The sequence below is a fragment of the Streptomyces sp. NPDC050423 genome, assembly GCF_040655445.1.
GTDB lineage: Bacteria > Actinomycetota > Actinomycetes > Streptomycetales > Streptomycetaceae > Streptomyces.
In genome coordinates, this window is sequence record NZ_JBFAJY010000004.1 from 170415 (window position 1) to 227464 (window position 57050).

Annotated in this window: 52 protein-coding genes (1 of these 52 only partly in view); 25 read left to right on the forward strand and 27 right to left on the reverse strand. The window is 70.6% G+C overall.

What is annotated here, in order from left to right:
* Positions 1-719, reverse strand: partial view of a redox-regulated ATPase YchF gene (gene ychF / locus AB0I52_RS05190; protein WP_363069046.1) — the 5' portion only. The gene continues 370 nt to the left of window position 1, outside the view; only the first 719 of its 1089 coding nucleotides appear in the window; the start codon lies at positions 717-719; the stop codon falls past the left edge of the window.
* Between the two features lie 338 nt (positions 720-1057).
* Here ychF and AB0I52_RS05195 point away from each other — a divergent pair, with 338 nt between their 5' ends.
* Entirely contained in the window at positions 1058-1606 is a 549-nt protein-coding gene (locus AB0I52_RS05195) for a DUF6542 domain-containing protein (protein WP_363069161.1), read from the forward strand.
* A gap of 93 nt (positions 1607-1699) precedes the next feature.
* Here the strand turns inward: AB0I52_RS05195 and ppgK are convergent, their stop codons facing one another.
* Both ppgK and AB0I52_RS05205 read right to left on the reverse strand, forming a co-directional pair.
* Positions 1700-2437 carry a polyphosphate--glucose phosphotransferase gene (ppgK, locus tag AB0I52_RS05200; protein ID WP_363069048.1) on the reverse strand — a complete coding sequence of 246 codons (738 nt, stop codon included), beginning with the start codon at positions 2435-2437 and terminating at the stop codon, positions 1700-1702.
* 83 nt (positions 2438-2520) lie between these two features.
* Positions 2521-3510: a 4-hydroxy-3-methylbut-2-enyl diphosphate reductase gene (locus AB0I52_RS05205; protein WP_363069050.1), complete on the reverse strand. Its 990-nt coding sequence runs from the start codon at positions 3508-3510 to the stop codon at positions 2521-2523.
* Between the two features lie 74 nt (positions 3511-3584).
* Between AB0I52_RS05205 and AB0I52_RS05210 the strand changes: the two genes are divergently transcribed.
* The 4 genes from AB0I52_RS05210 (at position 3585) to AB0I52_RS05225 (ending at position 7432) form a co-directional block, all read left to right on the forward strand.
* On the forward strand, positions 3585-5000 hold the full coding sequence (locus AB0I52_RS05210; RefSeq protein ID WP_363069052.1) for an APC family permease: 1416 nt from the start codon (positions 3585-3587) through the stop codon (positions 4998-5000).
* 126 nt (positions 5001-5126) lie between these two features.
* A complete protein-coding gene (xseA, locus tag AB0I52_RS05215) occupies positions 5127-6338 on the forward strand; it encodes an exodeoxyribonuclease VII large subunit (protein WP_363069054.1) in 1212 nt (403 codons plus the stop codon).
* Positions 6339-6418: 80 nt separating this feature from the next.
* Positions 6419-6685 (forward strand): exodeoxyribonuclease VII small subunit, encoded by a 267-nt coding sequence (locus AB0I52_RS05220; protein WP_363069056.1) that lies wholly within the window; start codon positions 6419-6421, stop codon positions 6683-6685.
* Between the two features lie 156 nt (positions 6686-6841).
* On the forward strand, positions 6842-7432 hold the full coding sequence (locus AB0I52_RS05225) for a malonic semialdehyde reductase (RefSeq protein WP_363069058.1): 591 nt from the start codon (positions 6842-6844) through the stop codon (positions 7430-7432).
* Positions 7433-7577: 145 nt separating this feature from the next.
* Here the strand turns inward: AB0I52_RS05225 and AB0I52_RS05230 are convergent, their stop codons facing one another.
* Positions 7578-8096 (reverse strand): DUF4245 domain-containing protein, encoded by a 519-nt coding sequence (locus AB0I52_RS05230; protein WP_363069060.1) that lies wholly within the window; start codon positions 8094-8096, stop codon positions 7578-7580.
* 141 nt (positions 8097-8237) lie between these two features.
* Here AB0I52_RS05230 and glpX point away from each other — a divergent pair, with 141 nt between their 5' ends.
* Positions 8238-9269, forward strand: a complete 1032-nt coding sequence (gene glpX, locus AB0I52_RS05235) for a class II fructose-bisphosphatase (protein ID WP_363069062.1) — start codon at positions 8238-8240, stop codon at positions 9267-9269.
* 173 nt (positions 9270-9442) lie between these two features.
* On the opposite strand, the gene AB0I52_RS05240 is transcribed toward glpX, so the two are convergent.
* Positions 9443-9814, reverse strand: a complete 372-nt coding sequence (locus AB0I52_RS05240) for a WhiB family transcriptional regulator (protein ID WP_363069064.1) — start codon at positions 9812-9814, stop codon at positions 9443-9445.
* A gap of 161 nt (positions 9815-9975) precedes the next feature.
* The gene (locus tag AB0I52_RS05245) at positions 9976-10641 is read right to left on the reverse strand and encodes a DUF1707 domain-containing protein (protein WP_363069066.1); all 666 of its coding nucleotides are present in this window, start codon (positions 10639-10641) and stop codon (positions 9976-9978) included.
* 195 nt (positions 10642-10836) lie between these two features.
* On the opposite strand from AB0I52_RS05245, the gene AB0I52_RS05250 reads away from it, so the two are divergent.
* On the forward strand, positions 10837-12504 hold the full coding sequence (locus tag AB0I52_RS05250; protein ID WP_363069068.1) for a fumarate hydratase: 1668 nt from the start codon (positions 10837-10839) through the stop codon (positions 12502-12504).
* Between the two features lie 76 nt (positions 12505-12580).
* Here AB0I52_RS05250 and AB0I52_RS05255 read toward each other — a convergent pair whose 3' ends face one another.
* Complete coding sequence (locus AB0I52_RS05255) at positions 12581-13597, reverse strand: LuxR C-terminal-related transcriptional regulator (RefSeq protein WP_363069070.1); 1017 nt, start codon at positions 13595-13597, stop codon at positions 12581-12583.
* Positions 13598-13751: 154 nt separating this feature from the next.
* Here AB0I52_RS05255 and AB0I52_RS05260 point away from each other — a divergent pair, with 154 nt between their 5' ends.
* Both AB0I52_RS05260 and AB0I52_RS05265 read left to right on the forward strand, forming a co-directional pair.
* Entirely contained in the window at positions 13752-14993 is a 1242-nt protein-coding gene (locus tag AB0I52_RS05260) for an MFS transporter (protein WP_363069163.1), read from the forward strand.
* 495 nt (positions 14994-15488) lie between these two features.
* On the forward strand, positions 15489-16790 hold the full coding sequence (locus AB0I52_RS05265) for a M18 family aminopeptidase (RefSeq protein WP_363069072.1): 1302 nt from the start codon (positions 15489-15491) through the stop codon (positions 16788-16790).
* A 57-nt stretch (positions 16791-16847) separates the two neighbouring features.
* On the opposite strand, the gene AB0I52_RS05270 is transcribed toward AB0I52_RS05265, so the two are convergent.
* A complete protein-coding gene (locus tag AB0I52_RS05270) occupies positions 16848-18374 on the reverse strand; it encodes a ricin-type beta-trefoil lectin domain protein (protein ID WP_363069074.1) in 1527 nt (508 codons plus the stop codon).
* Positions 18375-18683: 309 nt separating this feature from the next.
* On the opposite strand from AB0I52_RS05270, the gene AB0I52_RS05275 reads away from it, so the two are divergent.
* The 4 genes from AB0I52_RS05275 to AB0I52_RS05290 all read left to right on the forward strand — a co-directional run bounded on the left by AB0I52_RS05275 (position 18684) and on the right by AB0I52_RS05290 (position 24794).
* Positions 18684-20108: a class II fumarate hydratase gene (locus tag AB0I52_RS05275; RefSeq protein WP_363069076.1), complete on the forward strand. Its 1425-nt coding sequence runs from the start codon at positions 18684-18686 to the stop codon at positions 20106-20108.
* Between the two features lie 82 nt (positions 20109-20190).
* Positions 20191-20910: a DUF402 domain-containing protein gene (locus AB0I52_RS05280; protein WP_363069078.1), complete on the forward strand. Its 720-nt coding sequence runs from the start codon at positions 20191-20193 to the stop codon at positions 20908-20910.
* Between the two features lie 378 nt (positions 20911-21288).
* On the forward strand, positions 21289-23205 hold the full coding sequence (locus tag AB0I52_RS05285; RefSeq protein WP_363069080.1) for a SpoIIE family protein phosphatase: 1917 nt from the start codon (positions 21289-21291) through the stop codon (positions 23203-23205).
* 119 nt (positions 23206-23324) lie between these two features.
* Entirely contained in the window at positions 23325-24794 is a 1470-nt protein-coding gene (locus AB0I52_RS05290; protein WP_363069082.1) for a catalase, read from the forward strand.
* A gap of 70 nt (positions 24795-24864) precedes the next feature.
* On the opposite strand, the gene AB0I52_RS05295 is transcribed toward AB0I52_RS05290, so the two are convergent.
* Positions 24865-27162, reverse strand: coding sequence for a transglycosylase domain-containing protein (locus AB0I52_RS05295; protein WP_363069084.1), 2298 nt, complete (start codon positions 27160-27162; stop codon positions 24865-24867).
* A gap of 222 nt (positions 27163-27384) precedes the next feature.
* Between AB0I52_RS05295 and AB0I52_RS05300 the strand changes: the two genes are divergently transcribed.
* From AB0I52_RS05300 to AB0I52_RS05320, 5 genes are all read left to right on the forward strand, one after another.
* On the forward strand, positions 27385-28356 hold the full coding sequence (locus AB0I52_RS05300; protein WP_363069086.1) for an SPFH domain-containing protein: 972 nt from the start codon (positions 27385-27387) through the stop codon (positions 28354-28356).
* Between the two features lie 8 nt (positions 28357-28364).
* On the forward strand, positions 28365-28595 hold the full coding sequence (locus tag AB0I52_RS05305; protein WP_363069164.1) for a hypothetical protein: 231 nt from the start codon (positions 28365-28367) through the stop codon (positions 28593-28595).
* 110 nt (positions 28596-28705) lie between these two features.
* Entirely contained in the window at positions 28706-29230 is a 525-nt protein-coding gene (locus tag AB0I52_RS05310) for a PadR family transcriptional regulator (protein ID WP_024492144.1), read from the forward strand.
* On the forward strand, positions 29227-29913 hold the full coding sequence (locus AB0I52_RS05315) for an ABC transporter ATP-binding protein (protein WP_363069088.1): 687 nt from the start codon (positions 29227-29229) through the stop codon (positions 29911-29913). Before AB0I52_RS05310 ends, AB0I52_RS05315 begins: the two co-directional genes overlap by 4 nt.
* A complete protein-coding gene (locus AB0I52_RS05320) occupies positions 29910-32306 on the forward strand; it encodes an FtsX-like permease family protein (protein WP_363069090.1) in 2397 nt (798 codons plus the stop codon). Before AB0I52_RS05315 ends, AB0I52_RS05320 begins: the two co-directional genes overlap by 4 nt.
* A gap of 22 nt (positions 32307-32328) precedes the next feature.
* Here the strand turns inward: AB0I52_RS05320 and AB0I52_RS05325 are convergent, their stop codons facing one another.
* Positions 32329-33285: a hydrogen peroxide-inducible genes activator gene (locus AB0I52_RS05325; protein ID WP_363069092.1), complete on the reverse strand. Its 957-nt coding sequence runs from the start codon at positions 33283-33285 to the stop codon at positions 32329-32331.
* Between the two features lie 141 nt (positions 33286-33426).
* Between AB0I52_RS05325 and AB0I52_RS05330 the strand changes: the two genes are divergently transcribed.
* The gene (locus AB0I52_RS05330; protein WP_356535201.1) at positions 33427-33981 is read left to right on the forward strand and encodes a peroxiredoxin; all 555 of its coding nucleotides are present in this window, start codon (positions 33427-33429) and stop codon (positions 33979-33981) included.
* Positions 33982-33993: 12 nt separating this feature from the next.
* A complete protein-coding gene (locus AB0I52_RS05335) occupies positions 33994-34527 on the forward strand; it encodes an alkyl hydroperoxide reductase (RefSeq protein ID WP_363069094.1) in 534 nt (177 codons plus the stop codon).
* A 92-nt stretch (positions 34528-34619) separates the two neighbouring features.
* Here the strand turns inward: AB0I52_RS05335 and AB0I52_RS05340 are convergent, their stop codons facing one another.
* The 4 genes from AB0I52_RS05340 to AB0I52_RS05355 all read right to left on the reverse strand — a co-directional run bounded on the left by AB0I52_RS05340 (position 34620) and on the right by AB0I52_RS05355 (position 39753).
* Positions 34620-36038 carry an AI-2E family transporter gene (locus AB0I52_RS05340; RefSeq protein WP_363069096.1) on the reverse strand — a complete coding sequence of 473 codons (1419 nt, stop codon included), beginning with the start codon at positions 36036-36038 and terminating at the stop codon, positions 34620-34622.
* 136 nt (positions 36039-36174) lie between these two features.
* Positions 36175-36879: a transglycosylase SLT domain-containing protein gene (locus tag AB0I52_RS05345; RefSeq protein ID WP_363069098.1), complete on the reverse strand. Its 705-nt coding sequence runs from the start codon at positions 36877-36879 to the stop codon at positions 36175-36177.
* Between the two features lie 391 nt (positions 36880-37270).
* Entirely contained in the window at positions 37271-38593 is a 1323-nt protein-coding gene (locus tag AB0I52_RS05350; protein ID WP_363069100.1) for a PhoH family protein, read from the reverse strand.
* 398 nt (positions 38594-38991) lie between these two features.
* Positions 38992-39753 (reverse strand): isoprenyl transferase, encoded by a 762-nt coding sequence (locus tag AB0I52_RS05355; RefSeq protein ID WP_363030731.1) that lies wholly within the window; start codon positions 39751-39753, stop codon positions 38992-38994.
* Between the two features lie 190 nt (positions 39754-39943).
* On the opposite strand from AB0I52_RS05355, the gene mgrA reads away from it, so the two are divergent.
* Entirely contained in the window at positions 39944-40984 is a 1041-nt protein-coding gene (mgrA, locus tag AB0I52_RS05360; protein ID WP_363069102.1) for an L-glyceraldehyde 3-phosphate reductase, read from the forward strand.
* A gap of 338 nt (positions 40985-41322) precedes the next feature.
* Here the strand turns inward: mgrA and AB0I52_RS05365 are convergent, their stop codons facing one another.
* The 3 genes from AB0I52_RS05365 to AB0I52_RS05375 form a co-directional block, all read right to left on the reverse strand.
* On the reverse strand, positions 41323-41781 hold the full coding sequence (locus tag AB0I52_RS05365) for a hypothetical protein (RefSeq protein ID WP_363069104.1): 459 nt from the start codon (positions 41779-41781) through the stop codon (positions 41323-41325).
* 69 nt (positions 41782-41850) lie between these two features.
* Entirely contained in the window at positions 41851-42663 is an 813-nt protein-coding gene (locus tag AB0I52_RS05370) for a class I SAM-dependent methyltransferase (protein ID WP_363069106.1), read from the reverse strand.
* Between the two features lie 66 nt (positions 42664-42729).
* Positions 42730-43629 carry an A24 family peptidase gene (locus AB0I52_RS05375; RefSeq protein ID WP_363069108.1) on the reverse strand — a complete coding sequence of 300 codons (900 nt, stop codon included), beginning with the start codon at positions 43627-43629 and terminating at the stop codon, positions 42730-42732.
* Positions 43630-43732: 103 nt separating this feature from the next.
* Between AB0I52_RS05375 and AB0I52_RS05380 the strand changes: the two genes are divergently transcribed.
* Positions 43733-44116: a DUF192 domain-containing protein gene (locus AB0I52_RS05380; RefSeq protein WP_363069110.1), complete on the forward strand. Its 384-nt coding sequence runs from the start codon at positions 43733-43735 to the stop codon at positions 44114-44116.
* Between the two features lie 79 nt (positions 44117-44195).
* Here AB0I52_RS05380 and AB0I52_RS05385 read toward each other — a convergent pair whose 3' ends face one another.
* From AB0I52_RS05385 to AB0I52_RS05405, 5 genes are all read right to left on the reverse strand, one after another.
* Complete coding sequence (locus tag AB0I52_RS05385) at positions 44196-45017, reverse strand: hypothetical protein (protein WP_363069112.1); 822 nt, start codon at positions 45015-45017, stop codon at positions 44196-44198.
* Positions 45018-45086: 69 nt separating this feature from the next.
* Positions 45087-46292 (reverse strand): glycosyltransferase family 39 protein, encoded by a 1206-nt coding sequence (locus AB0I52_RS05390; RefSeq protein WP_363069114.1) that lies wholly within the window; start codon positions 46290-46292, stop codon positions 45087-45089.
* A gap of 76 nt (positions 46293-46368) precedes the next feature.
* The gene (locus AB0I52_RS05395; RefSeq protein WP_363069116.1) at positions 46369-46761 is read right to left on the reverse strand and encodes a hypothetical protein; all 393 of its coding nucleotides are present in this window, start codon (positions 46759-46761) and stop codon (positions 46369-46371) included.
* Entirely contained in the window at positions 46758-47228 is a 471-nt protein-coding gene (locus AB0I52_RS05400; protein WP_363069118.1) for a hypothetical protein, read from the reverse strand. The genes AB0I52_RS05395 and AB0I52_RS05400 overlap by 4 nt, the downstream gene beginning before the upstream one ends.
* Positions 47225-48799 (reverse strand): polymorphic toxin-type HINT domain-containing protein, encoded by a 1575-nt coding sequence (locus AB0I52_RS05405; protein ID WP_363069120.1) that lies wholly within the window; start codon positions 48797-48799, stop codon positions 47225-47227. Before AB0I52_RS05405 ends, AB0I52_RS05400 begins: the two co-directional genes overlap by 4 nt.
* A 465-nt stretch (positions 48800-49264) precedes the next feature.
* Between AB0I52_RS05405 and AB0I52_RS05410 the strand changes: the two genes are divergently transcribed.
* The gene (locus AB0I52_RS05410; RefSeq protein WP_363069122.1) at positions 49265-49855 is read left to right on the forward strand and encodes a hypothetical protein; all 591 of its coding nucleotides are present in this window, start codon (positions 49265-49267) and stop codon (positions 49853-49855) included.
* A 57-nt stretch (positions 49856-49912) separates the two neighbouring features.
* Here AB0I52_RS05410 and AB0I52_RS05415 read toward each other — a convergent pair whose 3' ends face one another.
* The 3 genes from AB0I52_RS05415 to AB0I52_RS05425 all read right to left on the reverse strand — a co-directional run bounded on the left by AB0I52_RS05415 (position 49913) and on the right by AB0I52_RS05425 (position 53908).
* Positions 49913-50644 carry a hypothetical protein gene (locus AB0I52_RS05415; RefSeq protein ID WP_363069124.1) on the reverse strand — a complete coding sequence of 244 codons (732 nt, stop codon included), beginning with the start codon at positions 50642-50644 and terminating at the stop codon, positions 49913-49915.
* 17 nt (positions 50645-50661) lie between these two features.
* Positions 50662-53187, reverse strand: a complete 2526-nt coding sequence (locus tag AB0I52_RS05420; RefSeq protein WP_363069166.1) for a Tox-REase-5 domain-containing protein — start codon at positions 53185-53187, stop codon at positions 50662-50664.
* A 127-nt stretch (positions 53188-53314) separates the two neighbouring features.
* Complete coding sequence (locus AB0I52_RS05425; protein ID WP_363069126.1) at positions 53315-53908, reverse strand: hypothetical protein; 594 nt, start codon at positions 53906-53908, stop codon at positions 53315-53317.
* 310 nt (positions 53909-54218) lie between these two features.
* On the opposite strand from AB0I52_RS05425, the gene AB0I52_RS05430 reads away from it, so the two are divergent.
* Positions 54219-54722 (forward strand): DinB family protein, encoded by a 504-nt coding sequence (locus AB0I52_RS05430; protein WP_363069128.1) that lies wholly within the window; start codon positions 54219-54221, stop codon positions 54720-54722.
* A 34-nt stretch (positions 54723-54756) separates the two neighbouring features.
* On the opposite strand, the gene AB0I52_RS05435 is transcribed toward AB0I52_RS05430, so the two are convergent.
* Together AB0I52_RS05435 and AB0I52_RS05440 are read right to left on the reverse strand one after the other, a co-directional pair.
* The gene (locus tag AB0I52_RS05435) at positions 54757-55503 is read right to left on the reverse strand and encodes an SDR family oxidoreductase (protein ID WP_363069130.1); all 747 of its coding nucleotides are present in this window, start codon (positions 55501-55503) and stop codon (positions 54757-54759) included.
* A gap of 44 nt (positions 55504-55547) precedes the next feature.
* Positions 55548-56207 carry an NAD(P)-binding domain-containing protein gene (locus AB0I52_RS05440; protein ID WP_363069132.1) on the reverse strand — a complete coding sequence of 220 codons (660 nt, stop codon included), beginning with the start codon at positions 56205-56207 and terminating at the stop codon, positions 55548-55550.
* Positions 56208-56316: 109 nt separating this feature from the next.
* Here AB0I52_RS05440 and AB0I52_RS05445 point away from each other — a divergent pair, with 109 nt between their 5' ends.
* On the forward strand, positions 56317-56928 hold the full coding sequence (locus AB0I52_RS05445; RefSeq protein ID WP_363069134.1) for a TetR/AcrR family transcriptional regulator: 612 nt from the start codon (positions 56317-56319) through the stop codon (positions 56926-56928).
* Positions 56929-57050: the final 122 nt, after the last annotated feature.

Here is a 57050-nt window from a genome sequence, read left to right on the forward strand (position 1 = left end):
TCGATCTTGGCGTTGAGGAAGATCGCCTCGGCGGGGGCCACCAGGGCGCGCTGCTCGTTCTTGAAGTCCTCGTCGACCAGCTCGTCCTCGTCGACGTTGAAGACGTAGAGGAAGGGCTTGGTGGTGAGCAGGTGCAGCTCGTGGAGGAGGCGGCCCTTCTCGGTGCCGGCCGTGATGCCGGCATGGAAGAGGGTGTCGCCCGCTTCGAGGATCTTCTGCGCCTCCTCGACGGCGGCCAGGACCGCGACCTTCTCCTTCTGGAGGCGGGCCTCCTTCGTGAGGCGCGGGACGGCCTTCTCGACGGACTGCAGGTCGGCGAGGATCAGCTCGGTGTTGATCGTCTCGATGTCGTCCTTGGGCGAGACCTTGCCGTCCACGTGGACGACGTTCTCGTCCTTGAAGGCGCGGATGACCTGGCAGATCGCATCCGACTCACGGATGTTCGCGAGGAACTTGTTGCCCAGCCCCTCGCCCTCACTCGCGCCGCGCACGATGCCCGCGATGTCGACGAAGTCGACCGTCGCCGGGAGCAGCTTCTGGGAGCCGAAGATCTCCGCGAGCGTGTTCAGGCGGGCGTCGGGGACGCCTACGACGCCGACGTTCGGCTCGATCGTGGCGAACGGGTAGTTGGCCGCCAGCACGTCGTTCTTGGTCAGGGCGTTGAACAGGGTCGACTTGCCGACATTCGGCAGGCCGACGATTCCGATCGTGAGCGACACGTTGGCGACTTCCTGAGGGGTGGGCGGGCTCGCAATGAGGTCCGGCCCCGGTGGGCCGATTCTCCAGTTTACGGGCGGGGGCGAGCGCGTAACCACGGGTCCCGCCGGGGGCCGATCCGGTTCCCGTTGGGCCGTGTGGCATCGAACTCATCGCCAAGGTCGGCCAAAGCGCGTGTCCCGCACCTGATTCCTGCCGTTCGGCGACCTACGTTGTCCCGGTGGAGCAGCACAGGACACGTCCCCCGCAGCACAGCCGGACTCAGCAGGCCCCGCTGTCCCCGCTGGGGACCAAGGGAGCCAAGGGAACAGTCGGCGATGGCGCCGCCGTCTACCGGGTGATGAGCACGCCCGCACGCCGGGCCCGCCCGGTGGCTCCTGCCGTGCTCGCCCTGCGGCGACTGCCCAATCCCCGGCTGACCGGTATCGGCGCCGGGCTCTTCGCGGCCGCCGCCATGTTCGTGCTGGCCTGTGTGGACCGGCTGCTGTTCGATGCCTCAGCCGTCGTGTTCGGTGTGCTGTTCCTGCCGGTCAGCGCGCTGACCGCGTTCTGGGTGCGGCCCGCGGACCTGGTGACCGCGCCGATCAGCGTGCCGATCGCGTTCGCCGTCGGCATCATCCCGATCTCGGGCGGTACGGGCGGCTTCGGCGGGCAGACGATGGCCGTCGTCACCGCTCTCGCCGTCCACGCCGGCTGGCTGTACGGGGGCACGCTCGTCGCCGGGCTCATCGCGACCGTACGGAAGGTCCGGCTGATGCGGGCGCGGCAGCGGCGGATGCTGCTGGCCGCACAGACCTCACGGGCGCCGGCCGGGCCGCCGCGCTCCCCCAGGCCCGAAGGACAGGCACCCCGGCCCGCCGGACAAGCGCCCCGGCGTCGGCAGCGCTGACCGGCCGGGGACCGGCTCCGGTCGCCAGGACGGTCAAGTCGCCAGGGGGGCCTGCGGTCCAAGGGGGCCTGCGGTCATCAACGGGGTCCGCGGTCAGCTGCTCGCTGCCGCCATGGCCGCGCCCACGATGCCCGCGTTGTTCTGCAGCTCCGCGGGCACCATCTCGGACCGTACGTGCTCGATCAGCGGCAGGAACTTGTCGGCCTTGCGGCTGACACCGCCGCCGATGATGAACAGCTCGGGCGAGAACAGCATCTCCACGTGGACCAGGTACTTCTGCACCCGGTGCGCCCAGTGGTGCCAGCTCAGGTCCTCGTCCTCCTTGGCCTTGGTCGACGCGTGCTTCTCCGCGTCGTGACCGTTCAGCTCCAGATGACCGAGTTCGGTGTTGGGGACGAGCTTGCCGTCGATGAAGAGCGCGCTGCCGATGCCCGTACCGAGTGTCAGCACGATGACCGTGCCCTTGCGGCCGCGCCCCGCGCCGAATGACATCTCCGCGATGCCGGCCGCGTCCGCGTCGTTCAGCAGGGTGACCGGCAGGCCCAGCTTGTCGCTGAGCAGCGTACGGGCTTCCAGGTCGACCCAGCCCTTGTCGACATTGGCCGCGGAACGGGTGCAGCCGCTGGTGACCACGCCCGGGAACGTGATGCCCACGGGGCCCGACCAGTCGAAATGCCCGACCACCTCGGCCACGCACCCGGCCACGTCCTCGGGTGTGGCCGGATGCGGTGTGAGTACCTTGTGGCGCTCCTGCGCCAGGTCCCCGCGGTCCAGGTCCACGGGGGCACCCTTGATCCCGGATCCGCCGATGTCCACGCCGAAGATCTCCATGCGATCCACGGTACGGGCAAGCGGCCCGGCTCACTTCCCGGAGCGGAAACCCGAACGGGGTTCCGAGCGCGGACCCGGTGCCGTCATTCGGCGGACAGTGCCGCCGCCTCCGCGCGCAGGTCCCGGCGGAGCTCCTTGGGCAGCGAGAAGATGATGGACTCCTCGGCCGCCTTCACGATCTCCACGTCCTCGAAACCCCGCTCGGACAGCCAGGCCAGGACACCGTCGACCAGCACCTCGGGAACGGACGCTCCGGAGGTGACACCGACCGTGGAGACGCCGTCCAGCCAGGACTCCTCGATCTCGTCGGCGAAGTCCACCAGATGGGCGTCGTTCGCACCCGCGCCGAGGGCGACCTCGACCAGGCGGACCGAGTTGGAGGAGTTCTTGGAGCCGACGACGATCACCAGGTCGGCGTCCGAGCCCATCTGCTTCACCGCGATCTGACGGTTCTGCGTGGCGTAGCAGATGTCGTCGCTGGGCGGCGAGATCAGGAGCGGGAACTTCTCCTTGAGGGCGCCGACGGTCTCCATCGTCTCGTCGACCGAGAGCGTGGTCTGGGAGAGCCAGACGACCCGGGACGGGTCGCGCACCTCGACGTTCGCGACGTCCTCGGGGCCGTCGACCAGCGTGATGTGCTCGGGGGCCTCGCCGGAGGTGCCGATGACCTCCTCGTGGCCCTCGTGGCCGATCAGGAGGATGTCGAAGTCGTCCTGTGCGAAGCGGACGGCTTCCTTGTGGACCTTGGTGACCAGGGGGCAGGTCGCGTCGATCGTGGCCAGCTTCCGTTCGGCCGCCTCGTCGTGCACGGCCGGCGCGACACCGTGTGCGGAGAACATCACGATCGATCCCTCGGGGACCTCCGCGGTCTCCTCGACGAAGATCGCGCCCTTCTTCTCCAGCGTCTGTACGACGTATTTGTTGTGAACGATCTCGTGGCGCACGTAGACCGGTGAGCCGTACTGCTCCAGAGCCTTCTCCACGGCGATCACGGCACGGTCCACGCCCGCGCAGTAGCCACGGGGAGCGGCGAGCAGGACGCGTCGGGGTGTCGTAGCAGTCATGCGTCCCATCGTAAGGCCGTACCGAACAGGCGCGGGGCCGACAGGGTCGGGAGACTGATCACCACGCGAACAACGGAGGACTCATGGCCGGCAGCGACAGCGGCGGCGATCCCGGCGACGAGCTCGGCAGCGGCACGGTTTCCGGCAGTGGCCCGGGGTCCGGCAGCACGACCGGCCGGGCGGGACTGCGGCGGACGCTGGGCTTCCGGGACCTGGTGGTCTACGGGCTGCTGTTCATCGCCCCGATGGCCCCGGTCGGCGTCTTCGGCACGCTCGACGCGAAATCGCACGGCGCGGTGGCACTGGTCTACATCGCGGCGACCGTGGTGATGGCGTTCACCGCCTTCAGTTACGCCCAGATGGTGCGGGTCGCCCCCCTGGCGGGTTCGGTCTTCGCGTACGCGCGCAAAGGGCTCGGGGAGGGGCCGGGGTTCATCGCCGGCTGGATGGCGATGCTGGACTATCTGCTGATCCCGGCGGTCGCCTATCTCTTCTCGGGGATCGCGATGAACTCGCTGGTGCCCGAGGTGTCGCGGTGGGTGTGGACCGCCCTGGCGGTGGTCCTCACGACGCTGCTGAACCTCTGGGGCGTACGCGCGGCGGCCCGGGTCGGCTTCGCGGTGCTCGCCATGGAGATCGTGGTGCTGCTGGTGTTCCTGGTGTCCGCTGTGGTGGTGCTCGTGCAGGACGGGGCGCAACGCGGCTGGCTGACCCCGCTCAACGGCGACGCGGGGTTCTCCGCGACGGCGGTGCTGGGTGCGGTGTCCGTGGCCGTGCTGTCCTACCTGGGCTTCGACGCCATCGCCACGTTCGCGGAGGAGGTGACGGGCGGTTCGGCGAAGGTGGCGCGGGCGCTGCTGTTCTGCCTGGTGCTGGCGGGGTTGCTGTTCGTGGCGCAGGCGTACCTGGCGGCCCTGCTGGAGCCGATGACGTCGGCGGATCTGGCCGCCGATCCGGCCGCTCAGGGGTCGGCCTTCTACACCACGGTGGACTCCGCGGTCGGGTCCTGGCTGCACGACCTGGTGGCGGCCAGCAAGGCGATCGGGGCGGCGTTCGCGGCGCTGGCCGGGCAGGCGGCCGCGGGCCGGCTGCTGTTCGCGATGGCCCGGGAACGGCGGCTGCCCGCGCTGCTGTCCAAGGTCGATCCGCGCTCGGGGGTGCCGCGGATCGCGATCCTGATCGCGGCTGTCGTGACGCTGGTGGCAGCCGTCTGGGCGGCCCGGCGCGACGACGGCCTGGACCACCTGGTGTCGGTCGTGGACGTGGGCGCGCTGACCGCGTTCGTGCTGCTGCACGCCTCGGTGGTCGGCTGGTTCGTGGTGCGCCGGATGGAGGGGCCGCCGAGCTGGTGGCGGCACGTCCTGATCCCGGTGGTGGGCGCCGGCGTGCTGATCGCGGTGATCGTGGAGGCGACGTCGAGCGCACAGGTGGTGGGGGCGTGCTGGCTCGTGGTGGGACTGGTGGTGCTGGCCGTGCAGCAGAGGCGCCGGGCGGTGTGAGGTTATGGAGGGGCGGGTCGGGTGAGGTTACGGAGGGGGTGAGGCGTCTCCGCGGGGCCGCGGAGGGGCCGGCCGTTCCCGTGCGGAGCCGCCTCGTTGTCGGTCGTGGCGGATACGCTCGCCCGCATGGCTCTCCAAACATCCGCGGAAGCTCCGCTGCCGGTCGGTGACGTGTCGCGGCTCATCGGCGGCTGGATCGACCGGCTCGGCGCCGTCTGGGTCGAGGGGCAGATCACCCAGCTGTCGCGGCGCCCGGGGGCCGGAGTGGTGTTCCTGACCCTGCGCGACCCCTCGCACGACATCTCGGTGAGCGTGACGTGCTTCCGGCAGGTCTTCGACCGGATCGCGGACGTGGTCACGGAGGGGGCGCGGGTCGTCGTCCTCGCCAAACCCGAGTGGTACGCCCCCCGCGGGCAGCTCTCGCTGCGCGCCACGGAGATACGGCCGGTCGGCATCGGCGAACTGCTGGTCCGGCTGGAGCTGCTGAAGAAGTCGCTGGCCGGGGAGGGCCTCTTCGCCCTCGACCGCAAGAAGCCGCTGCCCTTCCTGCCGCAGCTGATCGGGCTCGTCTGCGGCCGGGCGTCGGCGGCCGAACGCGATGTCCTGGAGAACGCGCGGCGGCGGTGGCCCGCGGTCCGCTTCGAGGTCCGCAACACCGCGGTGCAGGGGGTGCACGCGGTGAATCAGGTGGTCCAGGCGGTGAAGGAGCTGGACGGGCTCCCGGAGGTCGACGTGATCGTCGTGGCGCGCGGCGGAGGCAGTGTGGAGGACCTGCTGCCGTTCTCGGACGAGCAGCTGATCCGTACGGTCGCGGCGTGCCGTACCCCGGTGGTCTCCGCGATCGGGCACGAGCCGGACTCCCCGCTCCTCGACCTGGTCGCGGACGTACGGGCCTCCACGCCGACGGACGCGGCGAAGAGGATCGTGCCCGATGTGGGCGAGGAGCTGGACCGGGTCCAGCAGTTGCGGGACCGGGCGCTGCGGAGCGTACGGGGGCTACTCGACCGGGAGGAACGGGGCCTGGCGCACGCACTGGGGCGGCCCTCGATGGAGCATCCGCAGCGGATGGTGGACGAGCGCGCGGCGGAGGTCGACGCGCTGATCGGGCGCGGCCGGCGGGTGCTGGGGCATCTCCTGGACCGCGCGGACTCGGAGCTCGCCCACACCAGGGCCCGGGTGGTCGCGCTGTCGCCCGCGGCGACGCTGGAGCGCGGCTATGCGGTGCTCCAGCGGGCGGACGGGCACGTGGTGCGCGATCCCGCCGACGCGGGAGCGGCCGGGGACGCGCTGCGGGCCCGCGTCTCGGGCGGCGAGTTCGTGGTGCGGGTGGCCGAGTGACGGCGGCGGGTAACGGCGGCCGGTGACTGACAGAACTTCGGCGATATCGACGGACATGCTCTCGCAATAAGGTGGATCACATGACGGACGACGGGACGACGACTGCGGCCACGGGCACGCTCGGATACGAGCAGGCGCGCGACGAGCTGATCGAGGTGGTGCGCCGGCTGGAGGCCGGTGGGACGAGCCTGGAGGAGTCCCTCGCGCTGTGGGAGCGGGGCGAGGAGCTGGCGAAGGTGTGCCGGCACTGGCTGGAGGGCGCGCGCGCCCGGCTGGACGCCGCGCTGGCGGGACCGGCCGCCCCCGGGGACGACGGCACCGAGGACACGGCGGCCGACGCGGGCTGAGCCCGGGGCTGAGCCCGGGAGCCGAACCAGGAGCGGTCCGCGTTCATTGTGGAGTGAATCACTCCGTTCCGGTTTTAGTTGAAAGTTAACCTACCTCTCCCGTAGGGTGATCGACGTTGTTCGACCCCCGTGTACGTCCGGAAGGTAATACGCAAGATGTCCCTCGTTCTTGACCCCGCCGCCCAGGACCTCCTCTTCCGTGAGGCCCGCACCGCCAACACCTTCACCGACGAGCCGGTGACCGAGGAGCAGGTCCAGGCGATCTACGACCTGGTCAAGTACGGTCCGACCGCGTTCAACCAGTCGCCGCTGCGCGTCGTCCTGGTCCGCTCGGACGAGGCCCGCGCGCGCCTCGTCCCGCACATGGCCGAGGGCAACCAGGCCAAGACCTCGACCGCCCCGCTGGTCGCGATCCTGGCCGCCGACAACGAGTTCCACGAGGAGCTCCCGGCGCTGCTGCCGCACTTCCCGCAGGCCAAGGACGCGTTCTTCTCCGAGCGCCCGGTCCGTGAGTCGACCGCCTCGCTGAACGCCGCGCTGCAGGCCGCCTACTTCATCATCGGCATCCGCGCCGCCGGCCTGGCCGCGGGCCCGATGACCGGCTTCGACGCCGCGGGCATCGAGAAGGAGTTCCTGGACGGCGACCACAGCCTGCTGATGGTCGTCAACATCGGCAAGCCGGGCGAGGACGCCTGGTTCCCGCGTCTGCCGCGCCTGGCCTACGACGAGGCCGTCAAGAGCGTCTGAGCCGCACCGGCCGGAGATCCACCGGGGTCCGCCCGGCCGAGGCACGCACCGAGACACACGGGAATGGCCCTGGAGCACCCGCTCCAGGGCCATTCCCGTGTCTGCTCGCCGTCCCCCGCGCCCTGCCCCCAGCCGGACGCTCCCGTCAGGAGGTCTTGAGCGCCGCCGCCATCTCCGCCAGCCGCTCCGGCGACGCGGACCCCGTGACGACCGTGGTCGCGCCCTCGTCCTCGCGCACGAGGGCGTCGTACTTCGGGCCCTCCCAGTGCTGCCAGGTCTCACCGGCGACCTGCTGCGTGCGCCCGGTCTTCTTCGCGTCCTGGCTGACCTGGGTGACGTACTTCTCCGCGGGGGACGTGGACTGCTCCACCGCGACGTACTTGCCGTCCGGGTCGAGGAAGCCCAGGTGCCAGCTGTCGCCAGCCTCACGCTCGTAACTGACGGAGGTCGGCTTCCACTTCTGCGCCAGACCGCTGGGTGCGGCCACCGGATACGGGGCCGCACGTCGCGCGGTCAGGAGCTCGACCCGGTAGTCGACCGCCTTGACCGGATCGGCCTTGTCGTCGTGCGGGATGAAGATGTAGACGACGCCCGCCACGGCGACGATGACCACCAACGACAGGAACATGTCCCGCACTGTCTGCTTGCCTCGCTTGCTTGCCACGGGTCCATCGTCGCATCAGCCCCCGCGGGACCGAATCGGGGGCGTCCGCTCATACGTGGGCCGGTCTGCTCATTTTATCGACCTGACGATAGAGTCACATCACCCTCATCCGGTCGTCGTCGTACAGAAAGGTGCGCTCCGATGTCCGAGCATCATCTGCCGTCCCAGCTGGAGGTCTCCCCGGAGGCCCCCGACCGCAACCTCGCCCTGGAGCTCGTCCGGGTCACCGAGGCCGCCGCCATGGCCGCCGGGCGCTGGGTCGGCCGCGGGGACAAGATCGGCGCCGACGGCGCCGCCGTGAAGGCCATGCGGACCCTCGTATCCACCGTGTCGATGAACGGCATCGTCGTCATCGGTGAAGGCGAGAAGGACGAGGCCCCCATGCTGTTCAACGGCGAGCGGGTCGGTGACGGCACCGGCCCCGAGGTCGACATCGCCGTCGACCCGATCGACGGCACGACCCTGAACGCCAAGGGCATGCCGAACGCGATCGCCGTGCTGGCCGCCGCGGACCGGGGCGCGATGTTCGACCCGTCCGCGGTCTTCTACATGGACAAGCTGGTCACCGGCCCCGAGGCCGCCGACTTCGTGGACATCAACGCCCCCGTCGCGGTGAACATCCGCCGGGTCGCGAAGGCCAAGAACTCCACCCCCGAGGACGTCACCGTCGTCGTCCTGGACCGCCCGCGCCACGAGGGCATCGTCAAGGAGATCCGGGAGACCGGCGCGCGGATCAAGTTCATCTCCGACGGAGACGTCGCGGGCTCGATCATGGCCGCTCGCGACGGTACCGGCGTCGACCTGCTCATGGGGATCGGCGGCACCCCTGAGGGCATCATCTCGGCCTGCGCCATAAAGTGCCTCGGCGGTGTCATCCAGGGCAAGCTCTGGCCGAAGGACGCGGCGGAGCGTCAGCGCGCGCTGGACGCCGGGCACGACCTGGACCGGGTGCTGTCCACGGACGACCTGGTCAGCGGCGACAACGTGTTCTTCGTGGCGACCGGCATCACGGACGGCGAGCTGATGCGCGGTGTGCGGTACCGCGCGGAGACGGCGACCACCGAGTCGATCGTGATGCGGTCCAAGTCCGGCACCATCCGGAAGATCGACTCGACCCACCGGCTGTCCAAGCTGCGTGCCTACAGTGCGATCGACTTCGACCGCGGGAAGTGACGTAGGCACGTTCATGTGAAGGGGCGCCCCCATGTGCGGTGGGGGCGCCCCTTTTCGCGCAAGCACATGCCCAACGCAAGCACATGCTTAACGCAAGCACATGCTTAACGCGGGCACGTGCTTCGCGCAGGCACGTGCTCCGCGCGGGCGGATGCGGTGCGGTGGTGTGTCCGTCAGCCGACGGCGGCGATGTGGCCGGCCGCGTCGGAGGCCTTGAGCTCGGCCTCGCGCCGCCGGCGGCGGGCGAGTGCCACGCGGCGTTCGGCAGCTGTGAGGCCGCCCCACACCCCGTACGGCTCGGGTTGCAGCAGGGCGTGTTCCCGGCACTCGACCATGACCGGACAGCGCGCGCAGACCCGCTTCGCGGACTCCTCGCGCGCGAGCCGGGCAGCGGTCGGCTCCTTCGACGGGGCGAAGAACAGCCCGGCTTCGTCCCGGCGGCACACCGCCTCCGAATGCCAGGGGCCGGCCTGGTCCTCCCGAGCGGGGGTCCGCTGGGAAGGCACGGCGGCGACCTGCAGGGGCTGATGCGGCATGTGCAGCACGGTCCACTCCTGACGACGGCTTCGCGGGCGAGAAGACGATGCAGCACTCCCTACCCGCTGTGCGCGCGCCTATGCACTGAGTGGCACTCAGGTCCGGTCCGCGAAATTGCTGTCGAGCGTGATTTCGGCTGGAATCAGTTCCTTCCGCGCCCGGTTCTCCGTCAGTGACCGAGGTGTTTACGCAGGCGGTCCTGGAGATCCGCAATGAACTTGCCGCGCTTGGGTTTTGCCTCGACGCTGCCGAAGACCGAATAACCGTTGACCACGACCACTGGCGCCTCGGGATCCCCGGATTCCAGAGTGACGACTTCGAAATTGCCGAAGATGCCCGTTCCGCTGCCGCGCAGCGAGATGTTCTCGGGAACCCGGATCTCCACACTTCCGAAGATGGAGGTCGCGTTGATCACGGTGAGACGCTGTCCGAAAAGCGCCTCGGTCAGATCGATCTCCACACTGCCGAACAACGAGAACGCGTTCGTCCGGCCGCCGACCCGCCAGCGCCCCCTGCGGGTTGAGCTGCTGAAGACCGCGACCAGGTTGTCGGCCGGGCCCGCCGCCGCCTCGGGGTCGTAGGCGTACGGCGCGGTGGAGGGCCTGGCACCCCCGCCCGGCGCGGGCAGGTCCCGCACCAGCGGCTCCAGTTCACCGACGGTCTTGGCACGGTAGACCGCGTCGACCCGCTCACCGTGCTCCTCGGCGGTCAGCCGGCCCTCGGCCATGGCCTCCCGCAGGATGTCCGCGATCCGGTCACGGTCGGCGTCGGAGGCACGGATGACGTCGGGTTCCGCCCGTGCGGTGGGCTGCTGGGGGTGCTTTTCGAGGTCCACCGGCCCAGCGTACCCAAACGCGATAGATCGCGACTAGGGCCTGAGCGGTGACGGCGAGGCGCGGAACAGGGCGACGCCCAGGTCCTGTCCGAGTGAGCCCTACCTCACAGACCCGCCGCCCCGGCGGGGTTCTACCCTGGTGGGTGCGCTGCCCAAGGGAGGTCAGCCGCCGTCACCGAGTGAGGAATGGCCGTAATGCCAGAGTTTGCGTACTCCGATCTGCTCCCCCTGGGAGAGGACACCACGCCGTATCGTCTGGTCACCTCCGAGGGTGTTTCCACCTTCGAGGCCGACGGCCGTACGTTCCTCAAGGTCGATCCGGCGGCGCTGCGCACCCTGGCCGCCGAGGCCATGCACGACATCTCGCACTACCTGCGGCCCGCGCACCTGGCGCAGCTGCGGCGGATCGTGGACGACCCCGAGGCGTCGTCCAACGACAAGTTCGTCGCGCTCGACCTGCTGAAGAACGCGAACATCGCCGCCGCGGGCGTCCTGCCCATGTGCCAGGACACCGGCACCGCCATCGTCATGGGCAAGCGCGGGCAGAACGTGCTCACCGAGGGCGGTGACGAGGAGGCGCTGTCGCACGGCGTCTTCGACGCGTACACCAAGCTCAATCTGCGCTACTCGCAGATGGCGCCGCTGAACATGTGGGACGAGAAGAACACCGGCTCCAACCTCCCGGCCCAGATCGAGCTGTACGCGACCGACGGCGGCGCGTACAAGTTCCTCTTCATGGCGAAGGGCGGCGGCTCGGCCAACAAGTCGTTCCTCTTCCAGGAGACCAAGGCGGTCCTCAACGAGGCCTCCATGATGAAGTTCCTCGAGGAGAAGATCCGTTCCCTGGGCACGGCCGCCTGCCCGCCGTACCACCTGGCGATCGTCGTCGGCGGTACGTCGGCCGAGTTCGCGATGAAGACCGCGAAGTACGCCTCCGCGCACTACCTGGACGAGCTGCCCGCCGAGGGCTCCCCCACGGGTCACGGTTTCCGTGACAAGGAGCTGGAGGAGAAGGTCTTCGAGCTGACGCAGAGGATCGGCATCGGGGCGCAGTTCGGGGGCAAGTACTTCTGCCACGACGTGCGCGTGGTCCGGCTGCCCCGCCACGGCGCCTCGCTGCCCGTCGCGATCGCCGTGTCCTGCTCGGCCGACCGCCAGGCCACCGCGAAGATCACCGCCGAGGGCGTCTTCCTGGAGCAGCTGGAGAAGGACCCGGCGCGCTTCCTCCCGGACACCACCGACGAGCACCTCGACGAGGCGGGGGACGTCGTGCGGATCGACCTCAGCCGCCCGATGGACGACATCCTCGCCGAGCTGACCAAGTACCCGGTCAAGACCCGGCTCTCGCTGACCGGCCCGCTGGTCGTGGCGCGCGACATCGCGCACGCCAAGATCAAGGAGCGGCTGGACGCGGGCGAGGAGATGCCGCAGTACCTCAAGGACCACCCGGTGTACTACGCGGGCCCGGCGAAGACGCCCGAGGGCTACGCCTCCGGGTCCTTCGGTCCGACGACCGCCGGCCGGATGGACAGCTACGTCGAGCAGTTCCAGGCGGCGGGCGGCTCCAAGGTGATGCTGGCCAAGGGCAACCGGTCCAGGCAGGTCACCGACGCGTGCGACGCGCACGGCGGGTTCTACCTCGGTTCCATCGGCGGCCCGGCGGCGCGGCTGGCGCAGGACTGCATCAAGAAGGTCGAGGTCGTCGAGTACGAGGAGCTCGGCATGGAGGCGGTCTGGCGGATCGAGGTCGAGGACTTCCCGGCGTTCGTCGTCGTCGACGACAAGGGCAACGACTTCTTCACCGAGCCCGCCCCGGCCCCGACGTTCACCAGCATTCCGGTGCGCGGCCCCGGCCTCGGCTGACGGCCTCGGCCGGCGAGAGACGCACGCACGTACCACGAGGGGCCCCTCACGTCCGGCAACGGGCTGAGCGGGCCCCTCAGCCGTCGAGCAGGCCCGATGTCGCGACCAGATAGCCGAGTTGGGCCCGGCTGGTGCTGCCGAGCTGCTCGGAGACCTTCCGCATGTGCTCGGCGACGGTGCGGCGGCTCATCCCGATCCGCCGGGCTATCGAGGCGTCCGTCTCCCCGTTGACCACCGCCCGCAGGATGGCGCGCTGCAGATCGGACGTGATGACGGGGGTGCGCAGCGGCGCCCGTTCCGGGCGGACCGGCACCGAGCGGGCCCAGGCCTCGTCGAAGCCGCGGGCCAGGAACCTCACCAGTGACGGGTGCTGGACGCGCAGCGCGTGGTGCGGTTCGTCGGAGAACGGGACGAACGCCAGGTCCCGGTCGAACACGATCACCCGGTCGGCCACCTCGGCGAGCGTCCTGATCTCCGCTCCCGCGGCGGTCACCTGCTCGATGTACGCGAGGGTCGTGCGGTCCGAGCGGACGGTGTGCTGGTAGATCGTCCGCTGCCGGATCCCCCGCCGCAGGCTGCCCAGGTCCCGGATCAGCGCTTCCTGGAGCACGTGTGCCGGACGGCCGCCCCCGGGGTGTGCGGTGCGGACCTGCTCCCGGCAGCCGCCCACCGCCGCGTCCAGCGCCTTGCTGATGACGGCCTCCCCGGACAGCCGGGTGAGCGCGGGCCGTTCGGTCCGGTGCACGTCCGCGTACAGGGCCTCGAAGACGGAGAGCGCGGCGCGGGTGGCCCGCAGCGTGCGGCGCCGGTCGAGGACGGCGGCCTGGAGCGGGGCGAGGACGGCGTGGGACGCCGTCTCCGGCGGTACGGGGATCATGGATCCGGGTGACCGGCGGTCGGCCACCATCAGGTGCAGGTCCCGCAGACATCCGGCCACCTCGTCCTCGGGAAGGCACCCCGCCACCAGTGCGCGCCGATAGGTCGCGAGCGCGCTCTCGCACGGCTGTTCCGGGACGGAGCCGGCCCGTGCGGAGCTGTCCGCCGACGATTCGCGGCAATCGCATGCCGGTGGGCTGGAATGAGCGTCCTTCACAAGTATGCAGATTACCTTTGTACATACGGGATGACGTTGGGGAGTTCGGCGGTTCGACGACTATGAACGGGTGACGCCCGGCCCTGACCACACCCTCAGCCGGCCGACCGCCGAATCGGCCGACTCGCGGTACGGAGTTCGGCGTTATCGATTCCTGGTGGCCGGCTACGCCATCTCTTCGTACGGCACCTTCCTGAATATGGTGGCGCTCAATCTGTTCGTCTATGAGACGACGGGGCGGGCTCTCGCCATGGGGCTGTTCATGGCGGTGCGGCTGGCGTCCGGATTTGCCGCCGGGCTGACGGCCGGTGGTCTGCTCTCCCGTTTCACGGCGAAGAGCGTGATGCTCTGGACGAATATCGCGCAGGCGTCGGTGATGCTGCTGCTGGTCCTCGCGCCGGACGGGCTGCGGACGGCCGCGCTGGTCGCCGTGTCGGTGGTGGTCGGCTCCTGCGGGACCCTGTTCATGGTGTCCCTGCGCAGCTCGATTCCCGAGATGGTCGGCGAGGACCGGCGATCCTGGGCCAACTCCCTCTCGATCACCGGCCGTTCACTGGCCATGGTGGCCGGTTTCGCCTCGGCGGGCGTCGTCGTCTCGCTCGTCGGGTACACCGCCGCGTTCGTGGTGGACACGGCCACCTTCGCGGTCTGCGCGGTGACGGTGGCCCTGCTCCCCATCCCGGGCGGCGGCAGAGGCGACGGCGAGGACGGGAACGCGAACGGGGGCGGGGGCCGGGGCGGGGGCCGGGAGGAGCCGGATGACTCGCCCGCACGTCGCCGCCGGTCCGCCGCGCTGGCCGCCCTGGCCGCCGCGCCCGGTCTGGCGCTGATGGTGGCGCTGCGCGGCGTCGACGCGCTGGGCTCGTCCTCGCACAACGCTGCGCTGCCCGTCTACTCCAGCGGGCTCGACGCCTCGCGCCCCGCCGTGTTCGTCAGCGCCTTCTGGTGCCTGTGGGCGCTCGGCAACATCGTGGTGCAGCAGCTGATCCAGCGGTACGCGCGCCGCACCGGCCGGTCCGTGGGGGCGCTGGGCTTCGGCTGGGGCACCTGTCTCATGTCCGGGGCGTTCATCCTGGCCTTCGCGGGGTTCCCCCTGGTGGCCACGGCCGCGATCGCCCTGGTCGCCGGGGCGGCCGACGGGCTCACGGAGGTCTCGTACACCTCGCATCTGCAGACCCTGCCGGCCGGGCTGCGCGCGCACGCCTTCGGGCTCTCCGCCACGGTGGAGAACCTCGGGTTCGGCGCCGGGATGATCCTGGTCGCGGCCTCGCTCGACCACTACACCCCGCTGACGGTCGTCGGCTGGTCCCACGGCGCCGCTCTCGTGGTCGCCGCGGTGTTCCTGATCCGGGTCCGGGGCCTGCGCAAGGCTCCGCCGGTCCCGTCGTCCCCGTGACCGGACCCGGTGCCGGCACGGTCCGCGTACGACTGAATTCAGCCAATCCTGTGGAGGGCGGTGCGGCGCAGCCGCGAGAGCTCCCGCGCCCGGGTGCCGGAACGGGTACGGGCGGCGATCCGCACGCCGGTCGCCGTTCCGGTGCCGGCCGGGCCCCGCGACGAGGCCCCAGGACGGTCCCCACCGGCCGCGGGCACCGGCGTCGCACCGCCGCATTCGCGCAGCGGGCCGCCGGCCGGGCTTGCGGGGGACCGGGCCGATGCGGTGAGTTGTCCGCGTCGAGGGAGAACCCGCCCCGCCCGACTGCCCGGTACGGATGCGGCCGCGCGACCCCGGCCGCACCATCCAGCCCGCCCGTGACCGATGTCCCCTGCCCGCAGCAGCCGCGCCCGGCAGCCGACCGCCTGCCCGCCAGTCCGAACCGCCCGTCCGAAGCATCCGAACCCGCACGGCCGAACGACCTTCACCGTCCCACACCGGAAAGGCGGAGACCGCATGACGCCGGTCCACCACCGCAGCCACGTCGACGATCTGCTCTCCTTCATCAGGGCCAGCCCCTCCCCCTACCACGCCGTCGCGAGCGCCGCCCAGCGGCTGGAGAAGGCCGGCTTCCGTGAACTGCGGGGTACGGACGACTGGACGGGCACCACGGGCGGCAGCTTCGTCGTCCGCGGCGGCGCGCTGATCGCCTGGTACGCCCCCGAGGGCATCCCCGCCCACACGCCCTTCCGGATCATCGGCACCCACACCGACTCGCCGAACCTGCGCATCAAACCCACCCCCGACACCGGTTCCGCGGGATGGCGGCAGATCGCGGTGGAGATCTACGGCGGGGTCCCGCTCAACACCTGGCTCGACCGCGACCTGGGCATCTCCGGCCGCCTCGCCCTCCGGGGCCCCGGCGGCACGACCGACTCCCGGCTCGTGCAGATCGACGAACCGCTGCTGCGGGTGCCCCAGCTGGCCATCCACCTGGACCGGTCCGTCAACGACGGCCTGGCCCTGGACCGGCAGCGCCACATCGCCCCGGTGTGGTCGCTCGGCGACGCCGAGGAAGGGGCGCTGCTGCGCCGGGTCGCCGCGGCCGCGGAGGCCGACCCGGACGAGGTGCTGGGCTGGGACCTGATGCTCCACGACATCCAGCCGCCCGGATACCTGGGCGCGGAGGGGGAGTTCGTGGTCTCCTCCCGGCTGGACAACCTGGTGTCGGTGCACGCCGGCGTCACGGCGCTGGCCGGTGCGGCGACGGCGGCCGAGGCGCCCGCGTACATCCCGGTCCTGGCGGCCTTCGACCACGAGGAGGTCGGCAGCGGCTCCGACACGGGGGCGCAGAGCCCGCTGCTGGAGCGCGTCCTGGGCCGTTCGGTCACGGCGCGCGGCGGAAGCCCGGAGGACTGGTCGCGGGCGCTGGCCGGCGCCTTCTGCGTATCGGCCGACATGGCGCACGCGGTGCACCCCAACTACGCGGAGCGGCACGATCCCGACCACCGCCCGCTGCCCAACAGCGGCCCGACGGTCAAGGTCAACGTCAATCAGCGCTACGCCACCGACTCGACCGGTATCGCGGTGTTCGCGTCGGCCTGCGAGCGGGCGGGCGCCCCGTGGCAGCCGTTCGTCTCCAACAACGCGATGCCGTGCGGCACCTCGATAGGCCCGCTCACCGCGGCCCGGCTGGGTGTCCCGACCGTGGACGTGGGAGTACCGGGCCTGTCGATGCACTCGGCGCGTGAGCTGTGCGGGGCGGACGACCCGGGTCACCTGGCGGCGATCCTGGGCGCGTTCGTGACGTCCGGCTGACCCGGGGGTGCGGGGAGGGCCGGGTACCGCCCCTCCCCGTACCCGAGGAGCGGCCCGCTACGCGAAGCGCTGGCTCGCGCTCCCGTCGCAGGGCTGGAGCCTCAGCGGGTCATGGGCGCCCGCCAGGGTCGCGCACAGCCCCGTCGAGGCGGCCGGGCTCAGGGTGCCCGACTGCCGGACGAACTTCTGGTTGGCCGCGCCCGAGCAGTTGTAGAGGATGAGGGCGGCGCCCGCCTTGTAGCCGGCACCCGGTACGTCCAGGCAGCGGTCGTGGCTCAGTTCCGTACGGACGCTCTTCGTGCCGGAGTCGTACCACCAGCCCTGGTTGCGGCCGCCGTGGCAGTCCCAGCCGGTGACTCCGGTGTTGTTGCGCGTGACCGAGGCCGGGGCGTCCAGACAGCTGCTGGTGGCCTCGTTGCGCAGCGGCTTGAAGACGTCGTCCCAGGCGGCGGCCTGCAGCACGGGGGTTCCGGTGCTCGCCGGGTCGGCGCAGCTCGCCTCACGCAGGCCCGAGTTGTAGATCTGAGTCAGGCAGGAGGCGAAGGCGCCGTGGCCGGCGGCGTTCGGGTGGAAGGACTGCCGGACGGAGTTGGAGTCCGGCGGGAAGTGCGACAGGTCGATGAAGAGGCCACGGGCCCAGGTGGACTCGCTGCACACCTCGTGGCCGTGGAAGAGCCGGGAGTTGTCGAGGTAGACGGCTCCGGTGTCGGCGGCGGCCTTGCGCATCCCGCGCTCGAAGGCGGGAACGGCGGTGTTGCGGCCCCAGGCGGCGTCGGAGTCGTATCCGGCGCAGCCGCCGGGAAGCTTGCCGGGGAAGTTCGGGTTGTCGTAGAAGTCCGGGCCGATCGGGCTCGGGTAGCCCATGACGACGAGCTTGTAGTCGCCGTTGGCGTATCCCGCGTCCGACATGACGGTCCGCAGGTCGCCCACGGTCTTCTCGACCTTGGGGACGAGCGCGTCGACGCGGGCCTGCCAGCCGCCGTCGTACTTGGGCTCGCACGTGCCCTGGAGGAGGACCCAGCGTTCGACGCAGTCCGTCATGACCGGGCCGAACTGGAGGTCGTCATTGGCACCCGCCACCAGCACGATCATCTTGATGCGGGTGTTGCGTGCCTTGATGGCGAGGTTGTCGCTCTGCACCAGCTCGTCGGCGTACTGCTTCGAACCGCCGATGACGATGTTCCCGGTGTACGCGCCGGAGCAGGAGACGTTGTACGTGACGTCGGCCGGGATTCCGGTGCGGTGGATGGCGGAGTCGGGCGAGCGGTGGCACCAGTTGTCGGGGCCGTTGGTGCCGTTCTCGTACGTGCCGACGCCCTCGCCCGAGATCTCGCTGTCGCCGAGCGAGATCAGCCCGGTCTTGCGGTCGGCGAGCGGGCGCTCGGCCGGGTCGCCGTACAGCCGGGTGGCCTCGCTCGCGCGGATGGCCTCCAGTTCCGGCGACAGTGCGGTGGATGAGGTGGTGGTGGTACCGGACTGTGCCGCGCCCGCCGGTCCGGCGGCCGCGGTCATCCCGCCCAGTGCCGCCGCCGTGGCGGCGACGGCCGCGACGGTACATCGGAGTCTGAACCTTGTGCGCCTCATTGCGCCTCCCGAGATTGTTGTTACCCACGGTATTTACTGGTCGGTAGGCAACTTGGGAATACTCAGAACAAGACAAGTGCTCATCTTTTTCAGGACCGCCCGGGAAGTGGGGGGCGGAAGAAGGAGCGAGGCTGGGTGCGTGCAGCTGCAAGGCGGAGGATTGAGGCAGATGGGGCCTCCCCTGCTCGAACGAAGTTGAGAGCTTGGGGAAGGAGCCATGGTGATTGACGACAACGCCGCAGATGCGCGTGCCCAGCCACGCGACGCCGCCCCCCACATCCCGGGCGGTCCAGAGGAGGTTGAACGCGCATGAACGATGTACAGGGCCGGAACGACAGCACGGCGACCGACGGGAAGTACCGCATCGAGCACGATTCGATGGGTGAGGTGAGGGTCCCCGCGGACGCCAGGTGGCGGGCCCAGACACAGCGGGCCGTGGAGAACTTCCCGATCTCCGGACAGCGTCTGGAGCGGGCCCACATCGAGGCCCTGGCCCGCATCAAGGCCGCCGCCGCCAAGGTGAACGCCGAGCTGAAGGTGCTCGACCCGGAGATCGCGCGGGCCATCCAGGACGCCGCGGCCGAGGTCGCCGGGGGGCGCTGGGACGCGCACTTCCCGATCGACGTCTTCCAGACCGGCTCCGGCACCTCGTCGAACATGAACACCAACGAGGTGGTGGCCACCCTCGCCACCGAGCGCCTCGGCCGCGAGGTCCACCCCAACGACCACGTCAACGCCTCGCAGTCCTCCAATGACGTCTTCCCGTCCTCCATCCACATCGCCGCGACGGGCGCGGTCACCGGCGAGCTGATCCCCGCCCTGGACCACCTCGCGGCCGCCCTGGAGCGCAAGTCCGCGGAGTTCGCGGCGGTCGTGAAGTCGGGGCGCACCCACCTGATGGACGCCACCCCGGTGACCCTGGGCCAGGAGTTCGGCGGGTACGCCGCGCAGATCCGCTACGGGATCGAGCGGCTGCATGCCTCGCTCCCCCGCCTCGCCGAGCTGCCGCTGGGCGGCACGGCCGTGGGCACCGGCATCAACACCCCGCCCGGCTTCTCGGCCGCCGTGATCGCCGAGGTCGCCCGCGTCACCGGGCTGCCGCTCACCGAGGCCCGGGACCACTTCGAGGCGCAGGGCGCGCGGGACGGTCTGGTGGAGACGTCCGGCCAGCTCCGCACCGTCGCGGTCTCGCTCACCAAGATCGCCAACGACCTGCGCTGGATGGCCTCGGGACCGCGCACCGGACTGGCCGAGATCAACCTGCCCGACCTCCAGCCGGGCTCGTCGATCATGCCGGGGAAGGTGAATCCGGTCATTCCCGAGGCCGTGCTGATGGTCGCCGCCCAGGTGACGGGGAACGACGCGACGGTCGCCGCGGCGGGAGCGGCGGGCAACTTCGAGCTGAACGTGATGCTCCCGGTCATCGCGAAGAACCTGCTGGAGTCGGTGCGGCTGCTCGCCAACGTCTCCCGGCTGCTCGCGGACCGCACGGTCGACGGGATCACCGCGAACGTGGAGCGGGCCAGGGAGTACGCGGAGTCCTCGCCGTCCGTCGTCACCCCGCTGAACAAGTACATCGGCTACGAGGAGGCGTCGAAGGTCGTCAAGAAGTCCCTCGCCGAACGCCTGACGATCCGCGAGGTGGTGCTGGCCTCGGGTTACGTCGAGCGCGGGGACCTCACCCTGGAGCAGCTCGACGAGGCGCTGGACGTGCTGCGGATGACCCGCCCGTGATGCGCGCCGCCGAGGCGGGCGGCGGCGGGGCAGGGCGTCGGGAACCCGCTGGTTACCGCGCACCAGGCCGTAAGATCCCTCCATGACAGGTACGGGAGAGACCGAGCGCTGGGCGCCGGGTGATCAGATCCTGTGGCGCTACCGCGGCAACGGACCGCTGCGGCACGGTCCCGCGCCCGGCCGGACGCCGAACCCGGTGCACATCTGCCGTCCCGTGACCGTCGCCCAGGACACCGAGGACCTGCTCGCCGTCTGGGTGGCGCCCGGCACCGAGTGCGTGAAGCCGGTGCTGGCGAACGGCACCGAGGTGCACGCCGAGCCGCTCGCCACCCGGTACACCTCGCCGCGCACCACCGCCCGCTCGCCCTGGCTGGGCAACGGGGTGCTGAAGCTGGCCAGGCCGGGCGAGCCGTGGTCGGTCTGGCTGTTCTGGGAGCTCGGCTGGGAGTTCCGCAGCTGGTACGTGAACCTGGAGGAGCCGCGTACCCGCTGGGCCGGCGGCATCGACTCCGAGGACCACTTCCTCGACATCTCCGTCTACCCGGACCGCAGCTGGCTCTGGCGCGACGAGGACGAGTTCGCCCAGGCCCAGCAGGTCGGCCTGATGACCCCCGCGACCGCGCGGCGGGTGCGGGAGGCGGGCCGCGCGGCGGTCGGGGTGATCCGCGACTGGGGGGCGCCGTTCCGGGACGGCTGGGAGGACTGGCGGCCCGATCCGCACTGGCGGGTACCCGCGCTTCCGGACGACTGGGACCGGCTTCCGGATGACTGGTACCGCACCCCCTCGGCCATGCCGTCGTGAGACCCTTGATGCACCGCAGGGGGACAAACGTAGGATCGTCCCGAGGACGGCCGATCCGCCCCCAACCGGCGGGCGCCGCGCACGAGCTGACCGTAAATCATCAAGTCATCGCACTGGTTGCACGCTTCATGACCCGCATCAGTCGTATGAGTCGCACGAATCGCATGAGCCACTACGAGGGGGTGGAGACGTGCTCGCTGTCCGTCGCTCCGCCGCAGAAAACGTTGTCACCGCTCCCGTTCACGGACGACCGGTTTCGGCCCGGTGTTCCGGGGCATGCGATGTCAGCCGTTGTTATTGCCGCTCATGCCGGGGCACAGTAGCGCCCCACGAGGTGATTGCCTCATACAACCGGCCCGGACGGACGGAACCCCAAGCGTGACGGAGCACCCCACCTCCCACGAAGGCCGGCAGCCTCTCGCCGCCCGGTCGCAGGAACGCACCCGGCCGCGGCAGCGGGACGCCGCGTCGGCGCCCGCCGCTGCCGGAAAAGCGATCCCGACCCCGGCCAAGGGCCCCGGTCCGGCCGCTGCCGGGCCTGGCCCCGCGGCAGGCCCCGACCCACAGGCGGCGGCCCGCCGCGAGGGCGACCGGCTGCGCTTCGTGGGTGCCGCGACCCGCCGGATCGCCCGCGGCATAGATCTGGACGAGATCGTCCTGGGCCTGTGCCGGGCCAGCGTGCCGACGTTCTCCGACGCCATACTGGTCTACCTCCGCGACCCGCTGCCGGTCGGCGACGAACGTCCCGTCAACCCGTTCGTGCTGCGGCTGCGCCGCTCCGACCGGCTGCGGCTGAGCGAGGAGATCACCGAGGGGATGTCGGAGAGCGAGCGGCTCCGGCCGGCCGCCATCGATCCGCAGACCGATCTGACGCCCGCCGCCGAACTGTGCGAGGTCCGCCCCGGCGGTGCGCTGGCCGAGGTGCTGCGCGGGGTGCGGCCGGTCTTCGGCGACTCCGCCGCGGCCCGTGCCGCCCTGCCCGAGCTGCTCGGCGCCGGCCGTACCGTGCCGTCCGGGCACCGGGCGATCCTGGCCCCGCTGCGCGGCCGGCGCCGGGTGATCGGCGCGGCCGTCTTCCTGCGCGGGACCGAGCGCCCGCCGTTCGAGGCCAACGACCTGCTGGTCGCGGCCCAGCTCGCGACGCACACCGCGCTCGGCATCGACAAGGCCGTGCTGTACGGGCGCGAGGCCTACATCGCCGACGAGCTCCAGCGCACCATGCTGCCCGACTCGCTGCCCCAGCCCACCGGGGTCCGGCTCGCCTCCCGCTACCTCCCGGCCGCCGAGACGGCCCGGGTCGGCGGCGACTGGTACGACGCGATCCCGCTGCCCGGCAGCCGGGTCGCCCTGGTCGTGGGCGACGTCATGGGCCACTCCATGACCTCCGCCGCGATCATGGGCCAGCTGCGCACCACCGCGCAGACCCTGGCCGGGCTCGACCTGCCGCCGCAGGAGGTGCTGCACCACCTGGACGAGCAGGCGCAGCGGCTCGGCAGCGACCGCATGGCGACCTGCCTGTACGCGGTGTACGACCCCGTCGCGCACCGCATCACCATCGCCAACGCCGGCCACCCGCCGCCCGTGCTGCTCCACCTCGGCGGTCGCGCCGAGGTGCTGCGGGTACCGCCCGGCGCCCCGATCGGCGTCGGCGGAGTGGACTTCGAGGCCGTCGAGCTGGACGCGCCCGCGGGCGCCACCCTGCTCCTCTACACCGACGGCCTGGTGGAGTCGCGGCTGCGGGACGTCTGGACGGGCATTGAGATGCTGCGCGAGCGGCTCGCCACCACCGCCCGGCTGACCGGGCCCGACCACTCGCCGCCGCTGGAGGCCCTCTGCGACGACGTGCTGGACATGCTGGGCCCCGGCGACCGGGACGACGACATCGCGCTGCTCGCCGCCCGCTTCGACGGGATCGCGCCGAGCGATGTCGCGTACTGGTTCCTGGAGCCGGAGGACTCCGCCCCGGGCCGGGCCCGCAGGCTGGCCCGCCGCGCCCTCAGCCGATGGGGTCTGGACGACCTGTCGGACTCGGTGGAGCTGTTGGTCAGCGAGGTGGTGACCAATGCCGTGCGGTACGCGGAGCGGCCGGTGACGCTGCGGCTGCTGCGGACCGACATCCTGCGCTGCGAGGTCGGCGACGACTCCCCGCAGCTGCCCCGCCAGCGCCGCGCCCGGGACATGGACGAGGGCGGCCGCGGTCTGTTCCTGGTGAACCGGCTGGCCCGGCGGTGGGGTGCGACGCGCCTGTCGACGGGCAAGGTCGTCTGGTTCGAGATGCCGACCAGGGGGCAGTAGCCGGGCCCCGCAAGGGCACCGTCACGGACGGTATCCAAATGTTGCCGACCTCCTGTCGGCGGGTTTGACTTCAGTCGTGTACGCGATCTGACCGATACCCCACCGACGGGAGGACGCTCGTGGCCGAGGAACCCAGGACCAAGAACGCCCCATACACCACCAACAACGCCGGAATCCCGGTGGAGAGCGACGAACACTCGCTCACCGTCGGGACGGACGGCCCGATCCTGCTCCAGGATCACTACCTCATCGAGAAGATGGCCCAGTTCAACCGTGAACGGGTCCCCGAGCGCGTGGTCCACGCCAAGGGTTCCGGCGCGTACGGCATCTTCCAGGTGACCAACGACGTCAGCCAGTTCACCAAGGCCGACCTCTTCCAGCCGGGCAAGCAGACCGCGATGCTCGCCCGCTTCTCCACGGTCGCCGGCGAACAGGGCTCCCCCGACACCTGGCGCGACCCCCGTGGTTTCGCGCTGAAGTTCTACACCGAGCACGGCAACTACGACATGGTCGGCAACAACACGCCGGTCTTCTTCGTACGGGACCCGATGAAGTTCCAGGACTTCATCCGCTCGCAGAAGCGCCGCCCCGACAGCGGGGTGCGCGACAACGACATGCAGTGGGACTTCTGGACCCTCTCCCCCGAGACCGCGCACCAGGTGACGTGGCTGATGGGCGACCGGGGCATCCCGAAGACGTACCGCAACATGGACGGTTTCAGCTCGCACACCTACATGTGGGTGAACGCGGGCGGCGAGCGGTTCTGGGTCAAGTACCACTTCAGGACCGACCAGGGCATCGACTTCTACACCCAGGAGGACGCCGACGCGATGGCCGGGACCGACGGTGACGTGCACCGCCGGGACCTGTTCGATTCGATCAAGCGCGGCGACCACCCGAGCTGGACGCTCTCCGTCCAGATCATGCCGTTCGACGACGCCCCGGACTACCGGTTCAACCCGTTCGACCTGACGAAGGTCTGGCCGCACGGCGACTACCCGCTGACCGAGGTCGGCCGGATGACGCTGAACGAGAACCCCGAGGACTTCTTCGTCCACATCGAGCAGGCGTCCTTCGAGCCGTCGAACCTGGTGCCCGGCATCGGCCCGTCGCCCGACAAGATGCTGCTGGGCCGGCTCTTCTCTTACCCGGACACCCATCGGTACCGGATCGGCCCGAACTACGCGCAGCTCCCGCCGAACCGGCCGCGCTTCTCGCGCAACTCGTACTCGAAGGACGGCGCGATGCGGTACGAGCCGTCGCGCACGGGCGCGGTCTACGCGCCGAACTCGTACGGCGGTCCGGCGGCGGACACCGACCGCTTCGGCGAGCCGGCCGGCTGGGCGACGGCGGGCGAGATGGTGCACGAGGCGTACACGCTGCGCCGGGACGACGACGACTGGGGCCAGGCGGGCACGTTGGTGCGCACCGTCCTCGACGACGCGGCGCGCGATCGGCTGGTGTCGAACATTTCCGGCCATCTCCTGAACGGTGTGAGCCGTCCGGTCCTGGACCGGGCGGTGCAGTACTGGCGGAACGTGGACAAGACCCTCGGCGACCGGATCGCGAAGAAGGTCAACGGCGGCTGACCCCGGCCGCCGGAACGCCGGAACGGGCGGTGTACGAGGAGTTCTCCTCGTACACCGCCCGTTCCGGTGGTCAGCGCGTCACGCTGTTCTCGCTGTTCGGCCGGCCGTCCCCCGGGGGCAAGGGGACTTCGGCCGAGTCGGAGGGGCCCGGTTCGGTCGACGGATCGGTGGGCGGGTCGATCGACGTGTCATCCGACGGGGTGGGCGGCGGCGAAGTCGACGGGGAGCCGGAGCCCTTCGGCGGATCGGACGGCGCGGGCGGGCTGGACGGCCCGTCCGAGGGCGAGGCCTCGTCGGTGGGCGAGGTCGACGGGCTCGCTGGGGTGGTGTCCGGCGGCGGGGTGACCGCCGCGCCCATGTCGGTGTCGAGGTCGAACTTGCCCGGATCACCCATCGCCTGAGCGGTGAAGTCCGCCCAGACCTCGGCCGGGAAGCCGCCGCCGTTGACCCTGCCGCCGCCTCCGGCGCCCTTCAGGGGCACCTGGTCGGACTTGTGCACCTTCTTGCCGTCGTCATTGGTGCGGTCGAAGGCGGCCTCACCGAAGAGGCCGACCGAGGTGACGAGGTTCGGGGTGTAGCCGGTGAACCAGGCCGACTTGTTGTCGTCCGAGGTGCCGGTCTTGCCCGCGATCTGCTGGTCGGCCAGTCCCTCGGCGCCGCGCACCGCCTGGTGGGCCGTACCGTCGTCGACCACACCGGTCAGCACGGAGGTCACGGAGTCCGCGGCCTGGCGCGTGATCACCTGGTCGCCGATCGCGTCGGGCACCTCGATCGGCGAGGATCCCTGCTTCTGGGCGGACTTCAGGATCTGCGGGGTGACCTTCTTGCCGTGGTTGTCGAGGGTCGCGTAGATCCCGGCCATCTCCATCGGGCTCGCTCCCATGGAACCGAGTGTCTGCGCCGGCACCGCGTCGAGCCCCTCCACGTCCATGCCGAGCTCGCCCGCGGTCTGCATCACGCGGTCCATGCCGACGTCCACGCCCATCTGCGCGAAGACGGAGTTGATGGACTTGTTCATCGCGGTCTGGACGGTGACCTGGCCGTAGTCCTGGTCGTCCTCGTTCTCCGGCGCGAAGGCGATGTCGCTGCCCTTGACCGGGCGCTTGCTGGTGCCGTCGTAGCGGGTGTTGGCGGTGATCTGCTGGTCGTCCTGGGTCTGCGACTCCTGGTCGAGCGCGGCCGCGAGGATGATCGGCTTGAAGGTGGAGGCGGGCTGGTAGTCGCGCCGGGTGGCGTTCGACGTCCAGTGCTCGGTCAGGCCGCGTCCGCCGTACAGGGCGACGACGGCCCCGGTCTTCGGGTTGACCGAGGCCGCACCGGCCTGGACGTCCTGGTCGAGCTTGCGCCCCTTGGTGTCCAGCTTGTCGGTCAGCTTGGTCTTGACCGACTTCTCCAGCTCCTGCTGCTTCTTCTTGTCGATGTTGACGGTGATCGTCCAGCCGCCGGCGTCGAACTGCGCGTCGGTGATGTTCTCCTGCTTCTGCACCGCCGCGCGCGCCGCGTTGACGATGTAGCCCTTCTGGCCGGAGAGCCCCTGCGCCGGCTTCGGGGTCTTCGGGATCTCGAACTTCATCTCCTGGCGCGCCCCGGCGTCCAGCCACTTCTCGTCGACCATGTTGTTCAGTACGTAGTTCCAGCGCTCCTTGACGAGCGCCTTGCCGGTCGGAGTGGCGACGGCCCAGTCGTACTGGCTCGGGGCCTGGAGCAGCGCGGCGAGGTAGGCGCCCTCGGGGACGTTCAGCTGCTTGGCGTCCTTGCCGTAGTACGCCTGTGCCGCGGCCTGGATCCCGTAGGCGCCGCGGCCGTAGTAGCTGGTGTTGATGTACCCGGCGAGGATCTCGGACTTGGTCCTGTTGCGGTCGACCTTCAGCGAGATGACGAGCTCTTTGAGCTTGCGGGTGACGGTCTGGTCCGCGTCGAGGTAGTAGTTCTTGACGTACTGCTGGGTGATGGTCGAGCCACCCTGCTTGCCCTTGCCGGAAACGGTGTTGATCAGGCCGCGGGCGGTGCCTTTGAAGTCGACGCCGTGGTCGTCGTAGAAGGACTTGTTCTCGGCGGCCACGAAGGTCCGCTGAACGTCCTTGGGCACCTCGGCGAGGCTCACGATCTCCCGGTTGACCTCGCCGGTCCGGGCCAGCAGCGTGCCGTCGGAGTACTTGTAGACGTTGGCCTGGAGCTTGGCCTGCGCGTTGCCCGCCGGCACCTGCACGACCATGTAGAGCACGGCGAACGCGCCCATGCCCAGCAGGCAGAGCCCCAAGGCCGTGCCCAGTAGTTTCCGCCAGGTGAAGAGTCTGCGTATGCCGCCGCTCTTCACGGCCCGCCGCGACCCGTGCCGCTGGGCTCGTCGCGCATCCGCTCGACCCATTGCTGTGTTGCTCCCGTTTCTCTGCTCGACCGGATCAGCTCGGACCTGTCAGCTAACACCGTTGGCAAGGACAGAAAGCCAACGATCCACCCTTTTCCGGACGTGACAATCAGCACCCGCTTTCAAGGGAACCGACTCATGAGAGGTGCGCAAGGTTGCCGCATCGGTTAATGTGAAATCACATTGCTAGCGCTGAGCCAGCCCGCACAAACGGGGGATTCCATGACCGAGCCACACGTTCCGACCACTCCCGGCGCACCGTCGGCCGACCTCGCGCCGGACGCGCCGCAGATGCCGGAACCGCAGGTCCGCGAGACGACGGCACACAGCATCGCGGGTGGCCTCGGGCTGCTGCTGACGGTGATCGGGGTGATCGTCGGCGTCGGTCTCACCATCGTCGGCGGCGTCGTCGGGTCGAACGGGAACAACGGCGTCGGCATCCCGGTCTGCGTCCTCGGGGCGCTGCTCGTCATCGCCTCGTTCTTCTGCATGGGCGGTGTGAAGATGGTCGCACCGGGCGAGGCCCGGGTCATCCAGCTCTTCGGCCGGTACGTGGGCACGATCCGCTCCGACGGTCTGCGCTGGATCAACCCGCTGACCTCCAGCCGCAAGATCTCCACCCGGGTCCGCAACCACGAGACCGCGGTCCTCAAGGTCAACGACGCCTACGGCAACCCGATCGAGCTGGCCGCGATCGTCGTCTGGAAGGTCGAGGACACCGCACAGGCCCTCTTCGAGGTCGACGACTTCCTGGAGTTCGTCGCCACCCAGACCGAGGCGGCCGTCCGGCACATCGCGATCGAGTACCCGTACGACGCCCATGACGAGGGCGGCCTCTCGCTGCGGGGCAACGCCGAGGAGATCACCGAGAAGCTGGCCGTGGAGCTGACGGCACGGGTGCAGGCCGCGGGCGTGCGGATCATCGAGTCGCGCTTCAGCCATCTCGCGTACGCCCCCGAGATCGCCTCCGCGATGCTCCAGCGCCAGCAGGCCGGCGCCGTGGTCGCGGCGCGGCAGCAGATCGTGGAGGGCGCCGTCGGCATGGTCGAGATGGCGCTCGCCCGGATCGCCGAGCAGGACATCGTCGAGCTCGACTCCGAACGGAAGGCGGCCATGGTGAGCAATCTGATGGTGGTCCTGTGCGGTGACCGCGCGGTGCAGCCGGTCCTCAACACGGGCACGCTCTACCAGTGACCGAGGAGATGCCGCGGCGTCGGCCGCCGCAGTCGCAGCAGCGCAAGCAGATGCTGCTGCGACTGGACCCCGCGGTACACGACGCACTGGCGCGCTGGGCGTCGGACGAGCTGCGCAGCGCGAACGCGCAGATCGAGTTCCTGCTGCGGCGGGCACTCGCGGAGGCGGGGCGACTGCCGGGCGGGGCGGCGCCGATCCCGCGCCGGGGGCGGCCACCGAAGGCCGCCGGGCCGGAATGACTCTCCGGGGCCCGTTCCCGGAGAGTCATCCGCGGGCCCGGCCCCGGGCCCGCGGATGACGGAACAGCCGGTATACACAGCAGGTATACACACCGTGTACAGTGCTCCGCATGTCTATCGGCCACACCCTGCTCGGGCTCCTTGAGTCCGGTCCCCGCCACGGTTACGACCTGAAGCGGACCTTCGACGAGAAGTTCGGTCACGACCGCCCGCTGCACTACGGGCAGGTCTACTCGACCATGTCCCGGCTCCTCAAGAACGGCCTCGTCGAGGTCGACGGCGTGGAGACCGGCGGCGGTCCCGAGCGCAAGCGCTACGCCATCACCGACGCCGGCATCACCGATGTCACCGCCTGGCTGGCACAGCCCGAGAAGCCGGAGCCGTACCTCCAGTCGACCCTGTACACCAAGGTCGTCCTGGCCATGCTCACCGGCCGCAGCGCCGCCGACGTGCTGGACGCCCAGCGCTCCGAGCACCTGCGCCTGATGCGCATCCTCACCGACCGCAAGCGCCGGGGCGACCTCGCCGACCAGCTGATCTGCGACCACGCCCTGTTCCACCTCGAAGCGGACCTGCGCTGGCTGGAACTGACCGCCGCACGGCTCGACAAGCTCGCCGAGGTGGTGGCCCCGTGACCCCCGCCGGCTCCCTGCTCACCGCCCACGACCTGTACAAGACCTACGGGTCGACCCCCGCGCTCGACGGCGCCTCGTTCTCCGTCCACCCCGGCGAGGTCGTCGCCGTGATGGGCCCCTCCGGCTCCGGCAAGTCCACCCTGCTGCACTGCCTCGCCGGAATCATCACCCCCGACTCCGGCACCATCACCTACGCCGGCCGCGAGCTGTCCGCGATGTCCGACGCCGAGCGCAGCGCCCTGCGCCGCAGCGAGTTCGGCTTCGTGTTCCAGTTCGGCCAGCTCGTCCCCGAGCTGACCTGCGTGGAGAACGTGGCCCTGCCGCTCCGGCTGAACGGCACCCGGCGCAAGGCCGCCGAGCGCACCGCCCTGGAGTGGATGGAGCGCCTGGAGGTCGAGGACCTCGGCGCCAAGCGCCCCGGCGAGGTGTCCGGCGGCCAGGGCCAGCGCGTCGCCGTGGCCCGCGCGCTGGCCGCCTCCCCGAAGGTGATCTTCGCGGACGAGCCGACCGGCGCACTGGACTCCCTCAACGGCGAGCGCGTCATGCAGCTGCTCACCGAGGCCGCCAGGTCCGCCAACGTCGCCGTGGTCCTGGTGACCCACGAGGCCCGGGTCGCCGCCTACTCCGACCGCGATGTCACCGTCCGCGACGGCCGGGCCCACGACCTGGAGCACTCCGCATGACGCTGCTCGATCAGAAGCGGACCCCGGCCGGGCCCGCCCGTCCTCCCGAACCGCCGTCACGCACCGCCTCCTGGCTGCGCGACCTCGGACTCGGTATGCGGTTCGCCGCCGCCGGCGGCCGGGAGGGCTGGACCCGCACCCTGCTCACCGCGGTCGGCGTGGGCCTCGGCGTGGCCCTCCTGCTCGTCGCCGCATCCGTACCGCACATGCTCGACGAACGGTCCGCCCGGAGCCACGCCCGCTCCGAGACGAAGATCTCGGACTCCCCCGGCGCGCAGCCGAAGAAGTCGGACACCACGGTCCTGCGGATCGAGGCGGGCACCGAGTACCGCGACCGTTCCATCACCGGCTACCTGATGCGCGCGGACGGCGGCCACCCGGTCGTCCCTCCGGGCATCGACAGCCTCCCCGCCCCCGGCGAGATGGCGGTCTCCCCCGCCCTCCGCGATCTCCTCGGCTCCCCTGACAACGAGCTGCTCAGGGAGCGGCTGCCGTACAAGGTGACCGGCACGATCGCCGAGGCGGGACTGCGCTCGCCCGGCGAGCTGTGGTTCTACGCCGGCAGCGACACCCTGACCAGCTCGGCGGGCGGCCACCGGATCGCCGGATACGGCAAACCCGGCCCGACCGACCCGATGTCACCGATGCTCCTCGTGCTGGTGATCATGGTCTGTGTGGTGCTGCTGGCGCCCGTCGCCATCTTCATCGCCACCGCCGTGCGCTTCGGCGGCGACCGCCGCGACCGCCGGCTCGCCGCCCTGCGCCTGATCGGTACGGACATCCGGATGACCCGCCGGATCGCTGCCGGTGAGGCACTCTTCGGCTCCGTGCTCGGCCTCCTCATCGGGCTGGCCCTGTTCCTGACGGGGCGACAGTTCGTCGGCCACATCGAGGTCTGGGACGCCAGCGCCTTCCCCTCCGACCTGGCCCCCGACGCCCGGCTGTGCGTGCTGATCGCTCTCGCGGTCCCGCTCACCGCGGTGCTCGTCACCCTGGCGGCCATGCGCTCGGTGGTCATCGAGCCGCTCGGCGTCGTACGCAACAGCGGCAGCCGGGGACGCCGCCTCTGGTGGCGGCTGCTGCTGCCGGTCGCCGGGCTCGCGGTCTTCGGCATCACCGGCAAGTTCGAGCCGTACGGCCAGGTCAACCCGTACCCGATCGCATCGGGCGCGGTACTGGTCCTGGTCGGGCTGGCCCTGCTCCTGCCCTGGCTCGTCGATGCCTGCGTGAGGCGGCTGCGCGGCGGCCCGGTCCCCTGGCAGCTGGCCACCCGTCGGCTCCAGCTGAGCAGCGGGGCGGCCTCCCGCGCGGTCAGCGGCGTCACCGTCGCCGTGGCCGGTGCGGTGGCCCTGCAGATGCTGTTCGCCGCGATGAACGACGACTTCAACAAGGTCACCGGCCAGGACCCCTCCCGCGCCCAGCTCTACGCCGCCTCCGAGATCGTCCGGGGTGACGCCGCCCTGCGCTCGATCGAGGAGTTCCGCGCCACCAAGGGCGTCACCCAGGTCATCGGCACCGTCGAGGCGTTCGCGACCAAGCCGGGCACCTACACGGACGACGACATCCAGCCCACCACCTCGTTCACCGTCGGGGACTGCGCGACCCTGCGCGAGCTCGCCCGGATCACGTCCTGCCGGGACGGCGACACCTTCGTCTCCCACCCCAAGGACAAGGAGCAGGCCGGCTGGGTCGACCAGACCGCCCGCAAGGGCAAGGTGGTCGAGTTCGGCACCTACGGCCGGGGCAAACCGCTGCACTGGACGCTGCCGGCCGACTCACGGACCGTCGCGGGCCGGACCGATCCGTACGGCGAGGAGCGCTCAGGCATCCTGGTCACGCCCGGAGCGATCGACGTCCGGACCCTGCCGGGAGCCGAGACCATCTCACAGATCCGCATCGACGAAGACGTCCCGGACGTCGCCGAGTTCGTACGCAACACGGCCGCGCGGCTCGACCCCGGCATGCGCCTGGTCACGCTGAACTCGGTCGAACGCGACCGGCAGTACGAGAGCGTCCAGACCGGTCTCCAGGTCGGCGCGACCGCCACCCTGCTGCTGATCGCCGCGTCCATGCTGGTCTCCCAGCTGGAGCAGTTGCGCGAGCGCAAGCGGCTGCTGTCGGTCCTGGTCGCCTTCGGCACCCGGCGGGTCACCCTCGGCTGGTCGGTGCTGTGGCAGACCGCGATCCCGGTGGTCATCGGGCTCGCGGTGGCGGTGGCGGGCGGCCTCGCCCTCGGCGCCACCCTGTGCTGGATGGTCGGCAAGGAGGTGTCCGGCTGGTTCCTGTTCCTGCCGATGGTGGGCGCGGGCGCGGCCCTCATCCTGCTGGTCACCCTGCTGTCCCTGCCGCCGCTGTGGCGCATGATGCGCCCCGACGCGCTGCGCAGCGAGTGAGACCGGCCGGCCGGACCTGTGCTCAGGACCGGCCGGCCGTCGCCACCCGTACCGGCAGCTTCGCCATCGCCCCGCGCAGCGCCCCCGCGAACTCCTCGAACTCCTCGTGCCGGGCCGCCCCCGTCCGCATCCCCAGCGCCACCCGCCGGGCGGGCGCCGGATCCGCGAAGTACCCGGTGGTCAGCGCCTCGTTGCGGGCGGTCTCGACCGTCACCGCGGTGCGCGGCAGCAGCGTCACCCCGAGTCCGCCGGCCACGAGCTGCACCAGGGTGGAGAGCCCGGCCGCGGTCGTGGTGACCGGGGCGCCCTCGGTACGGCCCGCCTCCCGGCAGATGTCCAGCGCCTGGTCGCGCAGGCAGTGCCCCTCGTCCAGGAGCAGCAGCGGCAGCTCCCGCAGCGCCTCGCGCGGGATGTCGGCCCGGCCGCCGAGCCAGTGGCTGCGCTCCATCACCAGGACGAAGTCCTCCTCGAAGAGCGGGAGTTCGGTCACCCCGGGCATCCCGAGCGGAACCGCGAGCAGCAGCAGATCGAGCCGTCCGGCCGCGAGTCCCTCCAGCAGCGAGGAGGTCTGTTCCTCGTGGACCTGGAGGTCGAGGTCCGGATAGCGCTCATGGACGAGGCGCAGCACGGCCGGCAGCAGGTACGGGGCGACGGTCGGGATCACGCCGAGTCTGAGCACTCCGGTGAAGGGCGCCCGCACCGCCTCGGCCTCCTCCATCAGCTCACCGACGGCCTCCAGCACGGCGCGGGCCCGCACGGCGAGCCGCTCACCGGCGGGTGAGAGCAGCACCTTGCGCGTCGTACGCTCGATGAGCTGGACACCCAGTGCCTCCTCCAGCGCCGACACGGCCCCGGAGAGCGCGGGCTGACTCATCCCGATTGCCGCCGCCGCATCCCGGAAGTGCAGTTGTTCCGCCACGGCCGCGAAGGCGCGCAGCTGCGAGAGGCTGGGCTGTTTGGGTTGATTGCCCTGGTTCATCCGCGCCACTGATAGGTACCTCCGATCATCACGACCGAGTGTAGCTATTTCCGTGATCAATGCACTCTGTGCCAAAGTGGGGACCGTCCAACCCTCAGGAACTCCCCCAAAAAGGGAATTCCTACGCTGCAAGGAGAGCGCGTGCTCACTGTCGGTGACAAGTTCCCCGAGTTCGACCTGACTGCTTGTGTTTCGCTGGAGAGCGGCAAGGAGTTCGAGCAGATCAACCACAAGACCTACGAGGGTCAGTGGAAGATCGTCTTCGCGTGGCCGAAGGACTTCACCTTCGTGTGCCCCACCGAGATCGCCGCCTTCGGGAAGCTGAACGAGGAGTTCGCCGACCGCGACGCCCAGGTTCTCGGCTTCTCCGGTGACTCCGAGTTCGTGCACCACGCCTGGCGCAAGGACCACCCGGACCTGACCGACCTGCCGTTCCCGATGCTGGCCGACTCCAAGCACGAGCTCATGCGGGACCTCGGCATCGAGGGCGAGGACGGCTTCGCGCAGCGCGCCGTCTTCATCGTCGACCAGAACAACGAGATCCAGTTCACGATGGTGACCGCCGGTTCCGTGGGCCGTAACCCCAAGGAGGTTCTGCGGGTCCTCGACGCCCTGCAGACCGACGAGCTGTGCCCCTGCAACTGGACCAAGGGTGAGACCACCCTCGACCCGGTCGCACTCCTCTCGGGCGAGTGAGCTGACACCGACATGGCACTCGACGAACTGAAGGCCGCCGTTCCGGACTTCGCCAAGGACCTGAAGCTGAACCTCGGTTCGGTCATCGGGAACAGCGAACTGCCGCAGCAGCAGCTCTGGGGCACCGTCCTCGCCTGCGCGATCGCCTCGCGCTCGCCGAAGGTGCTGCGCGAGCTGGAGCCGGAGGCGAAGGCCAACCTCTCCGCGGAGGCGTACACCGCCGCGAAGTCGGCCGCCGCCATCATGGCGATGAACAACGTCTTCTACCGGACCCGGCACCTGCTGTCGGACCCCGAGTACGGGACGCTCCGCGCGGGCCTGCGGATGAACGTGATCGGCAAGCCGGGCGTGGAGAAGGTCGACTTCGAGCTGTGGTCGCTCGCCGTCTCCGCGATCAACGGCTGCGGCCAGTGCCTGGACTCCCACGAGCAGGTGCTGCGCCAGGCCGGCGTGGACCGTGAGACCATTCAGGAAGCCGTCAAGATCGCCTCGGTGATCCAGGCGGTCGGCGTGACCCTTGAGGCCGAGGCCGTCCTCGCCGAGTAACACCCGCAGTACCCCTGTACGAGAAGGGCCCCGAGGACGACCGACCGTCCACGGGGCCCTTCTTCTTCTGTGTCCGCTTCTTCTGTGTCCGTTCAGAGTTCCTTCGGCGCGTCCGCCACCGGCTCCTTGTCGCCGCCGTCGCCGTTCCCCTCCGGCGGCGATCCGGGCGCCGGGGTCGGCGCCACGTCCAGTGCGGTCGAGCCGTGCGGGGGCGGCGAATGGCGCCGGGACTCCTCCTGCCCGTACGACCGCAGATAGCCGACCACGGTATTGGTGACCGCGACCAGCGGCACCGCGACGACCGCACCACCGATGCCCGCGATCATGCCGCCCGCGGCGACCGAGAGCACCACGGCCAGCGGGTGCACCCGCACCGCGCGGCCCAGGATGAACGGCTGCAGGATGTGGCCCTCGATCTGCTGCACCGCCAGGACCACCACCAGCACCATCAGCGCGGTGAACACGCCCTCGGTGACCAGCGCGACCACCACGGCCAGTGCCCCGGAGACCACCGCTCCGACGAGCGGGATGAAGGCGAAGAGGAAGATGAAGACGGCCAGCGGTACGGCCATCGGCACCTTGAGGAAGTAGATCCCGAGGCCGATGAAGATCGCGTCGATCAGCGCGACTATGACCGTGCCCCGCACATACGCGGTCAGCGTGTGCCAGGCCCGCGGGCCGGCACCGGCGACGCCCGGCCGCGCCTGGGCGGGCACGAGCTTCAGGACCCAGTGCCAGATGCGGTTGCCGTCGTACAGCAGGAAGAGCGTGGAGAACATCGCCAGCAGCATCCCGGTGAGGAGCTCCACCATCACCGTGACTCCCTGGAGTCCGGCGGAGGTTATGGCCTCGGTGTTGGTGCCGACGGTGTCGCTGAGGTTCTTCGCGACGTCGTTGATCTGCTGGTCGGTGACATGGAACGGGCTGTCCAGCAGCCAGTTCTTCAGATCCTCGATACCCGTGCGCACCTTGTCGGAGAGGGTGTCGATGTTGTCCATCACCTGCCAGACGACGAACCAGCCGACCAGGCCCATGATCACGAAGCCCAGGACCGCGGTGACCGCGGTGGCCAGTCCGCGCGGCAGCCCGTACCGCCTCAGCCGGGCGACGGTCGGCTGGAGCATCGCGGTGACGAGCAGTGCGGCGACGAAGGCCAGCACCACCAACTGCACGGCGCTGATGACCCGCATGAGCACCCAGAGCGTGCCCGCGAGCACGAGCAGCCGCCAGCCGGCCTCGGCGGCGACCCGCATCCCCCAGGGGATCGCGGCGACCGGATCGGGGCGGGCGGCGACCGAGGGGGCGTACGCGGGCGGCGGCGGCACATGGTCGGCGGCGGCGGCGCCCTTCGCGAACCCGTCCCCCGGCTCGGTGCCGGCCGTCGCCGGTGAACCCTCGCGCGCCGCCTTGTCGTCCTCGTCATCAGCCTCGACGCGGCGTTCCTCCAGGCGCTCACCCATCCTGCTCAGTTCAGCACCCAGTTGTCCGAGCCATCCCGGCAGTTTTGACATAACGGTTCCTCTACCCCCGTCCGTTCTCCCCACCGCTCCCCCCTGGAACGGTCCCGCATGACCGTACATGCGCGAAGCCCCCCACCGTAGGACGGCGGGGGGCTTCGTGAGGTTGAGACCGGAACCGGCGAGGGCTCTAGTACGACTGGTGCTCCAGCCAGAAGGACCAGGCACCGCACGGGCTGCCGTAGCGGCCGTTCATGTAGCTGAGGCCCCACTTGATCTGCGTGGCCGGGTTGGTCTGCCAGTCCGCACCGGCGGACGCCATCTTCGAGCCTGGATACGCCTGGACGAGGCCGTAGGCACCGGAAGTCGAGTTGGTCGCCCGGTAGTTCCACGTCGACTCGTGGTCCACGATGTTACTGAAGCACTGGAACTGGTCGGCGGGCACGATCTGACGCGCCATCGCCTGGATCTCGGCCACGGTGTACGAGCTCTGGGTGGCGAAGGAGGAGGCGCTGCGGACCTCGGAACGGCTGGCGCGTTCGGCTTTGTCCTTCTTCTCCTGCCGCTCCTTCGCCAGCTGGTCCTCGGCCGCCTGCTTCTTCGTCTTGGCGTCCTTGGCGGCCTGGATACGGGCCGACTCCTCCGCGGACTTCTTCGCCGTCGCATCGGCTGCGGACGCCTGCGCGTCGGCCTGCTGCGTCAGAGAAGCGGTCTGCACCTGGGCCTGCTGGCCCGCGGGGATGTCGGCGAGCAGCGTGGTGTCGGCTGCGGTGGCCTCGAAGTTGTTGTCGTCGACAGCAGGGGTGCTGCCCGCCGCAACTCCTACGACGGCGCCTACGGTGGTTACCGCTGTGGCAGATGCCACGGCGAACCCCCGGACCGAGATCCGGCTCACACGGTGTCCTTCCAGCATCGCCCGCTTAGGTGACCTCGCGGGCGCAATCGTGCCCCTGAACGCTGGCCTCCCTACTGCTTGGGTCACGGGAGACACGGGCCCGGTGGGCGACTCCCCGGAGGGAGCGCCGCGTGGTGCTCGCGGGCGGCATACGGACGGCGGTTGTTGAGTTGTGTGGTGCCTTGCACCTCTGCAGGTGCGGGTGTGCCGTATGCGGGGCCTGACGGAAGCAAGACTCTGCCGGAACGGGACGCCGTGAAGCAATTCTCTGTTACGTGTGAAAGCTCACACCTCGTTTGGAGCATGTGAATCACGGAAATGGCACCGCAACACGATGCCGCCCGGCTAAGCTCCTTGGCTCGCCGGGCGGCACCAACTGTCCTATCCCGTGTCAGATCTGGCCTTCCTCCAGCATTTCGGTCACCAGTGCGGCGATGGGGGAGCGCTCGGACCGGGTGAGCGTGATGTGCGCGAAGAGCGGATGGCCCTTCAGCTTCTCGACCACGGCGACCACTCCGTCGAACCGGCCGACCCGGAGGTTGTCCCGCTGGGCCACGTCATGCGTGAGCACCACCCGGGAATTGGCCCCGATCCGGGACAACACGGTCAGCAGCACGTTCCGTTCCAGCGACTGGGCCTCGTCCACGATCACGAAGGCGTCATGGAGCGACCGGCCCCGGATGTGGGTGAGCGGCAGCACCTCCAGCATCCCGCGCCCCAGGACCTCCTCGATGACGTCGCGCCCGGCGACCGCCGAGAGCGTGTCGAAGACGGCCTGCGCCCAGGGACCCATCTTCTCGGCCTCGGAACCGGGCAGATAGCCGAGATCCTGCCCGCCGACCGCGTACAGCGGACGGAAGACCATCACCTTCTTGTGCTGCCCCCGCTCCAGCACGGCCTCCAGACCGGCGCAGAGCGCCAGGGCTGATTTGCCGGTGCCGGCCCGGCCGCCGAGCGAGACGATGCCGACGTCCTGGTCCAGCAGCAGATCCAGGGCGATGCGCTGTTCGGCGCTGCGGCCGTGGATGCCGAAGGCCTCCCGGTCGCCGCGGACGAGCCGGACATTGCCCTCCGGCGTCACCCGGCCGAGCGCCTTGCCGCGCTCGGACTGGAGGACCAGACCGGTGTGTACGGGCAGATCCGCGGCCTCGGGGACGTACAGCGTCTCCTCTCCGAAGAGCAGGTCCACCTGTTCGGCGGCGAGGGGCAGTTCGCCCATCCCCGTCCAGCCCGATTCGGTGATGGCGAGTTCGGCGCGGTACTCCTCGGCCAGGAGGCCGACCGATGACGCCTTGATGCGCAGCGGCAGGTCCTTGGAGACGACCGTGACGTCGTACCCCTCGGCCTGGAGGTTGCGCGCGACCGCGAGAATCCGTGAGTCGTTGTCCCCCAACCGGTAGCCGGCGGGCAGTACGCCGGGATCGGAATGGTTGAGTTCGACGCGCAGCGTCCCGCCCAGATCCCCGAGCGGGATCGGGGCATCCAGCCGGCCGTACCGGACCCGGAAGTCGTCCAGCAGGCGCAGGGCCTGCCGGGCGAAGTACCCCAGTTCCGGATGGTGCCGTTTGGCCTCCAGTTCCGTGACCACGACGATCGGGAGCACGACTTCGTGCTCGTCGAAGCGGGACATGGCGTTCGGATCGGCCAGCAGGACGCTGGTGTCGAGAACATAGGTGCGCCTGTCGGGCATGCGGCGCTTTGTGCTGGTCACCACGGAAGGACGTACCCCCTCGGACGAGGTTGGGGTGCGACGACGTCGCGGAGCATCCCAAAGGGAGAGGACGGACCGGGCTTCGGCCACCTTGCGCGGGCCGAGCGCCGGCCCTCGACGTCAGCCGCACTGTATGTACGGTCCTTCGTGTGCAAAGGGCCTCCCGGGCGAGCGGACTCGATGCCGCTCACTTGGTGACGACATCCGCCTGGTTCCTGACCGGACGTCGACCTGTCAGGGGTATTCCCTCGAACACGCGAAGCCATGCCGCCCGGGACGGGCGGGGTGGGAGAGTGCACCGCCCACGGGGTCACCGGCCAGGAACACCACCCGAACGGTGGCTTCCGCTGCCGCCCCCGGGACACCTGGGACGGGCCGGGCGGGCCGCCGGGAGAGTGGTGTCAGCCGCCGTAGCGGCGGTGCCGGGCCGCGTAGTCGCGCAGGGCCCGCAGGAAGTCGACCCGGCGGAAGGCCGGCCAGAAGACCTCGCAGAAGTAGTACTCCGAGTGCGCGCTCTGCCAGAGCATGAAGCCGGACAGGCGCTGCTCCCCGCTGGTCCGGATCACCAGGTCCGGGTCGGGCTGGCCCCGGGTGTAGAGGTGCTCGGAGATCAGGTCGGTCGAGACGATCTCCGCCAGGTCCTCGAAGGACGTGCCCTTCGAGGAGTGGTCGAGCAGCAGTGACCGCACCGCGTCCGCGATCTCCTGCCGGCCCCCGTAGCCGACGGCGACGTTGACCAGTATTCCGTCGACCCCGACCGTGTCCTGCTCGGCCTCCTTGAGGACCATCTGTGTGTGCGCGGGCAGCAGGTCGAGCGTGCCGACGTGGTGGACCCGCCAGCGGCCGTCCGCGACGAGGTCGCGCACGGTGTTCTCGATGATGCCGAGGAGCGGGATGAGCTCCGACTCGGGCCGGTCGAAGTTGTCCGTGGACAGCATCCAGAGGGTGACGACCTCGACGTCGGTCTCACTGCACCAGCCGAGGAGCTCCTTGATCTTGTCCGCGCCGGCCTGGTGGCCCTCGGCGGCCGTACCGCCGGAGGCCTTCGCCCAGCGCCGGTTCCCGTCGAGGATGACACCGATGTGCTTGGGCACCTGGGCGTGATCGAGGCGGGCCTCCACCCGGCGGGCGTAGAGCCCGTACACCAGGTCGCGCAAGTTCACTGAGTCCACCTCTCGGTTCCGTGCGGGCCCGCCCGCCGCCTCGCCCGGGGCTGTCCCCCTGGGGATCGTCGCACCGGTGGGGGGCCGATCGCCCCGCCGTGCCGTGGCAGTCCCGAAGCCGCCACATTACTGCGCAGGCGCCGCACCGGCCCAACCCGGCCTGTCACAGGTCCGTGATAAAGAGGGAAACGTGACTGATTCCTCTTCCTGTTACCAGGCCGCCGGTACGCGCTACGACTCCATGGAGTACCGGCGCACCGGCCGCAGTGGCCTCAAGCTCCCGGCCGTCTCGCTCGGTCTCTGGCACAACTTCGGCGACGACCGCGCGCTCGACTCGCAGCGCGCCATCCTGCGCCGCGCCTTCGACCTCGGCGTGACCCACTTCGACCTGGCCAACAACTACGGACCGCCGCCCGGCTCCGCCGAGCTCAACTTCGGGAAGCTCTTCCAGCAGGACTTCGCCCCGTACCGCGACGAGCTGGTGATCTCCACCAAGGCCGGGTACGACATGCACCCCGGACCCTACGGCGAGTGGGGCTCGCGCAAGTACCTGCTGTCGTCGCTCGACGCCTCACTCGGGCGGATGGGCCTCGACCACGTCGACATCTTCTACTCGCACCGCTTCGACCCGGACACCCCGCTGGAGGAGACGATGGGGGCCCTGGCCTCCGCCGTGCGGCAGGGCAAGGCGCTGTACGTCGGGGTGTCCTCGTACAACTCCGCGCAGACCGCCGAGGCGGCCCGGCTGCTGAGGGAGATGGGCGTGCCGGCCCTGATCCACCAGCCGTCCTACTCGATGATCAACCGCTGGACCGAGGACGACGGTCTGCTGGACACGCTGGAGGCGGCCGGCATGGGCTGCATCTCCTTCGTGCCGCTCGCCCAGGGGCTGCTGACCAACAAGTACCTGAAGGGCATCCCGGAGGGTTCGCGCGCCACCCAGGGCAAGTCCCTCGACCCGGACCTGCTCTCGGACGAGGTGGTGCGCCGGCTCAACGGGCTGAACGACATCGCACGGGGGCGCGGCCAGTCGCTGGCCCAGCTGGCCCTCAACTGGGTGCTGCGCGACAGCCGTATGACGTCGGCTCTGATCGGCGCGTCGAGCGTGAAGCAGCTGGAGGAGAACGTCGCGGCGCTGGCCGGTCCGGCTCTGACCGCAGCGGAGCTGAAGGAGATCGACACCTTCGCCGTGGACACCGCCGGCACCAACATCTGGGCCGGACGGGGCTGACGGTCCGCACGCCGGCGGGTGCCATGCGCCCCCCCTGCGCCGGGGCACAAAAAAACGGGCCGGTCCGTGGGGGGGGTTACGGACCGGCCCGAGGGGGGGTTTCCACCATAACCCTTCGTAAGTGATGCTGTGTGCATCGCCGCCGAATAATTACTCTCCGAATGTGCGGGACTCCGTTGTGAGCACGGAATGCGGGGCTCCGGAGCCCTTGGACCTGCACGGACCCCCGGGGGTGTCGCCTTGACGCCGGAAGCGTCCACGAGACATGCACAGGACGTGCACATTCCGGCTGCGCGCGGCGTCCGGCGGGGTTCGCACCGCCCGGCCGCCGCCTGCCGTCAGGTCGCGGACGCCGCGCCCCGGTGGCCCCGGGTGAACCTGATTCCCACGGTGTCGCCGCCGATGACCACGAAGCGGCCGCCCTCGCAGCGGATGACGGCCTCGTGGACCTCGCCCCGCTCGTCCCGGCGCTCCTCGGTGCTCAGCAGCGTCCAGCCGCCGTCGGGCGGCAGCGGCAGGTGCGCCATCGTGGCGAACTCCCACTGCGCGGCCGGTACGCACCAGTCGGGAAGACGCGGCCAGGTACCGGCGCCGACGTGCAGGGTGCCGTCGGAGGCACAGGTCAGAAGCACCGACTGGCTGTCGGACAGCAGGAATTCAACGGCCTCCGGCTCACCCATCCGCCCCTCGGGGCGGTAGAAGACGCCGAGGACACCGACGATCCTTGCGCCTCTGAGCCATTCGGAGTTCCCCTGCCGCGGGCTGCGCGTGGCTTCCTCGTCGCTGCCGACCCTCATGGCCTGCTCCTTCCCCGTGGGCTCAGCGACCAGAGTGCCATCCTTCGGGCGCTGGAAGGGCATACGGCCTCAGAGAAGCCGCCCCGGTCTGCGAGCCTCGATCAGAAAGCGGGTGCTGTGTGCGACGAACGGGCCCTCGTTCTCGATCTGCTGGTGCAGCGCGGCCAGTTGCGGCCGGTACCGCTCGACGGTGAAGCCCGGCACCATCCAGATCACCTTGCGCAGGAAGTAGACGACGGCGCCGATGTCGAAGAACTCGGTACGCAGCCGCTCGGGCCGCAGGGCGACGACTTCGAGACCGGCCGCCTCGGCGGCGGCGCGGGCCTGTTCCGGGTCGCGTGCGCCACGTGCCTCCGGCGGCTGCGGGCCGAGGAAGTACTCGACGAGCTCGAAGACGCTGGCTGGACCGACCTGCTGCGAGAAGTACGTGCCGCCCGGTGCCAGGACCCGGGCGATCTCGTCCCACCAGGTGGTCACGGGATGCCGGCTGACGACGAGGTCGAAGGCCGCGTCACCGAACGGCAGCGGCGGCTCGTCCGCGTCCGCGACGACGGCCGCGCCGAGCGGGTGCAGCAGGGCTGTGGCGCGGGCGATGTTCGGCGGCCAGGACTCGGTGGCGACGGTCAGCGGCGGCAGCTTCGGCGCGGAGGCGAGGACCTCGCCACCGCCGGTCTGGATGTCGAGCGCCGCGCTCGCCCGGCCCAGCCGCTCCCTCATCGCGCAGGCGTAACCCCAGGAGGGCCGTTCCTCGGTGGCCCGGCCGTCGAGCCAGGAGAAGTCCCATCCGGCCACGGAGACGGCGTCCGCCTCGGTGACCAGGGCGTCGAACCGGGCGCGCCGGGCCGCCTCCGCCGCTTGCGTGTCTTCGGGTGTTCCGGGCATACGGCATGGTCTCAGCCGGGCACCGCCACACGCGACCGTAATAGGAGCGGGGTCAGCGGGACGGGCTCAGGCGGCCAGGCCGCCGAAGAGGATTCCCAGCAGCGCCCCGGCGATCATGAACGGGCCGAACGGGATGCCCGTCTTGCGCCCGGCGCGGCGCAGGATCATCAGCCCGAGGCCGTACAGCGCGCCGAACAGGAACCCGGCGAATCCGCCGGCGACCACGACGGCCCAGCCGTACCAGCCGAGCGCCACGCCCAGCGACAGCGCGAGCTTGACGTCGCCGAAGCCCATTCCGCTCGGGTTGATGAGGAAGAGCAGGAAGTAGAAGCCACCGAGGGCGACGCCGCCGAGCAGGGCGGAAAGCCAGGAGCCGCCGTGTTCCGGGAGCAGTACGGCGACGCCCAGGAGGACGGCGGCGACCCCGGCGGCCGGCAGCGTCAGCTCGTCCGGCAGCCGGTGGACGCGGCGGTCGATGGCCGCGAGGAGCACGGCGACGGGGGCGAGCAGCAGCCATACGGCGAGCTCGGGGCGGTCCCCGGTGGTCGCGGCGACGGCGGCACAGCCGAGGGCGGAGACGACGGGGACGAGGAGGGCGGGTGCGTAGCGCGGGCCGCTCCGGTGCGGCGTCGTGCCGGCGGCACGCGTATCCGCGTCCCTGTCCGTATCCGTGCCGGTGTCGGCGTCCGTACCCGTATCCGGGCCGGCATCCGGGCCCGGACGGGCGGCCTCGGCCTCGGTCCTGGTGGCCGTGTGCACGGCGACGGCCGCCGCCACCTCCGCGCAGGTCGCGCAGCGCGTGGTGCCGAGCCAGCCGCGGCCCGGCCCGGTGAGGGCGTGGCCGGCCGGGCAGGCGTCCCGCCACGCGTCCTCGGGTTCGACGGAGAACCGGTAGGCGGCGCGCGGAACCAGCAGTCCGGTCGCGGCACCCCAGAGGGCGGCGACCCCTATCAGGATGGCGTACACATCACCGACCCTAGGCTCCGGGCGCACAGCGGTCATGGGCCCTGGGGCCCACCGCACGCCGTTACGGACCCAGAGGCCGTCACGTGGCGCTACCGTCATGGCCATGGCTCGATGGCGCAATGGCACAGGAACACTCACGATCACGGACCGAGAGGGGGAACCGGAGACACCGATACCGCTGCGGATCGCGGCCTCGTACCGTCACCGGAGCCGTGGGCTGCTGGGACAGGACGGCATCGACGGCGCGCTGCTGATCACGCCGTGCGGGAGTGTGCACTCCTTCCGGATGCGGTTCACGATCGATGTGGCCTATCTGGACCGGAAGTTGAACGTGGTGGCGGTCCACACGATGAAGCCGGGACGGCTGGGCCTCCCCCGGCTCCGGGCCCGGCACGTGATCGAGTCGGAGGCCGGCGCGATGGCGAAGTGGGGGCTGCGGCCGGGCGTGAAGGTGGGGATCACCCAGAGCGGCGGGACGCCCGGCTGAACGACGGGACGCACGACTGGACGGTGGCCGTTGAGCCCGGAGACGGGGCCGGATTCCAACGGCTGCCCGCCCCCGCGGGTCAGGGCAGCTTCGCGGCCTGGGCGGCGACCAGCGCGGCCGGGAGCTCGGGAGTCTTCGCGTCGAGGAAGTCGGCCACGTAGAAGGTGACGACGGTCGACCCGGTCCGTACCAGCTGGAAGACCAGCGGCACCTTGTCCCCCTCGATGCTCCCGGTCACCTGGTAGGCGATGCTCTCCTGGCCCGCCCCGGGCAGGTTCAGCTGCTTGACCTGGGTGTACGAGGAGGGGCCGTCCTCGCTCGACGTCCGGAATCCGCCCGCGCAGGCCCGGACCGCGTCGCGGACACCGCGCATGAGCTGCTGCGCGGAGCCGCCGGGGTGCGAGGTGAGGATCTCGGTGACGACGGTCTGGTCGTCCTGGCCCTCTTCGGACTTGTCCATGACGGTACGGAAGACGGTGGCGGTCGCGGCGGGCTCGGGGGCGCCGTTGATCACGGCGACCAGGGGCCGGCAGTCCTCGTTCTCGGACTTCTCGGTGCCGGTCTCGTCGCCGCCCTGCATCGGCGTGACCTCGTAGTCCGCCACCTCACCGGTGGTCAGGGCGGCCTTGGCCAGCTCCGCCTTGCTGAGGACCTTGCCGCTGCTGGAGGCGGTCGAGGCGGGGGCCGGGGCTGCGGAGTCACTGGCGGCCACGTCCGGGGTGTCCGCACCGCTCGGCTCCGCGGACGTGCCGGCCGCCTTGCCGTCCTTCTCGGACGGGTCGTCGGAGGGCCCGCAGGCGACGGCTGCGAGGCAGAGCACTGCCGTGGTGGCCGCCATGGCTGCCGTACGTGCCTTCATGTTCTCCCCGTTCCCCCGGCCGACCGCTGCGCCGACGCTCATCCCCTGCGTATACGTACTCCGCACGCTAACAACTGGTGCGCCGCGGACGCGTGGGTCCGTGGGCCCAACTCACGGCGGGCCGGAGCCGAGCAGCGTCCATGCCCCGTACGCCGCCGAGGCCGCGGCGAGCACCGCGAGGACCGTCGCCGCGCGGGCCGCGGAGCGCGGTCGCAGCAGTGCGACGGCGGGCGGCAGCAGGAGCGGGAACGCGGGCATCATCAGCCGGGGCCGGGAGCCGAAGTAGCCGGATCCGATCAGCGAGACGACGACGACGGCGATGCCGTAGACGAGTACGGGGAGCGGCTGGCGCTGCCGTACGCACAGGTACACCATCCACCCCAGGCCGGCCAGCGCCGCGCACAGCCCGAGTGCCCCGGGCAGCGGAAGGCCGAGGATGAACGAGGCGAGGGCCGCGCCGCCGTCGATGCTGTTGCCCCACTGCGCCTGTACGTCGAAGTAGGCGAACGGGCTGCCTTCGCGCACGGCGACGAAGACCACGTAGGCGAGCCACCCCAGCGGCGCCACGATCACCCCGGCCAGCATCCGGCCGTTGCGGCGGACGATGCCGTCGGTGGCGCCTGCCCGGTACTCGCGCACGAGGGTGGCGGCGGCGGTGATCGCGAGGGCGGCGATGAGCGCGGCGGCGGACGGCCGGGTCAGCCCGGCGAGTACGCACAGCGCACCGGCCACGATCCAGCGCCGGGTCAGCACGGCGTACAGCGACCAGGCGGCGAGCGCGGTGAACAGGGTCTCGGTGTACGCCATCGACTGGACGAACGCCGTCGGGTACACCCCCCACAGCGCGGCCAGCGCCACCCCGGCCCGGCGCCCGTACAGCCGCGCGCCGACGGCGAAGATCCCCCAGGCGGCCAGGAGCCCCGCCACCCAGGCGACCAGCAGTCCGGCGCCCGCGAGACCGAGCGGGGTCACCTCCGCGACGCCGCGCTCCAGCGCGGGCAGGAGCGGGAAGAAGGCCAGGTCGGAGTGGATGCCGCCGTCGGCGAGCGTGACGGTGTACCCGTAGCCGTTCTCGGCGACCCGCTGGTACCAGACGGAGTCCCAGCGCTCGGCGAGGAGGTGGAAGGCGTCCTTCCCGGCGCCGGCCGCGGCCACCCAGAAGACGACGAGCCCGACGGCGCGCACGGCCGCGTAGGCGCCGAGCGCCGGGGCTGCCGAAGCGAGGGCGGCGGCGGCACGTCCGCGGACCGGCCGGTGCTCCGGGGGCCGCGGGTGCGCCCGGGAGCGGGTGGCCCGGGGGGAAGGTTCTGCGGACATACGGCCGATTATCTCCGTGCCGGGGTCCTCGGCGGTGGCCGCCCCGGGCCGGGTGCCGGTCCCCGGTGTGCCCGGTTCACCGGCCCTGGCCCGCGGGCGGTGCGGCGAATCCGCGCCGGAGTCCGAGAGCCATCATCGCCGCGTGGTCGCGGTAGTGGCCGGTCCGCTCCATGAAGGCCTGTTCCGACGGGATGAGCGCGAGCAGGGTGACCAGCAGGGTGTGCGCCGCCCGCAGCCCGCCCTCCGTCACCGGAAGGCCGGCGTCGGCGGCCGCCACCGGATCCGCCGCGAAGAGCGCCGGCAGACCTTCGCCGCACTCCCCCAGCACGAACCGCCGCTGCTCGCGGTCGGGCATCGCCGTGTGGAACGCCTCGGTGCACCGGCGCAGCAGTGCCAGCTGATCGGATCCCGGCCTCAGTACCCAGCCCGCTCCGTCGTCCGCCCGCCGGACCCGCAGTCGCGCCCTCATCCGTGCTCCCCCTCGGCCGTCCGCTGTGCTCCGAACGCCCACCGCAGCCGGCCGGCCATCCGGAGCACGGTCTCCCGGAAGTCGCCGACCCGCTCCACGAACTCCGGCTCCGGCCAGATCGTCGCGGACGGAAGCGTGGTGAGGACCGCGTGGAGCGCGTGCAACTGCTCGAAGGTGAGGGTGACGGGGCCGGGCACCGCGTCGTCGTACGAGAGCCCCAGCTGGAGCGGTGCGTCGAGGGACACCTCGCCGGAACCCAGCACGAGCGCGCGCACGGCGGGGGACGTCTCGTCGTACGCGAGGGTGAGCACCGCCCGCCGGAGCAGGTGGAACTGCCCCTCGGTCACGTCCAGCACGTACCGCCCGCCCGCGCCGCTCGGACCGTCCGCACCGATCCGCCGGATGCGGACCTCGGCCCGGGATTCCGGCTGGGAATCCGGCTGGGAACCTGACTCAGCATGCGTCAATTGCGCTTCGCTCCTGCCGTGAACCGGGCCTTGAACGCCGCCTCCGACATCTTGTACCCGTGGATCATCGTGCCGTCCTTGATGATCACCACGCCATTCTCCCAGAGCGCGTCCACCTGGGCGCTCGGATTGTTCGGGTCGGGCGGCCTGGCGTCGTGGTGGGTGAACTTCCGGTTCTTGAACTTCGCCAGGTACTGGGCCATCTTCGTCGGGTCCCCGTCGGTACCGGGCAGCACGTGGTCCTGGGCCCGCTTGATCCGCTTCGCCGCCTCCTCCGCCGTCTCGCCCGGCTTCGCCTGCCGCATGGTCTTGATGACCTGTGCCTGGTAGTCCACGCCGCGGGCCAGATCGGGCCCGTACTTCTCGTCGATCCTGTCGTAGACCTCGTCCTTGATCCCGTAGTTCGGATCGGGGTCGTAGTCCGGGTTGTCGCAGGGGTCGTTGTTGTGGACCAGGGCGCTGCTCCGGGCGCCCACTCCGACGTAGTAGCTGTGGATGCCGTCCACGGACAGGTCGTGCGTGGTGCGCCGGCCGGTGTACGCGCGGGCGGTGAGGACGCGCAGCGTCCCGCCGTCCGCCGTGCGCAGCGCGTCGCCCCGACCGATGTCGGCCGCGTCCGTCCAGCGGTGCCGGTCGGTGAGCCAGAACGGGTGGGTGTCGGTGGCGTCCAGCAGTGCCGTGCCGGATGCGGTACGCACGGTCAGCCGGACGAAGGCCTTGTCCTCGTTCGTGGTGAAGGTCCGCGTGACCGGACGCGCCTGGGTCAGGCCGCTGTACGGGTCCGTGGCCTCGACCCGGTCACCGACGCGCACGTCCTCGATGGCGATGCGGCGTCCGTCGGCGAGAAGCACCGGGGTGCCCGGCAGGAAGCTGTGCTTGACGGCGCAGTTCGGTGGTTTCTTCTCTTCCGGCTTGTCCTTCTTCGGCGGGGTCCTCTTCTCGCCGTCGACTTTCTTTCCGGCTTCTTCCAGGGCCTTTTCGGCGTCCTTGACCTTCTTGCGGCTGCTGATGAGGCCCTTGAGGCCGTCGTAGAGGTCGCCGCCGTGCTTCTTCAGGCTCTTGATGAGCTTGTAGGCCTTTTTCCACTTCCAGGGCGCCCCGTACTTCGCCCCGAGCTTCCCGACCGCGCCACCGATCAGGCTGAGCAGGACGTTGATGAGGGTTTCCGTGCAGGCGCCCATGTCGCCCTGGGTGATGCAGTCCAGCGCGTCGGTGATGCCCAGTTCGTCAGCGAGGATCTTCGCGAGTTCCTTCGCGGCCTCAAGCGCCTTGTCCCCGTTGGACTTCTCGTCCTTCTTCGCGTCCTCAAGGCCCTTCAGCGCCTTGTCGTACTCGATCTGCGCCGGAGACTTCGGCGAACCGTCCGCGTTCCTGTCCGACGCCGGATCACCGTTGCCCGGACGGTTCGAACCCTCCTGTGCCTCGGCGTCACCGTCACCGCCGCAGTTCCCGCCGCCACCGATCCGGCAGACCTGAACCCCGATCTTCTCCGTCAGATCCGCACCGATCCCCGTCGCGACCAACGCACCGACGACCGCCGCGACCACCAGGACGAGACCCAGATACTCCAAGGCCCCCTGGCCCCGGTCGCACCGCCCACCCCGGCCACGGCGCCCACGCCCGCCACGCAGACCCGGTAACCGCGCACCCGTACGCGGCACAGACCTCCGCGACCACCGACGCGCACGACGACGTAGTTCCCCCACCCGTGTCATAACACGACAGTAACGAGCAGACAGGACAGGCGTCTTGGGCCCCTGGACCCATCGGTCCTGTTCAATCCGGCCCAATCCTCGTCCCCGCCCCGGACGCCCGGACTCCTCCCCCTTCGTGTCATTCCGACCGCGCACACCACGGGGAACACGCACCACTCCAGTGCCGCTGCGCCTCCCCGTCTCACGTATTTGGGCCCGGCTTTGGGGCCAACGGCCCAGGTCACCCGGGCCCGTACGCCGTACGCTCGAGCAGCGCCCGGTGGTCGGGGCGTGCCAGGCACAGGCCGTGCGAGTGGACGTCGGAGAGCGAGAGGGAGAACCGTGAGCGGTGGCAGCGGCTGGGGAAGCGGCAGCACGGGGCAGGTACCTCCCGGGCGTGGTCGCGGCAGACCCGGTGGCAGCGGCTCGCTCCTCCCGCTGGCCCGTAGCTGGGCCGTCGGCGCCGTCGTCCACCTCATCGCCGGATATGTGATCGCGCGCGGGCTCGTCGAACAGCTGGACACCGACGGGCGGCTCGACGTGTTCACCTGGCGCCTGGCCCTGGTGCACGTGCCCGCCGTCATCACCACCGCACTGGCGGTTCTCGCCGCCGCCCGCGTCCTGCCCGACGAACAGCGCTCGTCCCGTCTGCTGTACCCGCTCGCCTCGCTCGCCGTCCCGCTGGTGGTGCTCGGCTACGGATACACCGTTCCGTGGGAGGCCGTGGGGGTGGAGGGCGTGCTGCTGCCGGTCGTCACTCTGGTGACCGGCTCGGCCGTGGGCCTGGCCGTCGACCGGCTGATGGAGGACGAAGGGACGCAGTCCGCCGTTTCCGGCTCGTACTCCTGGCGCGACGACGGCGCCGCCGCCATGAACTACCTGGGGGTCATCCTGCTCGTCGTGACCACGGTCGGCGTCGGCGGCAGCATCTGAACCCGGCCGGGTGCGCGGTCAGCGAGCGGCCGTGAGGGCCGGCTCTCGCTCCCCGCGTCAGAACCGGTCGCGGTCGAAGGGTACGGGGAGCGGCTCAAGCGCACCGGCGGCGCGCAGCTCGCGGTTGGCCTCGACGATCGACGCGACGGAGGGGTGCGCCGTACCGCCGCGGGTGAGGTCGATGACGAGGCCGCCGGCCGCGGTGCGCGTGTACGTCCCCGGCAGCCCCTCGGGGGCGAGTGCCGCGCGGCCGGGCGAGAGGTACACGGACCGCCCGCCGCGCGGAACGGTGACCGAGAGGCCGAACTCGCCCGCCACGGCGTCGTACTCGTCGTCGTTGTAGACCTCGCCCCAGTCGGCGTCCCAGCTCGCACCGACCGCGGCCATCACCTCTGCGGAGCGGCGCACCAGGTCCACCGACTCGTCGAGTTCCCGCGAACGGAACTTGACGACGAAGCTGTCAGGAACACGGTTCGCCGAGCCTCCCGCGTTGATCCATGTCGACACCCGGGGGCGGCCGGGGGCGACGGCGGTGCTCAGCGACGCCACCCGCCCGATGTAGTCCGCGTCGGACGCGGGGTTCTGCCGGTCGATGTACGCGGCGACGGCCGACTCGGTGAGCTGAACGGCAGGCGGCGTCTCGTCGTATTCGACCGCCTCGTACCACTGACCGCAGGTACCGCCGTCGATCGCGGCCAGCCCGCGAAGCAGCGCGAGCCATCGCTCCGCCAGCTGATCGGGGCTCTGCTCGCGAACACCCCACATGGCGTGAACAACCACATCCAACACGGCGAACCCCTTCGGCCTCACGGCACTACTGGCGTATGGATCACCTTAATGTCCAGGCCTCGGTCCCTGAACATCTTGCCGGCCGCCTTGGCCACATCGGGATCGGCGAAATGCCAGACCAACGGCTTGCCCCGCGCCGCGTCCAGCTGCCGTGTCGCCTGGTCCACCCAGCGCTTCGTGGCCAGCGAAGTGAGCTCGCCGGCCGCCTCGTCGTAGAACCGCGGACCGCGATAGCCCCACTTCGTCTCGATGAACGTCTGCTTCGCGGAGTCCCAGCCGTCGAACTCAACGGGCTTGCCCTTCAGCTCGTTGAGCGGGACCTCGTACTCCTTGCCACGCCTGACCCCGGAGATCTGTTCCTGGTAGCGGGCGCCCATCTCCTGCGGATAGGCGTACGTGGCGGGGTTCTTCGCCTTCCACTTCCCGTCGCCGCGGTCCTTGGTGGCCGCGCGCGGGTTCTTGAGCTTGTCGTACCAGGACGGCTTCTCCATCTTCGCCAGGCGCTTCTTCTCCGCCTCCCGCTTGGCCTGTTTGGCGGCCTTCTCGGCGTCGTCCGCGTCCTGGTCCGCCTTCTTGGCGGCTTCGGCCTCCTCAGGCGTCGCCCGGCAGTCGCCCTCGGCACGGAACGCGGTCGGCAGCACGCGTGGCGACGACCGCACGGCCGTGGCCGTCATGACGTGGCCGGCGCGGAGGCCGCCCGGACCGGCGGCCGTGTGGAGGGAGGCCACGCTCATCGTGCTCGTGGCCGGCTGCCCGCGTCCGAGGGGGCCGGCGCCGATCGGGCAGCCCTTGTCCTTGACCTTCTTCCCGGCCTCGTCGGCGTGCTCCCGCGCCTCCTTGGCGGCCTTCTCCGCGCCCTTCACGTCGCCGGCCCCGGCCAGCTTCTTCGCCTTCGCCGCGGCTTCAGAGGCCTTCTGGGCCACTTCCCCCAGCCTGCCGAGTTTCCCGAGCTTGCCGAGCTTTCCGAACTTGCCGATCAGCTTCGCTTCGCCGTACCCGGGGATGAAGAGGGAGCCGACGTTCCAGAGACCGGTTCCGATCGCCTGGCCCTCGTCGCCCTTCTTCCACATGTCACGGACGTCGTCGCCGATGAACATGTCGTCCGCGACCTTGAGGCCGGTGGACCCGGACGCCTTGGTCCAGTCCCAGGCGGCGCCGAAGTAGTCGCCCTTGGACCACTTGTCGCCCGCGCCCCCGGAGTCCTTGCTCCACTGGTCCCCGAGGCTCTTGCCGTAGTCCTTGATGCCGTTCCACGCCTTGACGGGATGGAAGACGGTCTCGACCGTGCCGGTGACATCGCCCCAGAAGCCGTCCGCGCCCAAGCCCTTGAAGAAGCCTCCGGTCTGGTGTCCGACGCAGGAGAAGAAGGCGCCGACGCCGGACGTGCAGCCCTCGTCGTCCTTCTTCTCGCCCTGGGTGCCGTCGTAGTCGCCGTAGTCGGCATCCGGACCCGCCGTGGGGTCGAAGTCGTCACCGCCCTCGTCGACCTCGCCGTACCGGGCGGCCGAATCGGTGCTGCCGCCGGAGCTGGAGCCGCCGTTGCCGCTGGAGCCGGTGGAGCTGTCCGGGCCGCCGGTGCCGCTGGAGCCGGTGGAGCTGTCCGGGCCGCCGGTACTGCTGGTGTCTCCGCCTGTGCCGCTGGCCTCGCCCGAGCCGCCGCTGCCACTGCCGCTGCCGGTGCCGCCGCCGGTGGGATCACCGTCCGCGCCGGAGGCCGTGGAACCGCCGGTCTCCGTACCTTCCGAACCGCCGGCGGTACCGGTACCGCCCGAGGCCACGGACCCGCCCGCATCCGTGCCTCCGCCCGCATCCGTGCCGCCGTCAGGCCCCGTGCCTCCGCCCGCATCCGTGCCGCCGTCGGAGGCCCCGTCGTCGCCGGCCACCACCTCGGTGCCGGGTGCGGGGCAGGCGCTGCCGGTGAGCGAGCAGATCGCGCGGTGAACGCCGCCCGTGATCCCGGCACCGATACCGGTCGCCACCAGCCCGCCGATGAGGGCGACGACGACCAGGACGAGGCCCAGGTACTCCAGGGCCGTCTGGCCGCCGTCCCGGCGCCACTTGATCATCCGCGCGAGGCTGAAGGGACGCGGGGCCAGCCGCTGCTCCTGAGGGAGTTCGAACCAATCGCGTGAGCTCGCCCGGAACAGCGCCACGACGACGGCGACCGGCATCACCACTTGGGTCAGCCCACGCCCGCCGCCCCCGCTGAGCGTCGCGAGCCCGCCGAGTGCGAGCCACACGTGTACGGCCAGGAGACCGCGCCAGATCCAGACGCCGCCGACCCGCACGTACAGCGACAGCACGAACCCGGTCACGCTGGGCAGTGCCGCGTACAACAGCAGCCCGAACAACCGGCCGTCGACCTCGTTGACCGACGACGCCACGGTCAGAACACCGATGCCGCCGAGGACAGCGAACACGAAGAGTGCCCGGGTCAGCAGTTGCACCGCCCGCAGCGGTCTCGGGAGCGGCTGTCGCCCCCGGCCCGCCGGCACAGCGCCGATGAATCCGCCACTGCCGCCCGAGTACGCGACTCCGCCCATGCCAGACACGACCAGTCCCCCAACTCGTCCATGTACAACTGCCGTTCGCATCCCCTACCCCGAGGAGATCGGGCACACGTTCGAGCAGGCTACCGCTATCCTCCGTGACCGCCGTCCCCTATTTCCGTCACCTGCTGGGGACTTCACTGCCGTAGACGACCCAGGGGGACTGCTCGAACGAGCTCACCCCCGACAACTGAGGTTGCACGGCAGCGACTTCGGACCGCAGCGCAAGCGTGTCCGGCCAGCAGTCGAAGTACACCGCCCCCTTCACTATGAAGCCCCTCCAGTCGGTCGCCGCCGACGCGCCCTCCCGGTCGACCACGAAGCCGATACAGAGCACCGAGGCCCTGCCTATCGCCTCCCGGATCGCGCGGACGACGGTTTCCCGCTCGTCGCGGCTCAGCGCGCCGAGGGCGAACTGCAGCGCGACCGTCCCGTCGTCCGTCCGCCGGACCCGGGTGGGTATCTCGGCTCCACTGCTCACCCAGAGCAGGAAGTCGACCTGGTCCAGCCGTTGCAGGCCGGCCAGCAGCACCAGTTGGTCCCTGGTCACCCACGACTGGGTGCCCGATGGTTCGGCTCCCGGGCTGACGAGCGTGATGCGCCGAGTGGCCGGGTGCGCGGGACGGACGCCGGCCGCCTCCAGGTCCCCGAGCAGCGACTCGGCATCGGGTCGGCTCCAGCCCACGTGGTACGAGTAGAAGAATCCGTCACTCATGACACCGCACCCCATAAAAGTGTGGCCACCCGCTTCACCCGGACACACCGGCCGAGAGGTGACCGCCCTGCAGATCAGGTAGAGCGTGAAGATCCCTGCGCACCGGAGCGCGCCTGATCGGCCGCCTGGTGGCGGCGTCGGGCGGCTCGCAGTCGGTCACTCATGAGCGTAATCAGCCCTGCCGCCCGGGGCGTGGGCCCACGGGCCCACGCGTGGACCCCAAGGCGACTCCCCGGGGGGCGGAGGCCCGGCCGGGCCTCACGGGTTAAGCGGTGGACAGGACGTCGGTAGGCCACGAAGGTGTACCGCGATGACACGCACCGATTCGCCTCCCGCCTGGGACGAGCGCACACAGCTGACCACGTTCCTCGACTACACCCGCGCGACCGCACTGGCCAAGTGCGAGGGCCTCGCCCAGGAGGACGCCCGCAGGGCCCTGCTCCCGGGCTCGCCCCTGATGACGCTCGCGGGTGTGCTCAACCATCTCCGCTGGGTCGAGTACGCCTGGTTCGAGGTCGATTTCCTCGGCGGGGAGGACGAGGGCCCGTGGACCGACGAGGATCCCGACCGCGAGATGCGCATCGCCGTCGACATGCCGCTCGCCGACGTGATGGCGGAGTACGAGGAACAGTGCGCCCGCTACCGGGAGCTCGTCGCCGCCCATGACCTGGACACCCCGGCGAAGCGTCCGCGGTCCGACGGCCACCACCCCGATCTGCGCTGGATCCTGCTGCACCTCATCGAGGAGACCGCCCGGCACAACGGCCACCTCGACATCATCCGGGAGCTCGTCGACGGCAGCACGGGGGCCTGAACCGTGTCGTCGAACTGCCGCATGCCGCGCGGCGTCAGGCGGCGAAGCCGCCGTCGATGTTCAGGCTGGAGCCGGTGATGTAGTCGGCGTCAGGCCCGGCGAGATACGAAACGAAGGCGCCTATCTCGGCAGCGGTGCCGTAGCGGTCGGTCGCCATGACACCCAGCATGGCCTGCGCGGCGGGTCCGTCGGCGGGGTTCGCTTCGGTGTCGATCGGTCCGGGCTGGATGTTGTTGATGGTTATCCGGCGCGGTGCCAGTTCACGCGCGAGGCCACGGGTGAGGCTCGCCAGCGCGCCCTTGGTCAGTGCGTAGATCGACTGGTCGGGGAACGGCGTGCGGTCGGCGTTGATGCTGCCGATGTTGATGATCCGCCCGCCTGCGCCCATGTGAGCCAGCGACTGCCGGATCGCGACGACGGCGGACCGCACGTTGATCGTGAGCATGGCATCGATATCGTCCATCGCCAGGTCGGTGATCGGCGCGAAGGACCCCACGGCGGCGTTGTTCACGAGAACGTCCAGGCCGCCGAACCGCTCGACGGTCCGCGTGACGGCGGTTTCGACGTCCTGTTCGTGCATGCTGTCGGCGCGGATCGGGAACGCGATACCGCCCGCCGCGACGGCCGCGGCCGCCACGGCGTCCGCGCGCTCGGCGGACCGGGCGTAGGTGAACGCCACTGCCGCGCCGTCGGCTGCCAGGCGGGCGACGATGCCGGCGCCTACTCCCCGGGACCCTCCGGTCACCAGTGCGGTCCTGCCCTGGAGCGGTCGTGCGGTCATGAGTCTCCCTCTCGGTGATGTGGTGCCGGGTCAGGCACCCGTGATCATGGGCGTGCGTGGGCGACGAACCGGGCGTCGCGCAGGTTGCGGGCCAGCTCGGCACGCGTTTGGCGGTCGTGGTGGTTCCAGGCGGGTTGCCCCGGCGCGGTGCGCCAGGACGCACTCAGCGGACTGTTGTCCACGGTGTCGAAGCCGAACTGGTCGTAGAGCCGCGTCACCAGCGCGACGGCGTCGGGAGAATCGCTGGAGACCGACAGCGCCAGCCGGCCGGGGGCACCGGCCCGCCGCCCGGCCGTGAGCAGGACCGGTGCCTGGATGTGCGTGAAGGCCTTGGCGACCCTGGACCTGGGCAACTGCTCCTGGCGCAGCTCGTGCTCGGTCTTCTCGCCCGAGTCGATCGCCGGGATGCGGCCGTCGCGCCATGCCATGTAGTTGTTGGTGTCCAGCACGACCTTGTCGGCCAGCGCCTCGACCGGCAGCCGGTCTGCCGAGGTGAGAGGCATCGCCAGTACGGCGAAGTCGCCGGCGGCCGCCGCGGCCGCCGCTTCTGCGGCGGACGCGCCCGGACCGAGCTGCGCGACGAGGTGAGCCAGCGTCGCGGGACCCCGCGAGTTCGCCAGGACCACTTCGTACCCGTTCGCCAGGGCCGCACGGGCGATCTGGCTGCCGACTTCGCCGGCCCCGATGATTCCGATGGTGGTCACGGCCCCCGCCTCCTCCTTTTGTACCGTTCGGTTGGATCAACGTAACACGTTTTGTACCGATCGATTGGCGAAGTGATCGGCGATCTGTACCGAGCGGTAGGGTGGTGTCGTGAACACAGACAGGCCCCGTACGGGCCGACCTCGCGGCTTCGACGAGGAGGCGGTCCTCGACCGCGCTGTCGAGGTCTTCTGGCGGCAGGGCTACGAGGGCACGTCGATGAGCGACCTCACCGACGCCATGGGCATCAACAGACCCAGCCTGTACGCCACGTTCGGCAGCAAGGAACAGCTGTTCACACGCGCCTTCGACCACTACCGCACGACCAAGGTGGCCTACGTCGCCGGCACCTTCGAGCAACCGACCGCGTACGCGGTCATCGAGAGTTTCCTGCGTAGCAGCGCCGATGCCCTGACGGCCACCGGCCACCCCCGCGGCTGCCTCTCCGTTCAAGGCGGCCTGGCCTGCTCGCCGCAGAACGCCGGCGTCTCCGAGGTCCTGGCTGCCGGCCGGGCCGCCACGGAGTCCGCCCTTGAGCAACGGCTGGCCCGAGCGATTCCGGACGGTGATCTCCCGGCAGAGGTGGACACCCGAGCCCTGGCGCGCTTCGTGATGGTCCTCAGCGAGGGCTTCGCGGTCCACGCCGCAGCCGGTGCCGAACGCAGCGATCTCCACGCCTCGATCGACATCGCACTTCGATCCGTCGCGGCGCTCTGCTCCTGACGAGAGCCCCCGGACCGACGCGTTCGGCTTCAACGTCCATGCCGGGTCCCTGGGGCATGCGTCATTCGACTCGATCGCCACCACGGGAGACGGCTCGGTGGGTATCCAGGTCAGCAAGGATC

Bases quoted from the DNA above. Each gene is read 5' to 3' on its own strand.
- AB0I52_RS05195 (WP_363069161.1), top strand. From the start codon at position 1,058: ATGAGCACGCCCGCACGCCGGGCCCGCCCGGTGGCTCCTGCCGTGCTC.
- ppgK (WP_363069048.1), bottom strand. From the start codon at position 2,437: ATGGAGATCTTCGGCGTGGACATCGGCGGATCCGGGATCAAGGGTGCC.
- AB0I52_RS05205 (WP_363069050.1), bottom strand. From the start codon at position 3,510: ATGGGACGCATGACTGCTACGACACCCCGACGCGTCCTGCTCGCCGCT.
- AB0I52_RS05210 (WP_363069052.1), top strand. From the start codon at position 3,585: ATGGCCGGCAGCGACAGCGGCGGCGATCCCGGCGACGAGCTCGGCAGC.
- xseA (WP_363069054.1), top strand. From the start codon at position 5,127: ATGGCTCTCCAAACATCCGCGGAAGCTCCGCTGCCGGTCGGTGACGTG.
- AB0I52_RS05220 (WP_363069056.1), top strand. From the start codon at position 6,419: ATGACGGACGACGGGACGACGACTGCGGCCACGGGCACGCTCGGATAC.
- AB0I52_RS05225 (WP_363069058.1), top strand. From the start codon at position 6,842: ATGTCCCTCGTTCTTGACCCCGCCGCCCAGGACCTCCTCTTCCGTGAG.
- glpX (WP_363069062.1), top strand. From the start codon at position 8,238: ATGTCCGAGCATCATCTGCCGTCCCAGCTGGAGGTCTCCCCGGAGGCC.
- AB0I52_RS05250 (WP_363069068.1), top strand. From the start codon at position 10,837: ATGCCAGAGTTTGCGTACTCCGATCTGCTCCCCCTGGGAGAGGACACC.
- AB0I52_RS05265 (WP_363069072.1), top strand. From the start codon at position 15,489: ATGACGCCGGTCCACCACCGCAGCCACGTCGACGATCTGCTCTCCTTC.
- AB0I52_RS05270 (WP_363069074.1), bottom strand. From the start codon at position 18,374: ATGAGGCGCACAAGGTTCAGACTCCGATGTACCGTCGCGGCCGTCGCC.
- AB0I52_RS05275 (WP_363069076.1), top strand. From the start codon at position 18,684: ATGAACGATGTACAGGGCCGGAACGACAGCACGGCGACCGACGGGAAG.
- AB0I52_RS05280 (WP_363069078.1), top strand. From the start codon at position 20,191: ATGACAGGTACGGGAGAGACCGAGCGCTGGGCGCCGGGTGATCAGATC.
- AB0I52_RS05295 (WP_363069084.1), bottom strand. From the start codon at position 27,162: ATGGGTCGAGCGGATGCGCGACGAGCCCAGCGGCACGGGTCGCGGCGG.
- AB0I52_RS05300 (WP_363069086.1), top strand. From the start codon at position 27,385: ATGACCGAGCCACACGTTCCGACCACTCCCGGCGCACCGTCGGCCGAC.
- AB0I52_RS05305 (WP_363069164.1), top strand. From the start codon at position 28,365: ATGCCGCGGCGTCGGCCGCCGCAGTCGCAGCAGCGCAAGCAGATGCTG.
- AB0I52_RS05310 (WP_024492144.1), top strand. From the start codon at position 28,706: ATGTCTATCGGCCACACCCTGCTCGGGCTCCTTGAGTCCGGTCCCCGC.
- AB0I52_RS05320 (WP_363069090.1), top strand. From the start codon at position 29,910: ATGACGCTGCTCGATCAGAAGCGGACCCCGGCCGGGCCCGCCCGTCCT.
- AB0I52_RS05325 (WP_363069092.1), bottom strand. From the start codon at position 33,285: ATGAACCAGGGCAATCAACCCAAACAGCCCAGCCTCTCGCAGCTGCGC.
- AB0I52_RS05335 (WP_363069094.1), top strand. From the start codon at position 33,994: ATGGCACTCGACGAACTGAAGGCCGCCGTTCCGGACTTCGCCAAGGAC.
- AB0I52_RS05340 (WP_363069096.1), bottom strand. From the start codon at position 36,038: ATGTCAAAACTGCCGGGATGGCTCGGACAACTGGGTGCTGAACTGAGC.
- AB0I52_RS05365 (WP_363069104.1), bottom strand. From the start codon at position 41,781: ATGAGGGTCGGCAGCGACGAGGAAGCCACGCGCAGCCCGCGGCAGGGG.
- AB0I52_RS05370 (WP_363069106.1), bottom strand. From the start codon at position 42,663: ATGCCCGGAACACCCGAAGACACGCAAGCGGCGGAGGCGGCCCGGCGC.
- AB0I52_RS05380 (WP_363069110.1), top strand. From the start codon at position 43,733: ATGGCTCGATGGCGCAATGGCACAGGAACACTCACGATCACGGACCGA.
- AB0I52_RS05385 (WP_363069112.1), bottom strand. From the start codon at position 45,017: ATGAGCGTCGGCGCAGCGGTCGGCCGGGGGAACGGGGAGAACATGAAG.
- AB0I52_RS05390 (WP_363069114.1), bottom strand. From the start codon at position 46,292: ATGTCCGCAGAACCTTCCCCCCGGGCCACCCGCTCCCGGGCGCACCCG.
- AB0I52_RS05395 (WP_363069116.1), bottom strand. From the start codon at position 46,761: ATGAGGGCGCGACTGCGGGTCCGGCGGGCGGACGACGGAGCGGGCTGG.
- AB0I52_RS05420 (WP_363069166.1), bottom strand. From the start codon at position 53,187: ATGGGCGGAGTCGCGTACTCGGGCGGCAGTGGCGGATTCATCGGCGCT.
- AB0I52_RS05425 (WP_363069126.1), bottom strand. From the start codon at position 53,908: ATGAGTGACGGATTCTTCTACTCGTACCACGTGGGCTGGAGCCGACCC.
- AB0I52_RS05430 (WP_363069128.1), top strand. From the start codon at position 54,219: ATGACACGCACCGATTCGCCTCCCGCCTGGGACGAGCGCACACAGCTG.
- AB0I52_RS05435 (WP_363069130.1), bottom strand. From the start codon at position 55,503: ATGACCGCACGACCGCTCCAGGGCAGGACCGCACTGGTGACCGGAGGG.